This is a genomic window from Halobacillus locisalis (assembly GCF_013694105.1).
GTDB classification, from domain to species: Bacteria; Bacillota; Bacilli; order Bacillales; family Halobacillaceae; genus Halobacillus; species Halobacillus locisalis.
The window spans coordinates 630219-687889 of the sequence record NZ_JACEFG010000003.1 but is presented as its reverse complement, the minus strand read 5'-3'; the positions used below and the strand labels follow the sequence as shown (position 1 = coordinate 687889).

The window sequence follows — 57671 nt, the reverse complement described above, 5'->3', positions numbered from 1 at the left end:
CCTTCCCTAAACTACGTGAAACCGGTGGACGTGTCTTGAATGTCATCTCAACAGCTGGACTTCGAGGAAAGAAGAACGAGAGCATTTATTGCGCTAGTAAATTTGCTGTACGTGGATTCACAGAGAGCCTCCATAAGGAGTGGGATAACGAACCCGTATCAGCGACCGCTGTTTACATGGGAGGAATGAACACACCATTCTGGAGTCAAACAGACCATGTGGATTCGCCAGAGCGCCTCAAAGGACCAGAGGGTGTCGCTGAACAAATCTTCAAAGAAGATGACGGCAGAGAATCCATTTATATTGATCGATAAAAAAGAGCCTTCTTTGAGAGGCTCTTTTTATAGGCTTCTTCACATACCTCCCCCACCACCAGATACAGCACGCTTCGCTCCATCTTTCTCTGCATCATGCCAACGTCTTCGGTTGGCAGCAGGTTCCTCCCCTTCCCATTTGCGAGGAGGATTCATTTTCTTCTTCTTAACATCCCTTCTTTTTATAAAAACGACAAGGACCATCACAAGTGGAATAACTACCCATCCCATTTGCAACCCTCCTTTATATCTAATACGAATCAACAGTCGTACCCGTTTCATCTACTCGAATTAAGATTGAAGACATTTATATGGAAGCGGCTCGCACAAAACATTTCTGACTGTTTAAATGCATAAAAAAAGCCGGGCATCGTGTGCCCGGCTTTTTCAAGAGATTACTCTCCTAGGTTTTCTTCTTTTGCTTTTGCTACAACTGCTTCAACAGCTTCTGCTTCGTCGGAACCTTCGGCTGTGAATTTGACTTCTGCACCCTTTGGAATACCTAGGGACATAACGCCCATAATGGACTTCATGTTTACGGCTTTGCCGTTGTACTCAAGGTTTACGTCTGATTGGAACTTCCCTGCTACTTGTACTAGAGAAGTTGCTGGGCGTGCGTGTACCCCGTCTGCTGCTGTAATCGTCATCGTTTGTTCTGTCATGATGATCTCTCCTTTATCCTTTTATTTCAATAATGTCTGGATCGTTGTGATTGACTTGACCAGAAGCTTTCACATGTACTGTTTGATTTTCTTGAAGATTTGTGAAAACAATCGGCGTTACGATAGATGGTGCATTATCTTTGACAAAGTCAAGATCCACTTCCATCAACGCTTGTCCTTGTTTCACTTCGTCTCCCTCTGAAATCATAGCTGTAAACCCTTCACCTTTCAAGCCAACCGTATCGATACCGATATGAATGAGGATTTCCATTCCATTGTCGGCTTCAAGCCCGATTGCATGTTTCGTCGGGAAGACATTCAATACTTTACCGTTGACCGGCGAAACAATCTTACCATCTTCCGGTTCAATTGCAAAGCCGTCGCCCATCATTTTGCCAGAGAAGACTTGGTCTGGTACTTCTGTGATTGGTAACACTTTACCTTTGATTGGGCTGACAAAAGCTAATTCACCATCTGTTACTGGAGCTTCTGCTTGCTTTTTGGCATTCGTCATTTCAGAAGCATCTTCTTGCGAACGCGGTGTTTTTCCATCCATGATGTCTTGCATTTGACCACGCAAGGAATCGGATACAGGTCCGAAGATGGCTTGAATATTATTTCCTACTTCCATCACTCCGGATGCACCTAATTTCTTCAGGCGGTTTTTGTTAACATCATCTTTATCGTTAACCGATACTCGGAGACGCGTAATACATGCATCTAGGTGGCTGATGTTCTCTTTTCCACCCATTGCTTCTAGAATTTCAAATGGCAGGTCTCCTACTTCTCCCTCGTCTTCGTCATCTTCAGCTTCATCTTCACGACCTGGTGTCGCTAGGTTGAATTTCAAGATCGCCCAACGGAATCCAAAGTAATAGATGACAGAGAAGACAAGCCCTACGATAATGACCCACCACCAGTCTGTACGGTTAGGTAGAACACCGAACAGGATGAAGTCGATCAAACCACCAGAGAACGTTTGTCCGATTTTCACACCAAGGATCTCCATGATCATGAAGGAGAAACCGGCAAATACAGCATGAATACCGAATAGTACTGGAGCAACGAATAAGAATGAGAATTCAATTGGCTCTGTAATACCTGTAAGGAAAGAAGTTAAGGCAGCGGATGCCATAATTCCTCCGACTACTTTTTTACGTTCTGGTTTAGCAGTGTGATAAATCGCAAGCGCAGCTGCTGGAAGTCCGAACATCATGAACGGGAACTTACCAACCATGAAGGTACCGGCTGTGAATTCCACACCATCTCTTAGCTGTGCGAAGAAGATTTGCTGGTCACCACGAATGATCTCTCCAGCTGCGTTCGTGTATGAACCGAATTCAAACCAGAATGGTGAATAGAAAATGTGGTGCAAGCCGAACGGAATCAAGGAACGTTCAATAACACCGAAGAAGAACGCAGAGATCGTTTGGTTCCCTTCAAGCATTAAGCGAGATAGGGCATTTAAACCACCCTGAGCATATGGCCAAACCCATAGCATGATAATACCTAAGAACAAGGCAGAGAATGCGGTCACAATCGGAACGAAACGCTTTCCTGCGAAGAACCCTAAAAACTGTGGTAACTCTATATTGAAGAACCTATTATACAGACTGGCTGCTAATATACCTACGATGATACCACCGAATACCCCTGTTTGAAGCGTAGGGATTCCGAGCACCATGGCGTAAGCCGGTTCAGACGTCATATCTGAAGTTACTCCTCCGAGTACACCCATGACGACATTCATAATCAGGTAACCGATGATGGCAGCCAAACCAGCTACACCATCTCCTTTCGCTAATCCAATAGCGACACCGACAGCGAATAATAGCGGTAAGTTATCAAATACGACACCACCGGCTTCCGCCATTACTTGAAGTAGTGTTTGCATCCACGGTACACCGAAGAATGGCACACGATCGACGAAGTCGTCTTGAGCAAAGCTTGTACCAAAGGCAAGCAAGATACCGGCTGCTGGTAGCAATGCTACGGGCGTCATTAACGCTTTACCTACTTTTTGCAATGTACCAAAAGCATTTTTGAACATGTTGTTTCCTCCTTTGTTTTTTGTGATTCAACAGTTATCCCAAATAGTCAGAAAAATAAAACGGTTACATTTACGAATGAAAGAGAAGCACCTCAGAGGGGCGCAAAATAAGTATTAGAACATAAAAAAGGCATGAGTATAGAAGATGGGGTTACGTAGAAAGAAGATACACTCCTCCCTAAGGTAACCAATTGATCTTCAAATACTCATGCCTGATCGTATCAGTAACACGTATGTTAAGATTTATGGGTTAACCGTTGCAAATGAATCGTTAAATAAATCGCTTCCGACTCATCTACAGGCTTTTTCAACTGTTTTTGCATCACTTTAATGAGTTTCCATGAAAGATTATAGCACACCGGGTACTCTTCTTTCAACATCTTAGCAAGTTTTATTTCGTCACCGACATGTTCATCTTCATGCACACGGTCAATGGCACGGTGCAAGTGTTGAACAAGTCGGTGATAATCCACACTGTTTTTATCGATCTGCATATTCATCGTATCTTCTACAAGAGAAACGAGTTGAGTAATCAATTGGTTATGACGATTGATTTCCCTTAACGTTTTGTCTGTTACAGCGCTATGAATATGAAGAGCGATGAACCCCACTTCTCCTTCAGGGAACTGAATGCCCATTTGGTCATAAATCATCGTTACAACTTCCATGGCAATTTGGTATTCCTTTGGATAAAGCGACTCAATCTCTAATAAGAAAGGGTTGGAAAACTGCATGCCTTGCTTCGCACGATTGATCGCAAAGGCAAGGTGGTCTGTCAAAGCAACGTGGATGTGTTGATTCAACTCTTGCCCCATTCTCATTTCAATATGGACGAGAACATCGTTCATGAAGTCAATGAGCCCTTCATCAATGTAGGGCAGCAAATTGACGTATTGTTCCTTTTCTTTCTCATTGCTTAATAGAAAAGTCTTATCCGCTTTACTGAACGAAATGTCATCGTCTTTTTTTCGATTGAACCCAATGCCCTTTCCGATAAGAACGACTTCTTCATAGGAAGGGTGTTCGGCAATGACAACATTGTTATTCAAGACTTTCTTTATTTTTACTTGTTGCTCCATCATTCGTCCCCCACTTACATACAAACCCCAATCATAAAGCGTTTGCAGTCTGCTCATAAGTATAATCCTATATCTCAAGCGAGTTTTTGACAAGTCGAGAATCTTAAAAACGTTACCGTTGTTTGAAAGCCTTTACGTCGTGTACAATCATTAAGTGTTCAAAATAGGGCTACTCACAAAGGAACTTTGTTCACGATCTTATTCGTGAACAGATTTCTATTTAACTGGAGAATAGACTTTTTGCGCCCTGAGGGCAGAAGTGTCATAGTCTTGTTGTGGGAGTTACCTCAAAAATTATTGTAGGATTAAACGTAGCAGAATAGAAAGGAGTCCATCCATGATAAAACTATTTGTAAGTGACCTTGATGGGACATTGCTAGGCATGGACCATTATATAAAGAATGAAGATGTAGATGCGATACGCAGAATGATCGACAAAGACATTCCCTTCACCGTAGCATCAGGTCGTATGGACCACGAAATCAAAGAGGTTTTAAAGCGTGTAGGAGTGAATGGACATCGTGTCAGCCAGAACGGAGCATTTGTATATGACTCTGAGGACGAACATATCCATTCGAAGACCTTTGACAAAGAATTAGCAACAAGTGTAATGCGTACAATCGAGAAGGAACCACTGATCAAAACGGTGTCTACAGCAGAAGAGACGTACACCGAACACCATAATAAGTGGATTGATATCATTTCAGAGCAACTTTTCCACGATATTATTGTAGACCCTACAATGCAGAGTCAGTTCGGTACAACGATTGTTCCTTCGAAAATTACACTCCACGGTCAGGAACAAGATATCATCGATGTTTACAATCGATTAGACCAGACCTTCGGTGAAGAAATTGACCGCTTCATTTCTCATGAAACGGCCGTAGATTTGATGCCGAAAGCGATTAATAAAGGTACCGGACTAAAGGCACTTATGGAGACGTTGAATATTCAACCTGACGAAATGGCCTGTGTAGGAGATTCCTTTAATGATATCGCCATGTTCGAATTGACCCCACACAGTTATGTGATGTCAACAGCTCATGAAGAGGTGACACAAAAGGCGTCTACAGTGGTCGATCACGTACATGAAGCCATCGAGGACTTAGAGAAAAAAGGTCTTCTATAATTTATATCAAGCTCCTTGCTCATAATGATAGAAAGGTCCGATGATCTAACATTTGGTTGGGTGCGGCGAAGACCCGAGACCCTCAATTGGATAAAGTCTATTAATATAAAAAAGCTGCTGACTATTTTCTGTCAGCAGCTTTTTCATTTTCCAATCGGTACAGTATTTCGTACGGCCTTACATAATAACTCTCCAGTGAGACCGCTACTTTCTCCATCGCATCCATTAAACGAACTTGAAAATGCTTCCGAGTTACCCAGTCATGTATGGTTTCTGGCGTAACCTTTTCAAACCTCACATCCCGCGTTTCACCAGGCTTTATCGTCGGTTCACCAGATACGTACTCTGCTGTAAAGACCATGCAGACCACCCCCATCGTGACATTCTGGTACACGCCTGAAACACCCTTGATCGAGATCTCAATTCCCGTCTCTTCCAACACCTCACGCCTTACGGCTCCTTCAAGCGTCTCGCCACATTCCATCCGACCACCTGGAATTTCAAAGGTATCATCACGGTGTTCGTTCTTAACCAGCAATACCTCCCCATCTCCATTCGTTATGTAAGCAGCCACAGAAACAATGTGTTTAGGAAAATGGTATTCACCTGTTGCTTCGATGAAGTCTACTCGTTCTTCCACGAAGAGGTCCTGCAACTCTTCGCGCCTTTGCCTAGCTTTTTTATAGAGTTCCGATTGTTTTACTTTTTCCTCGATTCTTTTATATTCTTCATAAGAATCATACTCCCATATGGACGTCACTTCATCACGGTTCATCGTTGTAAATCTTCCAACAATTCTCGCCCCATGACCTAAATGGTTAGGTAAAATATACGTATGAAAAAATTGTGTGAATTGCTCGTACTGATCAGGTTCTAATTGATAGGTCCTGCGTTGATAAATCATATAGGGTACCTCCGACGAATATAGTGCTTATATCACAGTCAATAGTATACACGAAACTCCCATTAAGATGGGAGTCAAAGCTGTGCTTTATGTTTTTTTTGATACTCCTTACATATTTTTATGAAAGAACAAAGATTACTCTTCCACGTATTCTTCAAGGAATCGATCAATCAACTCAAATGGGAACCCTTTTCGATATAGACTCGCCTTGATTTTTTGTTTCATGTCATGACCTTCTGCTTTCCGCTCAAATTTCCGAATGAGTTTCTCTCCTTGAAAGACGACCGCTTCCCACTCTGCATCTTCCTTTTCATCATCTGGTAAATTTGAGAGTACTTCTTGTACGATATCACCAGTAAAGCCCTTCTGCATCAACGTCTGCTGAACATTTTGAAACTGTTGTCGGTAGGATTTCTTTCGATCATTCTTCATTTTCTTTTCAGCGAATTTCATCGCTTTTTCATATTGTTGATCAAATGTGTAGTGATTCAAGGCCTCTTCTGCTTCACTTGCCGTAACCCCTTTCTCAATTAGTTCCTTTTTCAAAAGCAGCGGTCCTTTGCTTGATGTCATCACTCTTGTTCTCACTAAAGAATTCGCAAATTCCTGATCATCTAATAATTTTTCCTTATGTAGACGATTCACAATTTCATCAATATGCTCTGGCTCTATTTCTTTATCTTTTAAATACGTACGAATTTCTTTCTCAGAACGCATTCGATAGCTTAAGTAATTGATTGCTTGGGTATATGATTTATGAATGGTATCTGTTCTAATGAGCGCTTCTATCGTGGGCTCATCCAATTCCATTCCTTTTTGAAGCCGATATTTAACGAGTACATCAGCATCCACACTAAACCCATAGCTCTCCCCTTCTCCGTGGTCTAAATAAATATTAAAACGATTTTTATTCTTTTTTTGTGTAGTAATTCGAGTTAGTTTAGCCAATACCTTCACCCCTTTTCACTCATTGTACCTTTTAACATGAACGGGGTCACGGATATGAATCGCTATTTATCACAAGATGAAGTAATATAATGTAAAAGATTTCAAAGGAGGATTCAGTATGAATATTGTTGTAACAGGCGGCACGGGATTCGTAGGTCAACGATTGACAGATCAGTTAGTCAAAGAGGGACACCATGTGTACATACTTACACGCAGTCCTGACAAACATACAGATTCGGGTCAAGTAACGTTTGTCGGGTGGCTGAAAGACGAATACCATCCTGCGCGTGAGCTCCCCAATGTCCAAGCGATTGTCAACTTAGCCGGGGAGTCGTTGAACAGCGGACGTTGGACAGAAGAGAAAAAGCGGGAAATCTTAGATAGCCGTATTCAAGCAACAGAAGGAGTGCTTGATCTAATCGAACAACTAGACAGCAAACCTGAGGTATTGGTCAATGCTTCCGCTGTCGGTTTCTACGGCCAGTCGAAAACAAAAACGTTCACAGAAGAAACAGAGAAACCCGGGAATGATTTTCTGGCAAATGTCGTGGAGGAGTGGGAGAAACGCGCATCTAAGGCTGAAAATTCAGGAGTCCGCACGGTGTTTGTTCGGTTCGGCATCATCTTAGGTGAGGAAGGGGCATTACCTAAAATGATACTGCCTTATAAATTTATGATCGGTGGAAACCTAGGATCTGGCGAGCAATGGATGTCTTGGATCCATATCGATGACGTCGTCGGATTGATTGACTTCTCCATCCACCAAAAAGAAATCAGAGGTCCACTGAACGGCACAGCTCCAAATCCTCATAGAAATAAGGACTTCGGACGTACTTTAGGAGATGTGTTAAACCGGCCGCATTGGATTCCAGCCCCTGCATTCGCTCTTAAAATTGCCTTAGGTGATATGAGTACACTGCTTTTAGATGGTCAGTCCGTCATCCCTAAGAAAGCATTAGAACAAGGGTATTCATTCCACTACCCAGATTTGAAACCAGCACTTGAATCGATTTTACATGAATAATTCCCCTGAATAAAAGACGAAGCGTCCCGAAAAGCTTCGTTCTTTTGTGCTCCAAAGCGGAATTTTCCAGTATAATAGTAATAATCTTAGTGGAAAGGCTGTATGTCTTATGAATACGGTAATAAAAAATGTCACGATTCACCCGATCACATCCCCATCGATTTCGAACGGTTGCATTCATATTTTAGACGGAAAGATTCATGATTTCGGACAAAATCTCACCTTTTCAGATGATGCCGAAATCATTGATGGTAAAGGAAAAGATGTATACCCAGGCTTTATCGATGTCCACACACACCTCGGTTTGTATGATGAGGGTACTGGGTGGGCAGGCAGCGATGCAAACGAAACCATCGAGTCTATCACGCCACACTTAAGAGCCATTGATGGAGCCCACCCTCTAGACCCTGCTTTTTTTAATGCCCGAAAAGCAGGCGTTACGACCGCTCACATCATGCCGGGAAGCGCGAATATTATCGGTGGTACAACTTCCGTCATAAAAACGGTTGGACATACGATCAATCAAATGATCGTAAGGGAAAGAGCGGGACTGAAATTAGCGCTCGGAGAAAACCCAAAACGCGTCCATTCCCAATCGAAAGATGCCTCGATCACCCGACTAGGCATCATGGGTACTTTAAGAGAAACATTTTATGCGGCTATGAAGAATCCAGAACCTAACTTACGTGTCCAGCCGATTATACAAGTGTTGAACAAAGAGATGCCCGTACGTATTCATGCCCATCGTGCAGATGATATCATTACGGCTCTCCGGTTTGCAGACGAATTCGACCTTGACCTCCGAATTGAACATTGCACAGAAGGACACTTGATTGCCGATGAACTCGCAAAGCGGGACTTGCAAGTCAGTGTTGGACCTACGTTCACACGTGCGTCTAAAATTGAGCTACGAAACAAAACTTGGCAAACCTACAACATCTTACACGAATATGGCATTAAAGTTTCGATCACAACCGATCACCCATATACGCCGATCCAATATTTGAACATTTGTGCTGCACTAGCCGCACGTGAAGGGTTAGACGTTGAGGATGCGTTGAGGGGAATCACCATTACACCGGCCAAGAATCTGGGTGTCGATCATCGTGTCGGTTCTATTGAAAAAGGGAAAGATGCAGACCTTGTTTTATGGAGTGGCCATCCTTTTGAATACCTATCAAAACCACTCTGGACAATGATTGATGGAAAACTTGTATATTACCAAGAATAAATTCGCATCCTAACACCGGAAGGAATCTCCTCCGGTGTTTTTTTGTGGAACAAACAAAACACATTCAATATGTTTTAGAGGTTTAGGAGGTAAAGGTTCGGTGAATATTATAGTTGTACAATGGTTGTACAACTGATGCACAACGCTCGAAAATTGGTTAAAAATCCCTTTCATATGGTAGTGAATGCTGAAGTTTAAGTACAAATTCAGCATTTCATATACAAAAAATTTAAGGAGTGGGAAAACGCATGAAGAAACTGCTATCATCATTAGCCGCGTTCGTATTAGTTTTAGGAGTATTTGCACCTGTTGCATTCGCTGATAATCATTCAGGTGGAGAAATGGCTATGGTCCGTGTACTACACGCGTCCCCTGATGCCCCTGCCGTTGATGTGTATGTAGATGGAAATGCTGTTGTTGAAGGTGCAGAATTCAAAGCCGCTACGGATTACATGGAATTGCCTGCTGGTGAACATATGGTAGAAATTTATGCAGCTGGAACGATGGGTGAACAAGATCCTGCCATTTCAACAAATGTAACGGTAGAAGCTGGCATGGCTTATACAGCTGCTGCGATTAATAACTTAGATAGTATCGAGTTGAAAGCTCTACAAGATGAAACAGAAGCAAGCGAAGGTATGGCGAAAGTCCGCGTTGCCCACTTCATCCCTGGTGCTCCAGCCGTTGATGTAGGTCCAATCGGTGGCGATGCGCTATTCTCTGGTGCGGAGTTCCCGATGGTAACTGAATATAGTGAATTAGAAGCTGGAACATATGACCTTGAAGTACGTACAACAGATGGTACACAATTAGTAGACCTTTCTGGAACGACAGTTGAAGCAGGTAAAGTCTATAGTGCTTTCGCTGTTGGAACAGCAGATAGTCCAGAAGTACTTCTTCTAGAAGATTCCGCAGCAATGCCATCTTCTATGCCTGAAACTGGTTTTGGTGGAGCTGCAGATACAAACTCTAACGCTATGGCATATGCTGCTATTCTAGGTGTGCTAGCGATGGGTGCAGGATTTGTATTCTTCCGTAAACGTTCAGAAGCATAATCAATGAGAAAATTCATATTCCCAATAGCCCTAGGCCTCCTTGTCTTTGTCGTCAGTTTTCAAATACTGGACGACCCTGCCAAGGAGGCCAGGGTTCTTTCTTCTTATGAATCCCCGTCAAAACAAACGGAAGTGACCAAATCCGATGGTGCTCCACCACCAAACCAAGCGTCTAAAGATTTGATTGAAAGTGAACCGATTGAAAAAAATTATGAACCTGCCACGGTTGTACAACCGGACGATCAACCAGGCGTCACTCCTACGAGATTAGAAATTCCGTCGATCGGTGTAGATGCCCCGGTAGGACCTCAAGGGTACACCGAAGAAGGTGGGATGGCTGTTCCGGACAGTGTTACAGAGGTTGGTTGGTTTGAACCGGGTACAAAACCTGGAAGAAGAGGAAATGCCGTCATTGCTGGTCACGTGGACGGTCAATATGGCCCGGCTGTCTTTTTTGACTTGAAAGAATTAACAGCAGGAGACGAAATGTACGTGTACGGAGAGGATGGATCAAAATTGACTTACACCGTCAATCAAGTCGCGGCTTATCCTGTAGAAGACTCTCCCATTCGTGAGTTATTCGGACCGACTAATGAACGTTCGTTGAACTTGATCACATGCACCGGCCCTTATGACAATCAAGCGGATGGTTATACAGAACGTCTAGCCGTTTATACTACACTGACCGACCATTTATACGTTCAAGAGAACGAGAGCTAGAACCTACAAAAATTTTCTTTTTCTTTACAAAAAATTGATTCACTTTTTTTGTGGAATCGATTATTATATATGTAGAAACACGTGTCGATTATAGTGTAGGGAAGGCAAATGGTGCGCCACCAGTTTAACTGGTTCTAGTGGGTTCGATTCCCACCCCGAATTTTTGTGTGCAATTGATAAAAATTCGAGGGTGGTCCGAACTACTACTGGCTGGCTATGTGTCCATGCCTTTTTAGATCACCCTCCAACCATCAAGGAGGGATTTTTTATGCTTAGAAAGCGTGAGTTACATGACGCCCCGGTTCTGTATGAGTTGATGAGCCACCCTGAAGTATTTCCATATGTCCGCCATAAAGCGGCATCGAGTGATGAGTTTTATTTTTTGACTAAACAGACGATAGAAGCTGAGGATCGGGGGGAAATGATATCCCGTACAATCCTTGATGAATGGGGTCACCCAATTGGCACCATCAACCTTTTTGATGTAAACGAAAATAAAGGATTCCTGGCAACTTGGATTGGTCAACCTTATTTCGGCAAAGGGTATAACAAACCGGCCAAAGAAGCCTTTTTTGAAGAATTGTTCTTCCAATTGGATATTGAGGCGATTTTCATGAAAATCCGCCGCTCGAATCAACGGTCTATGAATGCCGCTTTAAAAATCCCCTATGTGACTGAAGCGAATGACACCTACTCAGAAATCCACTCTTGGATCAACCGTCATGAGAACGTCTATGACTTATTCGTCATCACAAAGGAACAGTATCTCTTCCATTATTATGGGGAGCAAGACCAAAGCGAAGAAGCAATGGAGGCATAAAACAACTCCTTATTGCCGCGCTTATGAAAACCTCAATAGAAAAGCGGTTCTGGGATAATCGTCTAGAGATCGCTTTTCTTTTTTTAATTAGATAACACGTGGGAGTGGCGCATTATTCTCATCCGTTCTTTCTTTCTCAATATCCTGAAGAGGAATTGGTAGTTGAGGTGTACCATGTACACCTGCCGCAATTTCATACTTATTAAACACGAGCACTAGGCGTTCATCTTCAATATAGTAGGCTGTGTCTTTTCGCACCTCGTTGAACGATTTAGTCAAATACATTTCAGGGTCTCCGGCCATCTTCCTCTTCACTTCTTCATTCAGCTTATCCATGTAAACCAGTTCATCTAACGGAAGCAAGTCTTCCCCCTGTCTGTTTTCAAAATTGACAGAGGTGACAGAAGAGTTATATTGATTCCCTTTTGTAAAATGGGAAGTCATGACGACAGAATAGAAGTCGTCCTCTTTATATACATCCGTTTCTTCGTAATAAAGGATAGGTGCTCCATTCGTTTCATTTGCACTTCTTTGCACCATTTCAAGTTGATGGTCGAGCTTATCCGTGATCGATTCATTTACCTTCTCCTGCAATTCTTTACTCTCCAATTGATCAAACAAGGGATAGTCTACATGAATTTCCCAGTCTTGAGTGACCTGGTCCTTCCGCTTAACCTGAAACAAACTTTCCGCGTGTGTAGGGCCGATGTTGTACAGTAACACTACACTCGCAACTAAAGTAAGTATAAACCTTTTCACCATAATCCCTCCTCTCGTTAGTTTGACCAACTTCTTAGAAACTAACGACAGGAATAAACGAATTTCATCGAAAATCATCATCCATTGTAGTACGATGTAGTATAAAGGAAACACGACGAAATGATCAGGAGTGAGCATCATCGATTTCCATGACGAACATACTTATCCAAAGCAATTGCTTGAATCCTTACTTAATCGAAGCCAAGAAAACGCCATTGACTATTTACTGGAGCAATCATGCTTCATTTCCGGTTGTGATGCAGCCGTTGTCTACACATTAAAGGATGCATCTACCGAGAGCTTATCCCCCATCAAAGAATATGTGAAGAACACGAACCTTTACCCTCTTTCTACGGTTAAAAAAGCAATGGTCAGACAGCTCCCTCTTTATACTTGGGAGAAAATCGATGCCTCTGTTTACGGTGAGCATGCGACTGCTATCGCTTTCGCCCTTCAAGAAGACGATCAACTCTTTGGAGCACTAGTATTGATTAATCAAACGGATTTCCAGCTACAAAATGAACAGGCCCTGGAATTGATCGCTTCTTGCTTAAGTACCTATCTACGTCAAACTTATTCAGAAAAAAAACAATTGAGTAGCGCCTTTAAAGAAGAGCGTATCAGAAGACAACAATCGGACTTGATGAGATTAATGAAAGACGCCCGCCTTACGTCCATCGACTTACTTCCAGCATTTGAAATGATTTGTGAATCTGCTGTTGAAACATTACAGGTCGATCGGGTCAGTATTTGGTTTTATAACCATGAACAAACGTCTCTTATTTGTGAGTCTTTATATGATTCCACATTACAATCGTTTCAAGACGCAGAAGCGCTGCATGAGGAGTATTACCCGGATTACTTCTCTGCTTTGGAGAAGAATCGGTCTATTGTAGTCAATGACACACATTCTGATGATCGTGTGCGAGAGCTGAGCGATCACTACCTATCCAAACTTAATATTAGGGCGATGATGGACATCCCGATCATCAGTGGAGGGATGACTCTCGGGGTTCTTTGCTGCGAACAATATGGGGACTCGAGAGAGTGGAGTTTCGATGAGGAGGCTTACGCCACTTCAATTGGAGACATGGTCGCTTTCATCAACGAACATGTGAAAAGGCGTGATGCAGAACAGGAAGCAAAAAAGCTTGCTTACTACGATGCTTTGACTGATCTACCGAACCGAAACCTTTTGGAAGAAAAGTTGGATGAAAAAATTGAAGAATCAAGTGGACATTTTGCTTTCTTCTATCTTGATATTGATGACTTCTCAAAGGTGAATGAACAGTTAGGTTTTCGAATCGGTGATCAATTGTTGATGGCCATCGCGAAACGATTGAAGTCCAAAAGATCATCGGAAGATGTAATTGGTCGAATAGACCACGATGGTTTTGTTGTTCTTACAGGTTTTTCAGATGAGAAGTCCCACCTTTTCCGCAGCATTCATCACTATCAACAATTGTTTCAACAGCCTTTTCTTATCGAAGGTCATAACATCTTCATTACCGTCAGCACAGGTGTTGTGCTCTATCCCGAAGGTGGAGACAACCCCGGAACAATCATGCGCAATGCGCACCGTGCGAATGCAGTGGCCAAACATGAAGGCCTGAGCAGTACGAAGTTTTACGAACATTCTTATGACGATTACGCCTTCGAAGATCAATGGTTTCATATGAATTTGAAACAAGCGTTAGAACATAATGAATTTTGTATGTATTATCAGCCACAAGTCAATATAGAAACCATGGAGGTAACGGGGCTAGAGGCTTTGATTCGCTGGAATCATCCAAGCAAAGGGCAAATTTCACCTCAAAAATTCATCCCTTTCGCTGAGGTCACAGGCTTAATTGTTCCACTGGGCGATTGGATACTTAGACAGGCTGTGGAACAGATCCTTGTATTAGAGCACAACGGGTATGACGACGTTCGAATTTCAGTTAATATATCGCCTGAACAATTCAAGCACCCTGCCTTCATCGATACGTTAACAGCTATCCTATCAGAGCGTTCCGTTTCTCCTTCAAAGTTGCGCTTGGAAATAACGGAAACGATGGCTATAGACCACGAATCCGCTGTCATTGCTCGTCTCCATAAGCTTGATGAAATGGGAGTGACCGTAGCGCTTGATGACTTCGGGACAGGGTACTCTTCCTTGAAATACTTGAGCCTATTTCCAATCCATTGTTTAAAAATTGATCGAAGCTTCATTGACGACATCACCTCTAATGTAAAAAACGAAGCCATTGTTCGTTCGATAATCGACCTTGCTGACAACTTGCAATTAGAAGTTGTCGCTGAAGGAGTGGAATCAAAAGAAGTATTGCATCATTTGCAACAACTCGGGAATCAAACGATACAAGGGTATTACTTTTCAAAACCCATGCCCACCGATCAGCTACTCCCTTGGATGGAAAGTTTCGCCAAATCGTAACCTCCCTTTATTCAGAAAGTTATGTTACAATAAATAGAAATTTTCTACAGAGGGGATGCCTATGATTCGTCTATTGAACGAAGCAGATGATCAAGCCTGTCAGCGATTATTGTTACAAAAGCCGGCTGAGAATTTGTTTATTATTGGGGATATTGAAAACTTCGGATATGATACGGATTTTCAAAGAGTGTGGGGATATTTTGACGAAGCCTTAGAACTGACAGCCGTGTTGCTGAAATATCGCAGCAATTATATATGTTACGCAGACGGTCCATTTGATGCCGAAGGATTTGGTAAAATCATCAACCAAGATCCTGAATTCCGAGAATTATCGGGACTTGAGTCTATGACCTCTGAGATTATTCCTTACATCGAACATCCAAAGAAACATTCCCGCACATTATATTATGCAAAATGTGAGAAGTTAGAGCCCTTCTCTTATAGCGATAAAGATTGTGAAGTAAAGCTCGCCACTTTATCTGACGTACCGTTGATCGCCGACTTGCACAATCAAATCTCTGAATTCGAAGAATCGGAAAATCGTGAAGATAGCATTCGTTCGGGTATGGAAAACCAGTCAGCTCGGACCTATTACATCAAACGAGGAAACCAACTCGTCTCCAGTGCCTCAACGACAGCGGAAAACTCCGTTTCTGCTATGGTCGTCGGCGTCTGTACACATCCCAATTACGAGCAGCAAGGCTATGCGAGCCTATGCATGAATCAATTGTGTAAGGACCTCTTGACAGAAGGCAAAACGCTGTGCCTGTTTTATGATAATCCAAGTGCTGGCCGAATCTACAAGCGACTTGGATTCGAAGATATCGGCCACTGGATGATGCATCTATATGATCCAGTGCCCGTACAAAACGCTGCTCCAACAGATTAAAAGGACGGGATCACTTTGCTTCCGTCCTTTTTGTGCGCTCTTATTTACGTGATAAACCATTGAGCAAAATTTCTAATTTTTTCTTAAATCACACCTCTCTTTCTCTCCTGATTTTCACCAATAAAAAAAGAAGGTAAGAGTATAAACCCCCACCTTCTTTTCTCCCTTTATTCAACAAAAGATAAATCAACCAACCCGGTTAAGTCAGGCTTTTCTTCCAAGAATCCTAAATCATATGAAGAGTTTGCGAAATCTTGCAAGTGCTTCTCTTCTACTTCATACGTGAAATCGATTCTCTCCCACGCATTGTCGATGACTTCTTGTGATAGTTCTTGATCGGTAATGTCTTTGATTTTCTTGATAGCGATCGCTTTTGCCTCTTCTGGGTTTTCCTGAATGAACGTTGTGGCATTCTTGTGTGCTTCCACGATATTTTCTACCATTTCAGGGTTGTCGTTGACCAATTCTTGTGATGTAACAAACACCGCTGCAGGCAGTGTCTCACCATAAGCTACATCTGGTGTATCAATCAATACCGTTCCATTTCCTTCCGCTTCAATAGAAGATGCCCATGGTTCCGGTACAGTCGCTACATCCACTTTTCCGGCCTCAAACATACTAGCATAAGTGGCTGGCTTTCCTGTGACGTGTTTCATTTCCCCGTCGATACGGCTCGATGTAATTCCGTATTCCTCTTTCATCAGTGTTTCAAATTGCACATCGTGTGTACAACCAACACGAGGAGAAATAAACGTTTTTCCTACCATATCTTCTGGAGATTCAATATCAGCTCCATTGCGAGCCATGATCACCGTTCCTCCCGTTGAGCCGGCAGCAACTACATTGATTTTCGCTCCACTCGTAAAGTGGTTCATCGCAGGTCCCGGCCCGACAAGACCACCTTGAATGTCACCTGTCTCAATCGCTGTCATGAAGGATGAGCCATCAGGGAAGTATTGATAGTTGACCGTCGTTCCATCAGGTAACGTTTCGGAATAAAGGTCTTTTTCTTCAGCTACCATCCCTGCAACGTGATTAATGTTCGGGAAGTACCCGATTGTAATTTCCTTTGAATCCCCTTCGCCGTTTGCACCGGCGTCGCTACCGCATGCTGCTAAAAATCCTATTAACGGAAGTAATACGAATAATACCCATATTTTTCTCATACAAAATCCCTCTCCTCTTATTAAGATTTAAGTAAGCCCCAACGTTTCATTACATTTTTCTCTAACCTTGAAAAAACCAGTTGATCCATCACGGCACCAATCACCCCGATAATAATAATGATGCCGATTACTTGATCCATCCGAGCGTAATCCTGCGCAAAGCGCAATGAATAGCCAAGTCCCGGTCCATTACTCAACAACTCACCGGCCATCAAAGCGCGCCAACTGAAGGCCCATGCCAGGCGGATTCCTGACATGAAATAAGGGACACTAGATGGAATTTCTACGCGATAAAAAAGAGAAACACCACTGGTTCCCATGGTTCTAGCCGCTCTCACCAGTTGAGGTGGTACACTATGAATCGCTGACCTCACATTGAGCGCCATGACAAAGGTTCCACCGAGAACGACGACAAAGATGACCGCAAATTCCGTAAAACCGAACACTAAAATCGAAAGCGGAACCCACACGATACTCGGAATACTCTGCAAGGCGACGAGGTACATACCTGCTGTTTCGTCTGCTTGCTGGGATTTTCCAAGCAGTACACCAAGAGCTGTACCGATCAGAATAGCTAATGATAGACCAATGAAAAGGTGTCTGAAGCTTGCCAACAAGGCGCTGATTAGATCCCCATTGGTAAACCCGTTGAATAACGATTCAAAGACAAGGATCAAAGAAGGAAAAGCGATATCCGGAAAGACGCCGGATACATACACGAGTTGCCAAATCCCCATCACAACGAATAAGAATAATAAACGCTTAATGAAGATTTTCATGACTGAGTTCTTCCTTCAACACTTTATCGATTTCATTCTCTAATAGATCCATCACTTTTCTTTCTAAAGCAATGACCTGTTCATCATCACGCCTTCTTGGGCGGGGCAAGTCGACCTGGAAATCTGCAATGATCCGCCCCGGTCTTGTTCCCATCACAACGACTCGATCAGAAAGTTTTATCGCCTCCTGGATACTGTGTGTGACAAACAAAATGGTCTTTTGAGTTTCCTGCCAGATTTTCATTAATTCCTTGTGAAGTATGTGTCTCGTTTGTTCATCCAGAGCGCCGAACGGTTCATCCATTAGCAGAACTTTCGGATCCATCGCGAGCGCTCTCGCAATTGCAACCCTTTGTTGCATCCCCCCTGATAGCTCATGCGTGTAATGATCTTTGAAACGGCTCAAATGAACCATCTTCAAAAAGTGATCGGCTCGATCACTTGCCTCTTGTTTAGAAATACTTTGCTTTAAGGGAAACATCACATTCTCTTTCACATTCAGCCAAGGAAATAAGGACGGCTGTTGGAAGACCATGCCTCGATCCGGCCCGGCTTTAACAATGTTCTCCCCATCTAATTGAATGGTTCCCTCCGTTACACTCTCAAGACCGGCAACCATAGATAAGAGTGTCGACTTCCCACATCCTGATGGACCCAGTAATGAGACGAACTGATTTTCATTAATAGCTAAATCGATGTTCGAAAAGACCTCGAAGCTCTCACGGTCTTTATCTGCAAACGATTTTGTGACGTTATTGACTTCTAAAAACAAAACCCTCACCCTTATGTTTATAATTCCTATCAAAATAGTATGTTTTATAACTATAGTTTTAGATTATACAGATGGTTGAAAATATGTGCAACAATATTCTAAAAACAATGGGAGAAGATTTTGAAATGAGTATCAAGGGAGATACATTCGCCCCTTCTATGATAAAATGAATGCCAAAAGGGGAGATCAATGATGGACCAACTAATGTTTATTCAAACAGGCATGGGCACAGATGTTCACGGTCAAGATATAACGAAAGCCGCTGTGCGTGCCATTAAAAATGCGATTCACACAAATTCTATGCCGGGGATCCGGACCGTCCTGCCGGAACAATCCTTAGAGAATATGAAGATCAACGTGAAGCTGGCCCTTCCATGTGATCATGACAAACTGGATTACGAGGAAGTACGAAAAGCTATTCCTTATGGAGACGTGCAGATTAAAGTAATGGATGGTGGCATGCTTACCTCGAGTGGTATTTTCCTTGAGGATAAAGAAGATAAAAATGACTTGATGTACATCGTCAACGCCGCGATCGAAGTAGGTTATTAATGCAGAACACCCTGACCATTCACCTTCGGTCAGGGTGTTTGTCTATGATTCATTCCCTCTCTTGTTCATCTTGTCCGTCCATATATTTATCATAGTGCTCATTCCGTTCAAATTGAACGCTGTCTGGTCCTGTGTTCCCTCTCATATCCGTAGACACGAAAGATTCAAATTCTTCTACATACCCTAGTCCATCTTGGCTATCCATATTAGACGAACCATCATACGTCATACTGGATTCATTAAAAGAAGCCACCTGTTCGTAAGCATTTTCCTCATTATAATCCCGCTCCGATGTGCTTTGACCATAAGCGCTTTCCATATTATGAAGTACTTCTTCTTCAACGGGGCGATCTCCTGATCGATCTTCGTTCGGAGAAGCTGATGCAATCGTTCTTGCTGTCGGGAGCGCACTCAACCGGTCTTCCGGGATTTGCTGGCCCGTTTCTTCACACACGCCATACGTGCCTTTTTCCATCTTCTTCAAAGAATATTGTATGTCGGAAAGCTCTTCTCTAAGGTGTCCTAATAAAGCTATATCTTTTTCACGCTCATATAGTTCTGTGCCAGAATCAGCGGGGTGATTGTCGTATTGAGATAATTCTCCAGAAGACATATCACTCGCAAAACCACGGTTCATCCCGAAATTCCCTTGTTCAATCAAGCGCTCTTCTATGGCTCGCTGTCGTTCTTCCAATTGTTTTTTTAAATGCAAATAGTCCATGTTCCCACTCCTGATTTAGATTCTCCCTTTTAGTTTGGCTGAACTGAGACCGTCTATGCAGGACGCAAGACCATTTTGAAACATAAAAAAAGCGCCCCTGATCGTGTGAGGCGCATACAGTATATTTATTTTCTCAGGGCTTGCAAGAAGTCCTCTTTCAAATCATCGATGTCTTCAAGTCCGATGGAAACACGGACAAGTCCGTCTGTAATACCTAATTCTTGTCTGCGATCTACTGGAATCGATGCGTGCGTCATCATGGCCGGCACAGAGATTAAACTTTCGACAGCACCAAGACTCTCAGCTAGCGTGAAGTAGTTGACGTTTCGAAGAACTTGATCTGCTTTTTCCCCACTTCCAACATCAAAGGAAATCATGCCACCATTCCCACGAGCTTGTGACTGATGGATGTCATGGCCTTTATGAGCCTCTAGACCAGGGTAGTAAATATTCGTAATTTCTGGAAGATCTTGAAGAAACTCAACAAATGCTTTGGTATTTGATTCGATTTCCTCCATTCGGATCCCGAGCGTCTTGATTCCTCTCATCAACAGCCACGAATCTTGCGGACCAAGAATCCCCCCTGATGAATTCAATACGAAATGAACATCTTCAGCAAGCTCTTGTGAATTGACGACCACCAGGCCAGCCACAACGTCGCTATGCCCGCCAAGATATTTCGTTGCACTGTGAAGTACAACGTCAGCACCGAGTTCAATCGGGTTTTGCCAATAAGGGGTGCTGAACGTATTATCGACGATGAACGTCAGGTTTTTTCCCTTTGCAAGCTCAGATACTTTCTTGAGGTCGGTAATTTTCAAAAGCGGGTTCGTCGGTGTTTCTACATACACCGCTTTTGTTCGGTCAGTTAACGCCTTTTCAATATTCGAAACATCACTTGTATCGACAAAGCTTGCTTCTAATCCAAAGCGTGTAATGACTTGACTCACCAGACGATACGTACCACCGTAAACATCATCCGTGAAGATGATGTGATCTCCCTGTTTGAATGTCATAAGAATAGCTGTGATGGCAGCCATTCCAGAACCGAAAGCAAAGCCGCGGTGTCCGCCTTCTAATTCCTTAATCAACTCCTCTAAGGCAAAACGAGTCGGGTTGCCTGTACGGGAGTATTCATATCCGCGGTGCTTTCCGACACCGTCTTGTGCATACGTACTGACCTGATAAATCGGTACAGAAACAGCACCCGTTTTTTCATCTCCGGTGATTCCACCATGAATTAATTGTGTTTTCTTTCGCATATTCTTCACTCCTCCTCATAAACGCCTTGACTTAAGTATCGTTCACTACTATCCGGAAAGATCGTGACAATTTTCGTACCGGGAGAAGCTTTCTCTGCTTCTCTTAGAGCGGCCTCAAAGGCAGCACCCGAGGAACTGGCAACTAACAACCCTTCATTTAACGCCAATTCACGCATGCGTTTGAAGGCCACTTGATCGGTAATTGTGTGAATGGCATCGAAATAGGCCGTATCCATATAAAAAGGCAGAAACTCCATACCGATCCCTTCTGTTTTATGCGGCCCAGAAGGACCCCCATTTAAAATCGATCCCTCAGGTTCCACAATCGCCGTCTTAATCGACCGGTTTTGTTCTTTCAAGTAACGGGCGGTCCCCATAAAGGTTCCTCCCGTACCTGCACCAGCAAGGAAAACGTCCAGTTCCCCATTCATATCCGCAAATATTTCTGGACCTAACGTTTCATAATACGTATCGGGATTAGCTTGGTTATTGAACTGCTCTAAGCTGAAGGATCCAGGAATCTCGCCACACAGCTCAGAAGCCCTCTCGATGGCACCCTTCATCCCTTTTTCGGTGGGTGTGTTGACGACTTCTGCACCCAAGGCCCTCATTAGTGTCTGCTTTTCTTGACTAAACTTTTGAGGTGTAACAAAAATGACGCGAAACCCTTTGCCGATTGCTGCTAAGGCGACACCAATCCCTGTGTTCCCTGCCGTCGGCTCAATGATTGTACCTCCACGCTCAAGCACCCCTCTTTGTTCCGCATCTTCAATCAGCTTTAAACCCAGGCGGTCTTTAACACTGCCACCTGGGTTCATAAATTCAAGCTTTGCGAAAATGCGTGCTTTGTTCGGGATGTCAGAATGAGTCAGTTCAATCATCGGAGTCTGACCGATTAATGATTGCACATTTTTAACAAAACCCATCGATGACTCACCCTTCTATTAAAAAACTTCCGTCCATTCATTTCGTTTACTTAATAATTCACGAGCTAGCTCTTTCGCTCCTTCGAGACTATGACTCGCAGCGAAACCACATTGCACTTCATTGCAGGCAGGTACTTCGTCTGCTTCCAGAACGTCGTTCAAGGTTTTTTCAATGACATCAAGAATGTTCTCGTAGTCATCATCGTTGAGAATAGCGATATAGAATCCTGTTTGGCAACCCATTGGACCAATATCAACGATTCGGTCATGGTGGTTGCGACTATTTTCAGCCATTAAGTGTTCCAACGAATGGAGAGCCGGCATTTCCATGTGCTCTTGGTTCGGCTGTTTGATGCGTAGGTCGTACTTATAAATTTTATCCCCTTTGGCACCTTCTGTAACACCAACGAGACGGACATACGGAGCTTTCACCTTCGTGTGATCCAAGTTGAAGCTTTCAACGTTCATTTGTGTCATCATCATTTCTCCTTTGTTGCCTGAATGAGCCAGGCGTATTTATTAAGTTGCTTACAAGACACCTTGAACCCTACTTCGGAAAACATCTCTTTTAAGTCTTCGAGATAAGGGTAGTATTCTTCCTGCAAATCTTGCGCTAAATTTAAAAATCCTGCAGCTTCCGCTTGAGAAATCAACCATTTCTTATGTCTCTCATCCTTAAACAGGGTATCAATAAAGATGACTTGACCTTCAAAATCCAGCTGATTATAGAATGCTCCAATCGCTTGCTTCTTTTCATCTCTATTCAAGTGATGAAATGCAAAAGAACTGACGATGGAACGAATCGGGGTCAATAGTTGAGGGTACTTCATAAAGTCCCCTGCATAAATGGCTGCTTCAGGACATTTGATGTTCGCGATTTTTCGCATTTCTTTCGATGGTTCTATTCCGAATACCACTTTTCTTTGATTGACCATTTTTCTCGTCAAGTTCGCCGTCCCTACTCCAAATTCCATAACTGGAGAAACAGCTAAATCGGCTAACTGTCCAAGCATTTCTTCATACCCTTCAAAAACTTCTCTATATTCCGGATCGTTCCCGGAGACCGTCTCATCATATGAACCCGCCCATTGGTCGAACAAGTCGACGAATTCTATTCCCATTTGCATTCATCCCCTTAATATTTATAATTCCAATCAGTTTAATCGGAATTATGTGTATAGAGTATCATATTTCAAAACCATACTCAATGTTTATATTTTAGGAGCCTTTTTTTGGAATAGGCTTATCCTCGATCGATTTATGAAAAAGAAATGAATGCAGCTCTTTTATCATAAGGATAAAGATGGAGGTGTTTTCTACTGATTAGATGGATGTTCATCTTATTTATTATCTTATGTATTCTCGTATTTGTGATTTTTGTCTATATCGAAAGAGAAAGTCCCGAAATAGAGAGCACCTACTTCTATGAAGGTTGCTCCTGCCTCGGGATCATTAAAATGCCCAATTGAGCAGTCGTAAGCAACGGTGATAAATAGAAAAAAGCCCCTCTCATCACTAGAGGGGCCTTCGTGTTACCTTCTATGCTTTCGGTTGCGCTTCGGTTTATGGTCTGTTTCTTTCTCTTTTTTAGGAGATAAATTCTCGATTTTACGTCGCTCGATTGGCCGTTCAATCATTTTTTCAATCTGCTTCAGTGCCGGGCGATCTTTCGGAGCGGCAAAGGTAATCGCTAATCCCTTGCCACCAGCACGACCAGTACGTCCGATTCTATGAATGTAACTTTCTGCGTCTTGAGGGATGTCGTAGTTGAACACGTGCGTCACCCCTTCGACATCCAACCCTCGTGCGGCAACATCCGTTGCCACCAAATATTGAATCTTCGCATCACGGAATCGTTGCATCACTTTCTCTCGTTTGGCTTGTGATAAATCCCCGTGAAGCTCATCAGAATCGAAGCCCGCCTGTTTCAATGCTCCATTTAACTTGCTCACTCGTCGTTTCGTCCTGCAGAAAATGACAGCTAAAAATGGACGGTGTTCACTCATGATCGTAATCAATGCATCTTGCTTGGCACGATCGGTTGTTTCATACAACAGTTGTTTTATATTCGTGAGTGTAACCTGTTCAGATTCCACTTTAATCCGCTTAGGTTGTGTAAGAAATTGCTTAGCGAGAGATTGGACTTGTTTAGTGATCGTTGCTGAAAAAAGCAAGGTTTGTCTATCATCCGGCGTCTGCTGCATGATATTCGTGACATCAGGTAAGAAACCAGCCTCCAACATTTGATCCGCTTCATCTAAGACGACAAAGTCCACTTGATTCAACGAAACCGTTTCGCGTGCAATATGATCGAGTAAACGCCCTGGTGTCGCCACAACAATGTGCGCTTGTCCGTTCAACTTTTTCGCCTGCTTTGCCACATCTTGTCCCCCATACACAGCTAAGGCGTGGGTATCATCCGATTTCAATTTCTCGACTTCTTTCGTTACTTGTAAAGCTAACTCCCGGGTAGGGGCTACAATCAGTGCCTGAACATGAGAAAGGGAAGGATCCACTTTCTCTAAAATCGGCAAAAGAAAAGCAAATGTCTTTCCAGTCCCCGTCTGCGCTTCTGCAATCAAGTCATGCCCCTCTTTAATCAAAGGGATCGATTTCTCTTGAACCGGTGTAGCTGCTGTTATTCCCTGGTGTTTCAATTTCTCAACAAGCGCAGTTTGCACGCCCATCGTTGTAAATGTTGCTTTTGTCATTCATTTCCCTACTTCCTTTTAATCTTCCTTCTATTATTGTACCTGATTTTCGAGGAATTACATATAGAACATTCATTGATATCAGAGTTCGACCATATATATGAATAAAATGAAACATCAATCATTCCGGTTGTTTCTGTACGATAAGGCAGGATAATGAAGATCATTTTGATAGGAGGTCGTGCGGTGGACGTACAAGTACGAAAAGGCGACACGCTTTGGTATTACAGCCAGTTGTTTAATATACCCTTGAGATTCATCATAGATTCCAATTCTGGGGTAAACCCTTCTGGACTTGTTGTTGGGCAAACTATTCAGATCCCAGGATATCAGACAGAACCTTATCGCATTAGTCCGGGGGATAGTTTCTGGAAAATCGCAAGCGATCGAAGAATATCGATTGACTCCTTAGCGCTGCTCAACCCTGGTGTCAATCCAAGTCAACTTCAGATCGGGCAAACCATTCTCATCCCTAGTAGAGTGACCGAACGTATCGTGAACGGAAATCAGGAATATGATTTTACAGTTCTTACGAATGATTTAGAGGGACTACTCTCGCTTTATCCCTTTATGAGGGTTGAAACGATAGGAAATAGTGTCATGGGGAAAGATTTAGTCGAGTTACAAATCGGAAATGGGGCAAAAGTCGTTCACTGGAACGGCTCCTTCCATGCAAACGAATGGATTACATCGGCCGTCATCATGCAGTTTCTCAATGACTACCTGCTCGCCTTAACGAATAAAGAAACGATTCGTGGTCTCGATGTCAACCCGTTCTATGATCAAATCACGCTTTCCATAGTTCCTATGGTCGACCCTGATGGAGTAAACCTTGTATTGAATGGGCCTCCAGAAGGACCTTTTGGTGAACAAGCCATACAGATCAACAATGGCAACCAAGATTATTCAGGGTGGAAAGCAAATATTCGTGGGGTCGATTTAAATAATCAGTACCCAGCCAAGTGGGAAGTTGAACAAGAGCGAAAACCGAAAGAACCCTCCCCTCGTGACTTCCCTGGCTATGAGCCGTTAACAGAACCAGAAGCAATCGCGATGGCTGAACTTGCTCAAGCTAGACAGTTCGAGAAAATGCTCGCTTTCCATACGCAGGGCGAAGTCATTTACTGGGGATACGAAGGGTTAGAACCTCCGCAATCCTTGACGATCGTCAATGAATTCCAGCGGGTGAGCGGCTATCAGCCCATTCGCAATGTCTACAGTTTTGCAGGCTATAAGGACTGGTTCATTCAAGTGTACCGTCGGCCTGGCTTCACGGTCGAACTCGGTCAAGGAGTAAACCCGCTCCCTCTCAGCCAATTTGACGAGATCTATCAGGAGACCATAGGCATCTTCTTAGCAAGCCTGTATATGTAATGAAACTCATGACGTGACAAAACAAAACGCCTCCCGCATAGGAGGCGTTTTGTTCAGCGTGTTGAGAAACCTACTTTCGGTTCTTCCATGTTGAGGAGAGAACGGTGGCGTGGGAACGACTCCCTTTCCGCAGGAGGCGGTGAGCTTCCTCGATTGCTCCGCGACCTGCGGAATCTCACCCAAGCCTCAGGATCCTGCAGGAGTGTCGCCGTTTCCACGCCACCTTGCGAGAGGAAGTGCGAACCTCTTGGAATCACCTACAAAGAGAGCTGCTACGGATAAACGCACAATGATTGGCAAGGTTCTGTTTCCACTACTTGTAGCATAGTGGGATGGAAAACGGCGAGACTCCCGCGGGAGAAGGACCCAGGCGAGACCCCACAGTGAGTGTCAACGAACTAGCAGGCTTGCCGGCTCCCCCGCAGGAAAGCGAGCCGTTTTCCATCCCATGGTATTCTCATATCATCTAACAGAACCTTTCCACTAACTTCTGTGGGCAGCCTGAACAAAACGCCCCCGCATAGGAGGCGTTTTGTTGATTATAAATGCTTCTCGTTCATATGACCATTATGCTTCTCAATCTTCTTAACCGCATGATCGAACTCTTCATCCTTTAAGTAGAAATGAAGAACGTGCGTAAGATGTTTTTTGCTGAATAAGGCGCCATCCCTTGTTGGTTCCGCCACATCCTCAAAACTGACTGCCCCTGGGCCAGAACTTGCTGAACCTGCTATAGGGATAATAGGACCTAAGTCGGTATCGGCGGGAATAGGCTCCACCAATTCTTTTTCAATAGAAAGTTCCTGTAGATCTGCTTTCGCGCTCTCTGCATCGTTTTCTGATTCGAAAAAAGCTTCAATATGCTTCGTCATTTTACGTGCCTCCCCTATAATAGTCGTTCTTCTTATATTAACCTCTTTACGACTTTTCAAACGTTTTCACAGTTATATAAGATGTCTGCCCGCGAGAGTTATTTTCCATATTCAGATAACTAAAGAGGGCTGATGATGTGGGAACGCAAACTATGACAAGCAAAAAGGAACGCTCAGGCCGTGCCGAGCGTTCCTTTTTAGATGTGTTGCTTCGCTAAATGCAACTGCTTATGCACTTGGTCGAATCCTGTTCCACCTTCGCTGTCTCTCACAGCAACGACATGATCTGGCGCCAGTTTCTCATAAATGTCTTCTTCGAACAGGTTTGAAAACTGCTGGTATTCTTCTAGAGAAAGTTCAAGAAGAAACTTTTGTTTTTCAATAGCATACAGTACGATTTTTCCAATTACTTCGTGTGCTTGACGGAAGGGCAACCCTTTGACTGCTAAGTAATCCGCTATATCTGTCGCGTTGGAATAGTCTTCGTTAACGGCTTGACGCATATGGGACGTTTTCACCGTCATCGTCTCAATCATCGGAGCCAATAAATGCAAGGCGCCGTCTAACGTCTCCACTGTATCGAACATGCCTTCTTTATCTTCCTGCATATCTTTGTTATAGGCGAGAGGCAATCCTTTCAATAACGTTAACAGCCCCATCAAGTTACCATAGATGCGCCCCGTCTTCCCTCTGAGCAATTCAGGAACGTCCGGATTTTTCTTTTGTGGCATGATGCTCGAGCCTGTGCAAAATGCATCATCAAGCTCTATGAAATCAAACTCCTGACTACTCCAAAGAATGAGTTCTTCAGACAATCTTGAGATGTGGGTAATCAAGATAGAAGAAATCGATAAGAACTCAAGGATGAAATCACGATCGCTGACCGCATCAAGCGAGTTCGGATAAGGTTTGTCGAACCCAAGCTGATCGGATGTCATTTGACGATCGATCGCGTAAGGAGTTCCTGCCAGCGCACCCGCTCCAAGCGGTGACCAATTGATGCGTTTCAAGCTATCATGTAATCTCTCCTTATCTCTCTCGAACATCCAGAAGTAGGCGAGAAGGTGATGCGCAAATGAAACAGGCTGAGCTCGTTGCAAATGGGTGTAACCTGGCAGGATCGTCTCCACATGTTGATCCGCTTGAGAGACTAACGCTGCCTGAACAGCTTCGACTAACTGAATCAATTCATTCGTCTTCTCTCTCAAATAAAGATGCATGTCGGTTGCGACTTGGTCATTCCGGCTTCTTCCTGTATGCAACTTTCCGCCAACCGGCCCAATTTCTTCGATTAACATACGTTCAATATTCATATGAATATCTTCGTCCGCAACGGAATAATCCACATCACCATCCGCGATCTTACCAGCAATCTTTTGAAGTCCTTCCTTGATCTGTTCGGATTCCTCCATCGTAATGATGCTGCATTCGGCGAGCATGGTTACGTGTGCTTGACTTCCTTTAATATCGTGCATCGCTAACTTTTGATCAAAGCCGATCGAAGACGTGTACTCCTCGACCAGCTGGTTGGTAGGCTTTGTAAAGCGTCCTCCCCATAACTTAGTCATGGACGCTCACCGTATCTTTTTTCTTATGCACGCCTGCGTGTACTTTCGTCGGAAGTCCCCATAGCTTGATAAAACCGACAGCAGCATCATGGTCGAAAGCATCCCCTTTGGAATACGTGGACAACTCTTCGTTATAAAGACTCATAGGAGACTTCTTGCCCGTAACCGTATGATGGCCTTTGAATAATTTCACTTTCACCGTACCTGTTACCACTTTTTGTGTTGAATCAACGAAGGCAGACAAAGCTGGTTGCAACGGAGAGTACCAAAGACCGTCGTAAATGATTTTCGATAACTGTTGGTCCACGTTCGTTTTATACTGGGACACTTCTCTCGTGAGAGTCAAAAACTCCAATTCTTTGTGTGCATTGATCAGAATCATAGCGGCCGGCGTTTCATACACTTCTCTTGACTTGATTCCTACGAGACGGTTCTCTGTATGATCGATACGTCCGACACCGTGCTTTCCTCCGAGATCGTTCAAGTGTTCAATTAATGGGACAAGATCCATGGATTGCCCGTTGATTCCTACTGGCTTCCCTTCGACGAAATCAATCGTAATCGTATCCGCTTCATCTGGCGTCTCTTCAATCGGATTCGTCCAAGCAAAGGCGGCCTCCGGTGCTTCTACCCAAGGATCCTCTAGAACTCCTGCTTCACATGCACGTCCCCAAATATTCGCATCTATAGAGAAAGGATTTTCTTTCGTGACAGGAACAGGTATTCCTTTTTCTTCTGCATACATCAACTGTTCATCACGATTCATCCCCCATTCACGTACGGGAGCGATTACTTCAAGATCCGGATTCAGCGCCTGAATCGAAACTTCAAAACGAACCTGGTCATTCCCCTTACCTGTACAGCCGTGCGCGACGGCTACAGCACCTTCCTGCTCTGCCACTTCTACAAGTAACTTGGAAATCAAAGGACGGGATAAGGCGGAAGACAATGGATACTTCCCTTCATATAAAGCATTGGCTTTCAATGCTGGCATCAGGTATTCTTCGGCCAATAATTCCTTCGCATTTATCATGATCGCCTTAATCGCACCGACATCCAAAGCTTTTTGACGAATCGACTCAAGATCCTTCCCTTCCCCTACATCAAGTCCTAGGGCAATGACATCGTACCCGTACTTTTCCTGAATCCATTTCACTGAAATCGATGTATCAAGTCCACCTGAATATGCTAATACCACTTTTGGCTTTGTCATGTATAATGCCTCCTTTATTATTGTCCACAAAAAAATCCGTCTCTTCCCATTGGGGGGTAAGAGACGGATTTTTCATTTTACATCCGCGGTGCCACTCTCATTGTCTATGCTTCTATAGACCAACTCGACACTGATAACGGGTGCTCCCGGTTTTGGCTACTTCATTCACCAAACATCTCAGAAGTGCGTTTCCACTTAAATGATCACCGGGCTCCCACCGTCCCCGATTCGCTGCAAGACCAATTCCAAGTGTACTCTCTTCGTCTTCGAATGTATAAATATTATATATTGTTTATAATTATACATAGGTATTTTGAGAAGTCAACCGTATCCTTCGAATTTTTTCAATGTTCAAATGGATGGAGTTTACCCTACATACAAAAAAAGTGTTCCGATTACGCCGGCAAGAAAGACATAAATCAGCATCGGGATCATCGTGATTCGGATGATCTCTCCTTCTTTTCCTACAAGGTTCACAACAGAAGCAGCCGCTACGACATTGAGGATGCACACCATGTTCCCTGCATTTGAACCGAGTACCTGTAGAGCCACTACAGATTGTCCGGACAATCCGATCTGGTCGGCGGCACTGAACTGGAATAAGGAAAACATCATATTACTGAATGTTGCACTACCAGATATGAATGAACCGAGCGCACCTACTATCGGAGCCACTAAAGGCCATGCTCCTCCGACAGATTCAGAGACCATGATGGCGAGTTCCATCGGCATACTTAAAAGATCCGCTTCATTGACACCTGAGTTGATAAAGATTCGAACCATAGGAACCGCTGTTCCGAGAGCAATCACACTTCCGACCATAGAGCCAGCTGAGGTTAGAATGGTTGATGTGACCTGTTCTTTGTTCATCTTGTGATAGAACACGGTAAAGATAATCGCAAGCACAAAGAGACTCCCTGGCAAATACAGTGGTTCAAAAGACGCCGCTAAGTCTGTTCCCAAGATGTTGTTCCATTCCACTCTCACAGACATCAACCATTGTTTGAATGGTAGAAAATTGAGCCTTGAAAGGACAAGCAGTAGGGCGACAAGAACATAAGGAATCCACGCTTTATACAAGGGCATATGCTTCTTCATTGCAACGGCTTCGTCATGAGCGGGCCCCTTTTCCTTTACAGGGAAGTCCCACGTTGTTGCAGGTAATAGAAATCCTTTTCTAGCTGCAGGTACCACAACCGCTAAACCGACCAACCCACCAATGATAGACGGGAACTCTGGTCCGATGAATGTAGCAACAAGGAACGCCGGAACTGTAAAGCTGAACCCTGCAAACAAGGCAAACTTCCAAATCTCCAATCCTTCTTTAAAAGAGCGATTTTCTCCAAAAAGTTTAGTGAGCATGAGAACAAGAATGAGCGGAATCAATGAACCTATGAATAAATCCATCATAACCGTTGTTTGTGCAATCCCTTGAATATAATCCGCCATGGTTTGTTCCCCTAGCGCTTGTTGGACAGGCGGGGCAATTGAAGCTCCTTGCCTCAATCCTTGATCGACACCAACTATGAGAGGCGTGCCGACGGCCCCAAAAGATACTGCACTACTGTCGGCAATCAAAGCTAGAGAAACAGCGGCAAGAGCAGGAAAACCTAATGTTAATAATAAAGGAGCGGCAATGGCTGCCGGTGTACCAAAACCAGCTGCTCCTTCTATGAAAGAACCGAACAGCCAGGCAATGATGATTAACTGAACACGCCGGTCGGGTGAGATATGTGAGAAATTGGATCGGATGGTTTCCATAGCTCCGCTCGTTTTCAACGTGTTCAATAGAAGAATCGCTCCGAACACGATCCATAGTATCGAAACGGCAATCATCAGTCCTTCTAGAGAAGCCGCGATCACCTGTAGAAAAGGAACACGCCATACGATGACAGCCAACACACCTACCACAATGAGACTGATCGGCATCGCTTTTACAGCAGGTAAACGTAAAATCACTAACAATATGAAGACAGCAAGGACGGGCATCAGCGCCGTCGTAACTTCCCATACATTCATAACTTCACCCCTCCACCTAATCTATACTTCTATTATAATAGAATAAGACTCGTTCTGAATATGAATTTGTGAATTATTTCACAAATTGTTCATCATCCTTTTTTTTATTCCTTTTCGTTTTTTAACGTGTTACACTAGGGATAGTGATTCAAATTTAATACAAGTCCGCCTCAAGTGCGGGAGAGGTTCTAGCTACACCCTCTATAAAAAACTAAGGATGGAACGATACCTTGCCTTAGGTATGGTTTTTTTTATGTTTTTGGGTGAGTAGAATTCTCTTTTTCAATTGTGAAAGGAGAATTTTTTTAATGGAAAAAAATAAAAAAGCCGTCGTTGTGTTCAGCGGGGGACAAGATAGTACGACGTGTCTATTCTGGGCACTGAAAGATTTCGACCATGTAGAAGTGGTGACATTCGACTACGATCAACGTCATAAAGCTGAGATTGAAGTAGCTAAGGAAATTGCTGAGGATCAGAACGTCAAGCATCACGTATTGGATATGTCTCTGCTCAACCAGCTGGCACCGAATGCCTTAACACGTAATGATATCGAGGTGAAAGATGGTGAAGATGGAGAACTTCCTTCCACCTTTGTGCCGGGAAGGAATTTATTATTCTTATCCTTTGCCACTATCCTTGCACGTCAAATCGGTGCCAAACACATCGTGACAGGCGTATGCGAAACCGACTTCAGCGGTTATCCCGACTGCCGCGATGTATTCGTTAAGTCATTGAACGTCACATTGAACTTATCGATGGATGATGAATTCGTTGTTCACACACCTTTAATGTGGCTTGATAAAGCACAAACATGGGAAATGGCAGATGAATTGAACGAGTTCGAATATGTTCGCGAAAAAACGCTGACTTGCTATAACGGGGTACGCGGAGATGGGTGCGGCGATTGCCCTGCGTGTGAATTGCGTCAAAACGGATTGGATACGTACCTTGAGCGAAAAGAGGTGAACAGCTAATGTTCGGGTTTACCATCGTAGAGAACTTGCAGAAAATTGATGAGGATATCAAGCGTGAAGAATTGAAATATCACCAAAAACGCGTGATGGTCAGTAAGGAATTCACCTTCGATGCGGCACACCATTTGCACTGTTATGAAGGGAAATGCAAGAACTTGCACGGACATACGTATCGCGTAATTTTCGGAATCAGCGGATTTGTTGATGACATCGGCATCGTAATGGACTTCGGAGACATCAAACAAATCTGGAAAGATCAAATAGAAGTTCACTTGGATCACAGATATTTGAACGATACGCTTCCTCAAATGAATACAACAGCTGAAAATATGGTCGTTTGGATATATGAGAAGATGGAGTCAGCGCTTATCGGTAATCCTCAACAATGCCGCGTCGAATTCGTTAAACTATATGAGACACCGACGAGTTTTGCTGAAGCAAGACGGGAGTGGATGCACGATGCATAAGTTTCCCGTTCTCGAAGTATTCGGCCCTACCATTCAAGGCGAGGGTATGGTGGTTGGTAGAAAGACCATGTTCGTCCGCACCGCCGGTTGTGACTATAGCTGCGCATGGTGCGATTCAGCTTTCACATGGGACGGAAGCGCAAAAGAAGACATCGAGCGTTTAACAGCGGAAGAGATAGACGCTCGTCTTACGGAAATTGGCGGCAATCAATTCGATCATGTCACCATTTCCGGTGGGAACCCTGCCCTTCTGAAGAATTTAGAGGAGTTGATTGATCGACTCCATGAAAGAGACATTGAAGTAGCGCTTGAAACACAAGGAAGCCGTTGGCAAGACTGGTTTCCAACCATCGATGACTTGACGATCTCTCCGAAACCGCCTAGTTCGAAAATGAAGACGAATTGGATGGTACTTGATGAAATCATCAATCGTATGAAAGAGCATGAACGGCTGGCCAACACGAGCTTGAAAGTCGTCATTTTCAACGATGAGGACCTTGAGTATGCAGAGGAAGTTCATGAGCGGTACCCAGATGTTCCATTCTTCCTACAAGTCGGAAACGATGACTTGGAGGAAAACCGACCACAGAACTTAGCAAGTCACCTACTTGATCAATACGAATGGTTGATTGATAAAGTAGTGGCGTCTGAGAAGTTGAATCGTGTGCGTGTACTCCCACAAGTACATGCACTTGTATGGGGAAATAAAAGAGGCGTTTAATAGCTATGAAAAAAAGGTGCCGTTTCGGCACCTTTTTTCATATTCGTTTCTGTTCATCATAATGCCCTTTCACCACAACTGCTGCGTGAACAGCTCCCGGCACATAAAAAATCAACGTAAGAATCAAGTTCAATAGTGCTTTCATCGGCTTGCCTGTAAACAATACAGCAAGCGGTGGTAAGAAAATAGCGAGAATGTATAACATAGCTGATTCACTCCTTCTGTAAATACCTTTCCCTTTCTATCTGTTCTCATAACTTATTTTGTCTTCGGCGTTGGTTCCACAATGTAATCTCTAATGCTCCAATACACACAAGAAGCCATGCAAGACCGAATAATATTCCAGCCATGACGTCACTGAAGAAATGAACTCCCAGATACACTCGACTTAGTCCTACGAGCAGTATGAGTAGACCCAGGGTGATATTCAAGGCCCATTTCCATTGCTTTTTCATCGAACTTGAAACGACAAGATAAATGAGGAACCCATAAAACGTCAACGCTCCGGTCGTGTGTCCACTTGGAAAGCTGAAACCCGTACCATCATATTCGGCCAACACTTCCGGTCTAGTTCTCTCAAAGGATAATTTAAGAATTTTCGTTAAAGCACTGATTCCTAACATGTTCACTACGAAATAAACGGCCACCCATCGACTGAACGACGATGCCACAAACAAATACACGACAAGGATCAAGGAAGCGATCGTAAGCCAAGTGACAGAACCCAGTTCTGTGATCAAGCCCCATGCTTGCCCCAGCCATTCCGTTTGGATCGCCGTGACCAAGTCAATTGCCCATTGATCGATGACGATTCTCTCTTGCTCCATTACCTCTCCAGCCAACTCAAAGAAAAAATAAAACGCTACACCGACAGAGACGAACCCTGCAAGTATAATGATGATGGAGGCCTTAGAGAGGTCGGAAAGTTTTGTACCAGTAAAAAACAAACCCAACACTCCTCTGCGACAGTATTTTAAATAAAGTTCCCTTCCCGCCGTTACATGAAACGGAGCAATTCGTATTTGTTATAATCCCATGGTTCTCAGACCGTTTAGGCGATCTGTACATGGTAAATGATGTACGTACTCCATATCTGAATTCAAGATGAGGCACAAAAGGCTGCTGAATCTCATTCAGCAGCCTTGAATTATGCCGTTTTCTGACCTTCTTTCAGTTCCTTTCGCTTATTCTTCTCATCAATCTTCGTCAAAATGGATACAACGAGTGCCACGACGAACATCCCGGCGAAATAAATCAGGCTATTTTCGTAGCTTCCTGTCGTGTCTTGCATCCAAGCAGCAAAGATAGGTCCCACAAGACCCGCAGCTGCCCAGGCTGTTAAAATATATCCATGAATAGCTCCTAGCTGTTTCGTTCCGAATAAATCACCGATGAATGCCGGCATCGTAGCAAATCCGCCGCCGTAGCAAGTGTAGATTATGGCGAGAGCAGCTATAAAGACCCAAGCCTGTGAAGTAAAAGGCAGCACCACGAATAAAACGATTTGAATCACGAAAAACGTTAAGTAGGTATTTCCGCGACCTAGAAAATCGGAAGCACTGGCCCATCCAATTCGCCCAGCACCATTGAAAACCCCCATCACACCGACAAGTGTTGCTGCTGCCGCTGCTGTCATCCCAATGCTGCCTTGTGCAAGTGGTTTGGCTGCAGAAATGACAGCGATTCCACAAGTGACGTTTATGAAGAGCATGATCCATAAGTAATAGAACCTTCTCGTTTTCAAAGATTCCTTCGCCGTCATGTTCGCCAAGTCTTTTGACTCCGTATCTTCCTCTTCATCTTCGTCATACCCTTCCGGTGTCCAGCCCTCTGGAGGACGGGAAATATACAATGAGGACACGATCATGATCATAAAATAACTAACACCTAAAATGTAAAATGTATTCGCAATGCCCACAGATCCGATCAAATAATCCATCACTGGACTTGCGATTGCTGCAGCAAAACCGAATCCCATGATTGCCATCCCTGTTGCTAATCCTCGCTTATCTGGAAACCATTTGACTAACGTAGACACAGGGGCTATGTAGCCTACACCTAGACCTACTCCTCCTAGTACTCCATAGAAAACATAAAGAAGCCCTAAAGATCCTGCATTTACGGCTATTCCGGATCCTGCAACACCAATTCCGAAGAAAATTGCCGCTGTGATTCCCGCCACACGCGGACCATATTTTTCTACGAACCATCCCAAAAAGGCTGCCGATAAACCTAGAAATAGTATGGCCAAGCTGAATGTCAGCTGAACTTGACTGGCAGACCAACCGAACTGATCGCTTAATGGAGTCGTGAAATTACTCCATGCATAGACGGATCCAATAGAAATGTGGATTCCAACTGCACATAAGGCAATGAGCCATCGATTTTTAACTTTTTCTTTTGTCATTGAAGCACCTCTCATTTCAAGTAATTGTCATTCTATTTCCTAATATCTCACTATTGAAACAAATTCGAGATATATAAGTGACAAATAAATGATGAGTTCAACAAAATGAGGGGCCTTTGAATCGCTCATCTAACGAATAAGACTCCCAGACAAAGTCTGGGAGTCTTAAAAGGGGTTTATTTATTCTTCACTTTTACGACTACTGTTGTTAATGGGTCGATCGTGATACCCGCCTTATCCAGCGAGAAGCCGGATGGATCCTTCACTTTCTTTGTTCCCGCTTCATTGCCATCCACAAGCACTTTACCCTTGGTTATATCTTCTCCAAGTGTCATTCTTCGTTCCTTAGAGTCTGCGTTGATCATTACGTAGTAAGCATATTTGCTATCTTTGGTCACATTCTTATACCCAATTAAAAGGTCAGTTTGCTGCACTTCAGGTGCATCAATTAACGTTATATTCTCGTTCACCAATTCCTCAGAACCTAGACTGAACGCGTCTGTAGACCGCTTCAATGCGACCAATCCTTTGGTGTATTCCATCGTTTGTTGATGGATCCCCTCTTCCATCACCTTACTCCAGTCAAACTGATTAATGACGTCTGTAGAATCATAGGAATCGTGAATGAAATAGGGGTTCTCGAATGGATTACCATTTTCATCAACCATAAAGGTCGATTTTGCTTCTGGTTCCCCTTCCCCAAACCACTGCTTCGTACGTCCATATTCTTGACCAGCATGCAAGAAGGATACACCTTGACTAAGCATCACCATGGCATTTCCAATTCGAATACGCTTATGGATCTCCTCTTCGTGATGGGCCGGATCTTTCTTAATAGACTGAGCGATGACGTCATGCAGCGTCAAGTTATCGTGAGCCGCAATATATTGCACAATATCACCAGGGTCATTTTCTGATACATTACCTGGCTGTGCTTTTATATTATTGAAGATCGTTTCGATATCTCTTGCACCACCTGTAATGAAGCGAGGTTCTCCTTCACTGCCAAACCCAGACTTCAACTCATTCCTGATTTCATCAGAGAATACAGCTGCACTATCTGTTTCACCCATCCAATCTTGATCGGCAGGGGTCACTTCATTTTCAGGACTGCCATCACCGACAAAGGTGCGCCATCCTTCACCAAGCATCAGGATATTCGGGTTCAACTTTTGTGCTTCGTCATAGGCTGCCTGAACACTTTCAGCATCCAAGTCACCCATTAGATCAAACCGGAAACCATCAATCTTGAACTCATCCACCCAATACTTAATAGAATCGACCATCAGCTTGCGGGACATCTCGTGTGTGGTACCGACCTTACCACCACCATATCCCGTTTTCGTTTGGCCCTCTTCGTCCATAAAGTGATAATAATTAGGGACTAGGTCTTCTAGGATGCTCACTTTCGCCGTATGGTTATAGACGACATCCAGCACGACACCCATTTTCCGCTTGTGAATTTCTTTGACCAGCTGTTTGAACTCTTCAATTCTAGCTTCCGGGTCCTGTGGTCGCTCAGAATACATTCCTGAAAGAGCGAAGTAACTGTGAGGGTCATATCCCCAATTATAGTTGTTTCCAGATGAAGAGTATTCCAGTTCACGTTGATCCCGTTCCAACTCATTACCGAAATAATATTTCATGACAGGCAGAAGCTGTACATGGGTGACACCTAAGTCTTTCAGGTAGTCCAGTTTTTCACCAAAAGCTTCAAACGTACCAAAAGGAGTATCTAACTCCAGATCAGGATCAGAGGTCATATCTCGAACGTGAGCCTCCCAAATGACGGCATCTTCCCGCTTCTCATATCCTTTGATTTTCGCAAAATCCAACTTGGGGCCGATTGTTGATGGATCGATAATGGCCGCCTTTCCTACCGTATCTTCATCGTGATCACTTGAAGCCGCCATCGACTTTGCGTATGGATCCAGGGCGAGATTCGTTTCTCCTTCAGCCGTCACTTCGTATTGGTAGTAGTAGCCTCTCAAACTCTCGACACCAGTGTTCGACGAATCAAGTTTCACTGTCCATACCCCGTCTTCTTTTTCCATAGGGATGCGTTCCTTCACAACTTCATATTGATCATGCTTATCATATAAGACTACAGACACATCTTGTGCTGTCGGTGACCATAATTTGATCGTAGCTGAACCATCTTCATGTAGAGTCGGTCCAAGGTCGTCTCCATCATACGCGAATGATTCGTCCACGAGCTGCCAAGCCACGTTGATCGGTTCCTCTTTTCCATCAAACGTAAGCGAATAAAAGTTTGTAATATCGAGTTCTTCTTCCATTTGAAGAGTGACTTTTTGTCCCTCTGCTTGTACTTCACGGATTGCCACTTCGTTGCCTGACTCATCCTGAATAGAAAAGTCATTCTTGGTCACATTAGCCACTTGGCTTAAGTAAGTGGTAATCTCCGTTTGGCTAGTCATTTCTGAATAAGTGACATCGATTCCAATTTCAGGTTTATCTAAGTAAACGTCTTCATCTCCCTGTACAATCCAGAATTCATTCGCTCCCTCGTCAGGGAAGCTGCGATCGTAAGGGGTATCTTTGTTGTCCCCTTTGTGGACAATGAAATTCAGGCCGTTCTTAATATCTACAACCGGCACGTCCACATAGGAACCCCATTCGTTCGATTGATCAAATAAAATAGGCTCTCCCCAATCAACGATAAAATCGATAGCCTGCTGGTCTCCGTTTTGGTTCCATAGATGAAGACCCCACCCGTCATAATTGTCGTCTAAGCGCTTATAGTGAATGCGTATATGATCTTCTGGAATAGGCGATTCAACGGAAGTCTCTGCTTGGGTGATTGATTTCCCGTCAAGTGAAACCGGTGTAACGGCAGAAAACGATGTGAGCATCACCACACTACTCATAATAGCCACTAATTTTTTCCTCCTCATACCTTCCACTCTCCTTTTATTATTTCCTTTTGATAGATATGTGAAACGCTGTCGAGCTATTGTGCAAACGCTTTCACTAATTGGCTATCTATTACTCTATCACAGGAAAAGTATTACGTGGACATCCATCCGATAACTTCTTCTAAAATTGGCATATTGAACCAAGTCCCATGAACTAGTCATCTACCTGCACTTAAGACATATGTCCCGAAAACAGGCTCTTATGCAAACCACAGAAAAAAGCACGCCCTTTGATAAGGACGTGCTCTTCAAGCAGCTTATGAGATTTTTTGTTTACTTTCTGGTTTTCCATCAGTGGTTATAATCTTCTGATCAATGGCCATGAGCTTCGCTACTTTAGGAGCTAACCAAACAGGTGGCAACAGAAGAAGAGAAACGGGAACAGCCGTTACAACAATGAAGTTTTGCAAGGTTTGGATACTGCTTTCCCCAATTCCGATCAATGTTGCCGCAATGGCACCGAATAGCAAAGCCCAAAAAACGCGCAACCATTTAGGAGGGTGAACATGCCCCGTTAGCGTGACGGCTACCGAATAGGACATCGAATCGGCTGTCGTTGCGACAAAGACGACCGTGACAATAAGAAAGCCTGTGGCCATGACCATCCCGAAAGGAACTTGTTCCATAATCGCCATTACGGCTGCAGGCATCCCTGTCTCATTTAACGCTGTCGAAATGGATCCTGGACTTTCCATTTCATAAAACAATCCCGAACCACCAACAGCTGCAAACCAAAAATTACTGACTAATGGAGCAATAATGGACACAGCCAAGATTAGTTCCCGAATCGAACGACCTCGTGAAATCCGGCTGATGAACATTGCCATAGCTGGACCGAATCCTAGGAACCATCCCCAGAAGAAGACTGTCCAATAACCTAGCCAGCCACTGTCTCCACGATAAAGACTCATTCGCAAGAAGTTTTGGATTTGAAAAGCTTCTGCTCCTATAAACGAGTCGATGATGAACATCGTAGGACCAAGTATGAGCATACCGATCATTAGAATGACCGCTAAACCGACGTTCATGCGACTCAGCAATTGAATTCCTTTATCGACGCCCGTAGATGCCGAAATCGCTGCAACCGTCACTAAGAAAATAATCACAATTGCCTGAGTCACTATTGTGTCCGGCACATTGAACAAATACTCAAGTGCATAGCCGACTTGCAAACCGAGAAAACCAATCGGTCCGATCGTCCCTGCAGCTACCGCAATAATCGAAACAACATCTGCTGTGGCACCTAGAATACTTTTATTATGGAAGATTCTTTCTCCAATCATTGGGTAGAGAATGGTTCTTGGTTTTAGTGGATAGCCTTTATGATAATGGACGTACATCAACACGATCGTTGCAACCGTTCCTAGACAAGCCCATGCTGTAAATCCCCAGTGGAAAAAGCTCTGAGCAAGTCCTGGTACGACAGCTTGAGCAGGCGACATGCCTTCATCCGCAAATAAAGGTGGAGTGGTCAGGAAGTGATAGATCGGCTCTCCTGCTGCCCAGAAAACGCCTCCACTAGCTAATAACGTACATAAAATCATCGAAACCCAACGGAACCAACCATTCTCAGGCTGATCCATATTTCCGAGCTTTACTTTTCCATACTTTGATAAAGCAAGTCCTATTCCAACTAAGAACGTAGCTAATAGCAACAATTGCCAAAACGCACCGAAGAAGGTGACTGAAAAGTTAAATGAGCTTGAAATCCATTCTCCCATCAACGTCTTGTTCACTAAAGACATGAGTAAAAATAAAACGAGAAATCCTCCGCTGATGGTAAATGTAATCCAATTAATTCTCATTCTACTACTTGAATCGTCGTTCATTATTTTCCCCCTAATTATTCCTCGAGTTTATGGAATGGTCCTAACCATTCCTACCCTTCTTTTTTTCACACATAGTCGTTAAGTATATAGACGTACGTACATCTAGTCAAAACTCTTCTTTACTAGCGAATTGGAGGATACTGAAGCAATTCACACCTCTCGTGGTATAAAGGCACTGAGGTGAAGTTTATACAAACAAAAAATTTCCTCCCGTCTGTACGAGAGGAAACCTATTATTGTCGAATCCTTTTCCAAGTGATTTTGGTATTTTGTTCTTTCCCTTGTATGAAAACCGGCTCACTAGAGATTGTCAGTACATCTTCTTTAATCTGAATATAGCGTGGCTGTGTGTCCCCCACCCAGTTCGGATTAAGACTGACCTCCATATCGTGTTCCACTAACCCTTCATCTTCGTTGATACGATATGCTCCCGAATAACCTAGGTACCCACGGGCAGCGGCAGCTACACCACTAGGCGTCCCTACATGAATGTCGCCTCCAGCGTATGCTGGTCGGCCAGAACTCATCATTTGAACCGACATATATCCACCTCTATGATAGATGGCAATTCCCGTCGCATCTTCACCGAGAGGATATGTCACGTTTTGGTTTTCATCCGTAACCTGATAACTGTCTAACTCCCAAACTCCGATCATTTGGTCTTGCATGGTTGAAACGTCCTGCATGTATGACAAAACTCCTTTATGATTTGTGCACTATCTATATTGTACCAAAGTTTGACGTATAGTATTTGTAATTTAATCGAAGAAGTTACGTTAAACTACTTGTTCTGGTGATTATAATCCCTGATATTCGTCACGAGGTGAGTCCCAACTTTATAATATAAAAAAGCCACTTCACTTTTAAGTGAAATGGCTTTGAGTACGCTGAAATTAAGAAAAGTGGAGCATAGCGGGCTCGAACCGCTGACCTCTACACTGCCAGTGTAGCGCTCTCCCAGCTGAGCTAATGCCCCGTATAATGTTTCCGACAAAATCTATTATATACGAAACTAGTAATCGATTTCAAGGACATTATAAAAAGAAGAAGCTGAGAACAAAGTCTCAGCTTCTTTCATTCATTATACACGAGAAGAATAGTCTTCGTTTCCATCTTGCTCATCTTCTGTAGTTGCGTCTTCTTCAACATCCGTAGAATCTTCTTCCGTTGTTTCTTCTTCATCAACTTCTGGAGTTTCTTCTTCTGTTGCTTCTTCATCAGCATCTACATCTGCTTCTTCTTTGCCTTCTTCCTCTTCTCCGTCCAGGTCATCTTCTTCTTTACCTTCTTCGCCTTCAGTCTGCTCTAGTTCTTCATCAGCATCTTTGTCTTCATACTTAGCATGGACGGCAGAATTTGGAGCGGCATTTTCGTGTGCTTTATCACTTGCGCGCTCGCTTGCTTTTGAATGAGCTTTGTTAGAAAGATCTACCGTTTGATCTTCTTCATTCGCTTCTTCTTCTGTTGAATCCTGTGTGGATTCTTCCTCTGTTGCTTCTTCGTCAGTCTCTACATCTGTTTCGCTTTCTTCTGTTGCTTCTTCACTGTCCAAGTCTTCTTCTGTGCCTTCTTCGCCTTCAGAGTCTAGCTGCTCTTCCTCTACAGCTTCCTCTTCGTCAGAGTCAGCGTGGACAGCTGAGTTCGGTGCAGCGTTTTCGCGTGCTTTTTCACTTGCACGTTCGCTTGCCTTCGAATGAGCTTTCTTAGATAGATCGACGTTTTCTTCAGCAGATTCTTCAGCACTTTCGGATTCCTCTACATTTTCTTCTGTAGTCGTTTCCGTAGACTCATCTGTTTCAGGCATTACTACAGTTTCTTCCTCAGGTTCTTCTACAACAGGAGCTTGCTCTTCTTTGACTTCAGAAGTAGCGTGTACAGCTGAGTTTGGCGCGGCATTTTGACGTGCTTTCTCACTCGCACGCTCGCTTGCCATTGAATGAGATTTTTTATCTTTTTTCGACTCTTTCTTCGCCTGTTTCTCTTCTACCTTCACTTCAACCGTTTTCTCTGCTTTTTTTCCGTGAGAAGACGCATCGGCGACCGTACCTCCAGCGAATAATCCTACCGTTAGTACACCAGCTGCTACAAATGTTTTAATATATGACGTTTTCATTATTAATCTCTCCTTTAATTTTTTAGAATTGGTTTGTCTATTCTATGAAAATAAAGGAGACATCTTCGGTGGTTGTTCCGGTGGGGCATTCATCCATTGACTTCGCAACATATGATGTCTCGACACCAGTATGTAACGTAAATCTTGTCCTCCTGACGATCCTATCATATTAACAGCAGTCCACACGGTCGTATCATGGGAAAAGGATCGATCTTTCCCCGATTTGCTTCCGGCTTTTTGAGACGAATATGAAAAAGTGATCCCGTCTTTGACTGGCTGTGGAGTAGGTAATCGTTCAGGGGATGGGACAGGCTTTTGAACAGGTCTTTTATGGACATTTGCTTTAGTTGACGGTGCTTCCTTCTTGTTACTAGAAGGATTTTCCTTGTGACTTGTTGAGTCGTTCTGTTTCACTTCTCTCTCTATATGCTCTACCGATGGAGAAAGTGATGGACTGTCAGATGGAACTTCTTCCTTAACAGGGAGTTCTGGATCAACCTTCTCCTCTATGTGCTTATCCATGTTAGGTTGCTTTTCTTTATCGGCCTTTGCATGGTCAGGGGGATTCCCTCTGTCGTCACGCTTTTTCTCAGAAGCCTCTCCACTTTTGCCCTTATGAACAGAATTCTCTGATCGATCAGCATTCGAGTGATCAGGGGCCTTAGACGTCGGTTCAGGCGGCTTAGTTTGAGACTTAGGTTTAGAATCAGCCTTTGAATCAACTGATGGTTCAGCGCCCTTGTCTTTCTTATTCTTTTGTTTCGTATTGGGCGTTTCTCGTTTCTGTTCAACCGTCTCTTTTTTCTCTTCTGCTTTTGAGTGATCAGGTGCTTTTCCATTTGATGCGAAAACGGTAAATGGCATAAGGATGATCGTGCAAATCAGAAAAGTGCACATCATAAGCGTGCGGAATTTCAATGGGTTTACCTCCCTTCGCGCGTATCCTATTCTTTTATACTATTAAGAATAATGACGAAATTTGTGACCGTTTTCTTTTCATTTTTTCAAATGATGACCTTTGAACTATCCTCCGTCCATTTCGTGTAAAAAACCTCTCAGCAGAAGCTGAGAGGTTTTGGAGCACTATGCATTTGATGTTGCTTCACGTGTCTGATAGTGATCATTCGTAGTCAGTAACGTAGCCACAATCAGAACAATGACAGCTACGGGTACAGCTACAACGACACTATTGACTTCAAATGGTTTTTGCAGAATGACTTCCCACGTCAAGGTTGTGACGACACCTGCAACCATCGAAGATATTCCTCCGATCGAGTTGACTCGTTTCCAGAAGAAAACAGCTAGTAATGCTGGAGTCAAGCCTGCACCGTATACGGTATAGGCATACATCTGCACACTTAGTACTGTAGGGAAGTAGCTAATGATCAAGAACGCGAAGAGCCCCAAGGCTACGATAAAGATCCTAGTCATCGATAGTAATTTCTTATCCGAAGCTTCTTCGTTCATATACTTCCCGTACAAGTCGTACGTTAGGTTAGTGGCAGCGGACAGTAAATAAGAGTTCCCTGTCGTAATGATGAATGATGCTGCTGCGGCTAGTAGGATACCACCGACTGCTACAGGCATCGCTACAGTTGTCGCCATTAACGCCATACCCGGATCGATGTTCGGGAACAGCGACCTTGAAGCAAACGCAATAATAGAAATAGATGGCGAAATAAATAGCATCGCAATCAACCAACCAAGCTGTGCACGCTTAGCCGACTTATCCCCTTTAGAAGACGCCAAACGTTGATACATATTCTGGTCACCTAGTAGTAAGAAAAGCGAAGGAAGTAAGTAACCGATCATTTGAATCGTCGTCAGTCCACCCGTTGCGCTCATATGTGTCTCAGGGACATTCGCGACGATTTCACTCCATCCACCAGCAATGAAAATAATCGTCGGAACCGTCACAATCAATCCGCCGACCATCAGGAAACCGCTGATCGCATCTGTTTGGGATACAGAACGAAGTCCCCCAATCATCGCAAGGAAGATAATCATAATAGCACCAATCAACGTTCCGGTTTGAACGGTCATGCCTGTAGTAAGATTCAATATAAAACCGAAACCTTTCATTTGATAAGAAACGATACCTACATAAGCAAGAATGATAATAACACTCGCAATGTTCCGGGATGTTCGACCATATTTCGCTTCCAAAATTCCTGATACAGTAAATTTACCGTACGCACGGATTTTCGGTGCGACCACATATAATACGATAATACCGACTAACGTTGGGAGCATCATCATCAATGATGGAAGAATTCCGTAACTGAATGCCATCGAAGTTTCTCCACCTGATATACTTCCACTACCTGTCCATGTTGCGAGTAACGTTCCCATCAACACGAATGGTCCTAAACTTTTACCAGCTAGTACAAAGTCTTCACTACCCGCTACTTTCTTCGACATGAATATCCCAATACCTACCATAATGATTCCATAAATAGCTATAAACCACAAAAGAGTTGGATCTTGTGTCAGTTCCATGACTTTTAAATCAGCTCCTAAAAATATGCTAGTTCATCTTGATGAGTATTCTTATCCACCGGCCGATGTGATAAATCGCTCTCATTTGCGACGCTATTTAACGTAACACAAAATGAAAACTTGTAAAAATCCTCTCCATACAGGGATTTAGGGGGATATTTTCAAACTTTTTTATACAAGGGTATTTTTTCCACCTCTACTTATTGTTATGGTTTCACTACTTCTAGAAATTGAGTATTTTTTTAGAAATTTCTATAAAATTTCATTTATTCCCTGTTCATTGAGACAGAAAATAAGTCTAAATACCCACAATAAAAAAGAGTGATCGCCTTTTATAAGACGACCACTCTTTTCTCAAATCATAGATTTCATTCGGTTTTTCACGACATTTTCTACTAACCGCTTTCCATCGTTCGTGCCAATAGATTCCGGGTGAAATTGTACTCCCTCTATCGGCAATTCTGTATGACGGATTCCCATAATTTCACCATTTACGGTTGCTGCCGTCACTTCAAAGCATTCTGGCAGTCCTTTCAAATCCACAATCAACGAATGATACCGCATCGCTTCCATAGGGTTGGGTAGTCCCTCGTAGATGCCACTTGAATCATGAAACACATTGGAAGATTTACCATGCATCAAGTATTCAGCCCGGATGACATGACCTCCAAACACCTGTGCAATTGCTTGATGTCCTAGGCACACTCCAAATATAGGCTTCTTCTCTTTGTACTTTTCAATGACTTCTAACGTCTTCCCTGTTTCATCTGGAGAACAAGGACCCGGAGATAGAAAAATCAAATCCGGATCTAATTGTTCCAGCTCTTCAAAATCTATCTCGTCATTTCTTCTTACGACGACTTCTTGACCCATCTCGCCCAAATACTGCACGAGATTGTAGGTGAAGCTATCATAATGATCGATCATATAGATCAACTCAGCTCAGCTCCTCTACTCTTTATCCTTTTACCAACCGTCTGATTTCCTCTGAAAACTCCTCTAGGACATCGCTTGTTTGTCCGCTTTCTATTTTGTCTAAACTACTCTCTATGATTCTCACAATTTTACTACCAATGATGACTCCGTCAGCATGTTCATTGACCAGTTGGACGTGCTCGTAACTTGATATACCGAAACCGACAGCGACCGGCACTGAACTATGCTCTTTTACTTTTTCAATAAATTGCAGGGCTTCCGCTGTCATCTGGTTGCGTTCCCCTGTGACGCCGAGCGTTGAAACACAATATAAGAAGCCTCTCGCATGCTCAGCGATTTGCTTCACACGCTTATCAGAATTTGGTGCCACTAAAGAAATAAATTCGATCTCTTTCTGTAAAGCAAGGTCGCGAATCTCTTCACTTTCCTCGTAAGGAAGATCAGGAATCAAGACTCCCTCTACTCCATTCTCTTCAAGCAGATCGAAGAACTCCTCATGGCCAATTCTTAAGACTGGATTGTAATAGGTGAAGATGACCACCGGTATTTCTAAACCACGCTTACGCAATTCTGGAACAAGTTGAATAGCTTTGCGCAAGCTCATTCCTGCGTTCAATGCTCTTTTGGCTGCACGTTGAATCGTAGGCCCATCCGCCAATGGATCAGAGTAAGGGACTCCGAGCTCTAAGATGTCTGCTCCTTGTTCTTGCAGGCGCAATGCGTACTCAATGGTCAGTTCAGGACTCGGATCTCCCGCGACGATGAATGGGATAAACAAGTTTTCGGTTTTCGTTAATTTGCCTTGAAAGGCTTGTTTAGTCAGCATGGTCGACCTCCTCCTGAAAATGTTCCATTAATGTAGCCATGTCTTTATCGCCACGACCAGACAGGTTGATTAAGATGGTCTCTTCGGAAGACATCTCTTGCGCTTCCTTAAAGGCTTGAGCTAAGGCATGTGCCGTTTCGATCGCGGGAATGATGCCTTCTTTTTCAGTCAATAATTTCAGAGCATCCAAGGCTTCTTGGTCAGTAATCGATTCATAACGGACTCTTCTTGTTTTAAACAAGTGCGCATGCTCTGGCCCGATCCCTGGATAATCCAGCCCTGCTGAAATCGAATAAGGTTCTGTGATTTGTCCATTATCATCCTGCATCAAATACGTAAGAGATCCATGAATGACACCAGGTGTGCCTTTGGTTAATGTCGCTGCATGCTCAGGTGTATCGACACCTTTACCAGCCGCTTCGACTCCAATTAATTCGGCGTCGTCCTCAAGGAATGGATAAAACATGCCCATCGCATTACTGCCTCCGCCTACGCAAGCGTAGATACGATCTGGAACAGCGTGTTCCACAGCAGAAAATTGCTGTTTGGACTCATCACCGATGACACGCTGGAAGTTTCGTACCATTCCAGGATACGGATGAGGACCCACCACGGAACCGATTAAATAGAAGTGGTCTTCACAATTGGCGACCCAATATCGGATCGCTTCGTTCGTTGCATCTTTCAACGTCCCATTTCCGCTTGAAACAGAAATGACTTCAGCACCTAATAACTTCATTCTGAACACATTCAGTTCTTGGCGCCTAATGTCTTCTTCTCCCATGAAGACTTTACATTCAAGACCGAACTTCGCTGCCACTGTTGCAGAAGCCACTCCGTGTTGTCCAGCCCCCGTTTCTGCAATGATCTTTTTCTTACCCATTCGTTTGGCTAACAAGGCTTGACCAATGGCATTGTTCAGTTTGTGCGCCCCCGTATGGTTCAAATCTTCTCGCTTCAGATAGATTTTCGCGCCACCTAAGTGTTCAGTCATTTTATCTGCAAAGGTCAACGCCGTAGGTCTTCCTGCATATTCCTGCAAGACATAATGGTATTCATCGAGGAATGACTGATCTTCCATCGCCTCATCTAACGCCTCTTCTAATTCTTGTAAAGGACCCATCAGGGTTTCTGGGACATATTTTCCGCCAAAGTCTCCAAAGCGACCTTTTACATCAGGAAATACTTGCAACATTGCGCTCCACCTCTTTCATAATCGATTGAATCTTACCGATATCTTTCTGTTCATTTGTTTCTGATCCACTAGATAAGTCAATTCCGTCAGGTGCATAACGGAGTAATTCCGAGATGTTATCCGGGTTGACGCCGCCTGCTATAAGAAAAGGGACCCCCTGTTCTTCGGCCAATGCTTTATACGATGGAATCGATCCCCAGTCGAACTGCACCCCTGTACCACCATGAGCACCTTTTACTTTGGAGTCGATGACATACCCGTCTGCGACACCTTGAAATAGGTGCATTTGTGCTGGGCCATCTTCCTGGTGATGAATCACCTTCCACACAGGCAAGCCTGTCGCCTCTTTTACTTTTAACAAGTGGGAGACCGTTTCGCTACCGTGCAATTGGATGACGTCTAATGGAACAAAGTGGAGAACTTCTTCTAATTCACTGATCGTCGGGTTGACAAATACACCGACGAGTTTCTGATTAGGCCTCATTTTTTTAATCCAACGTCCGACTTGTTCGGGTCTCACATATCTCTTCGTTCGATTCACAAAAATGAACCCAAGATGAGTAGCGTTAGATGAAGATGTTTTGGCAACATCAGATAGCGATCGATTGCCACAAAGTTTTACAATCGGCTCTTTCATGACTCACCCACCCCATTCATCAATCGTTGTACTCCTTCAACAATCTGATTTTGTCTCATCAGTGATTCTCCTACTAAGATGGCCTTTGCTCCATATTCGACAACATCCTGTACGTCCTCATAATTGACAATTCCACTTTCAGATACAAGCAATGATTCTTCAGGTACAAGAGATGCCATACGTTCTGTTTGGGAGAGCTTCGTTTCAAACGTATGAAGGTTCCGGTTGTTAACACCTACAATTCGGGGCGTGAATTCATTCAGTACACGATCCAACGTTTCTTCACTATGCACTTCGACAAGTGCTTCCATTCCTAAATCATAAGCTTGATTATAAAGTTCATGAAGTTGTCTTGCTTCCAACGCTTCGCCGATAAGCAGAATCGCATCTGCTCCGATATAGGCACTTTCCACGACTTGGACAGGATCGATGATGAAGTCTTTTCTAAGGATAGGAACATCGACATTTTGCTTGATTGTCGTCAAAAAATCACGATGCCCCTGAAAGAAATGTTGATCGGTCAGTACAGAAATGGCCTGCACGCCTGCCTGATTGTAGTCCGCAGCAATTTGAGTTGGGTTGAAATCTTCACGGATGATTCCTTTTGATGGTGATGCTTTCTTCACTTCCGCGATAAGACCTGCTATATAAGGAGATTCGAGAAGGGAATCACGCAAAGATCGTCGTGTCGTTTGTTGTTCTTCTGGCAAATAGAGTTGCTGAAGTTCTTGTTTTTTTACGGCTAAAATGGTTTCAAGCATACTGGCGATTCTCCTTTTCTTCGGCAATGGAATGGTAGTAGTTTTCTACGACGCGTTTCTCAATCGCACACTGAACTTGCTTCACCCCTTCTTTAAGGGTCTCCACTTTACCGGCTACGTACAACCCTGCAGCAGCGTTCATCGTAACGATTGTCATGGCGCTCTCATTGGCTTTACCTTTAATGACGTCTGCAATGATTGTAGCACTTTCTTCTTTTGTTTCAATTTGGATGTCTTCTAGTGATCCTCGATTCAACCCAAGCTCTTCAGGGGTAACCGTGAATCTTTGAATCTCACCATCTTTCAACTCTACCAGGTCTGTGACCCCCGTCACGGTGATTTCATCCATTCCATCTCGTCCTGTAGCCAAGAGTACATGCTTCGATCCTAGTTGATGTAAGGCCTCTGCCATTTTCTCAGCATAAGCGGTATCATAGATTCCGATCAGCTGGCGCTTTGCATTCGCCGGGTTAGACATAGGGCCTAGTAGGTTGAAGACCGTTCTGAACCCAAGTTCTTGCCTAGCAGGACCTGCGTGTTTCATCGCTTGATGGTAAAGCGGAGCGAATAGGAACGTCATCCCTTTCTCCCGTAAAGCTCGCGCTCCCTGTTCAGGAGTCGTATCAATGGGAATGCCTAGCGCTTCTAATACATCAGCACTGCCACTGGTTGATGAGACTTTACGATTACCGTGTTTTGCGACTTTGACACCCATACCGGCAAGAACGATGGAAACGGCGGTAGATATATTAAACGTTGACGCCCCATCTCCTCCAGTACCGCATGTATCGACAAGGTCGTCATCCTCTGTTTCGAGTTTTGTCATATTCTCTCTCATGGCACGGACAAACCCAGTCATTTCCTCAACTGTTTCTCCCCGGAACCTTAGTACACTCAACATACTCATCAGTTGTCCTTGGGATGTTTCTCCGTTCATGATGGCATTCATAGCTTTGAACGCTTCCTCTTCACTTAATGTGACGCCTTCGACGACTTTACTCAATAAATTTTTCATTTCGTCTCCGCTCCTTCTCTACTCGTCTCAAAAATCTGCTCAGCTAATTCAATCGTCTGTTTCAATGCACTCGCCTTATTCAAGGTTTCCTGATACTCAGCTTCCGGGTCTGAATCGGCAACGACACCAGCCCCTGCCTGTATATAGAGGTCTCGGCCGACTAGAGTCATTGTACGAATCGTGATACACGAATCAATATTTCCATCAAACCCCAAATACAAGATCCCCCCACCATATAAATTCCTTGGCGTAGGCTCCAGCTCACGTAGAATTTGCATAGCCCTCACTTTCGGAGCACCCGAAAGTGTCCCGGCTGGAAAAGCTGAAATGAGCGCATCGATCGGGGATATGTCGTCACGTAATTGACCGGTTACTTTACTAATGATATGCATCACTTTCGCGAAGCGACCTATCGTCATATATTCCGGCACTTCGACTGTTCCGAACTTCGCAACGCGCCCGATATCGTTCCTGGCTAAATCGACTAACATGCGATGCTCCGCAATTTCCTTTTCATCAGAAATCAAGTCTTCAGCTAGTGCTTCATCCTCTTCAGAGGAAACACCACGCTTTCTCGTCCCTGCAATCGGGTGAATCTCAAGCCTGCCTTCCTGTACTTCCAGCAATCGCTCTGGAGAACTTCCGATTACTTCTACCCCATCAAATTTCAGGTAGAACATATACGGGGATGGATTCACGTTTCTTAATACACGGTACAACTCAAATCCATTGCGTTCAGTTACCGTATGAAAGCGTTGAGATAAAACAGCTTGAAAAACATCTCCCGCTCGAATATATTCTTTTATCCTTTCAACATCTTCTTTGAAGTTCTCTTTCTCATAATTACTAGTGAACGTCAACGACTCACTCCGTCCCTCTTCACCGGTCAACATTAAGTCCGGAAGGTTCGCTTTCGTTTTTAATAGGTGCTGCACTTGATTGATCCGTGCTTTAGATTGATCATATACGCTTCTCGCTTCATCGGGATCATTTAACCGGGCAAATGAAAGAATGGTTGTCTCTTTCGTTTTGTGATGATAAGCGATGAGCGTCTGACAAAACAATAAGTGGTAGTTCGATAGGTTTTGGTCATCTTCTTTTGGTCTAGGAACTGGCTCATAATCGGAAATCGCATCATAACTGATATAGCCCACTCCTCCACCTTTAAACGGGAGAGGTACGTCAGCTTGCTTGACGTTAAGTGTACTTACTACAGACTCAAATGCTTGCTTGAACGTTGATGTAAAGGATTCCGTTTTTTCATGAAAGTCTGAAACGACGAACTGATTGTTTCTCTCTTTGATTTCAAGCATCGGATCGAGACCGATGAAAGAATAATTCGACCAAGGGGACTCTGGATCTTGGCTTTCTAACATATACACTGCTTCATCTTGCAAGGCATGAAACATGTGAATAGGTGTTAATGTATCAGTATAAAAGGATTGTGTTACGGGAATTGTTTGATGCTCGGCGGCATCTTTCATAAAAGTTTCAAATGTGGTCATTGGCTCACCTCTCCATAAGTGTATGGAGAATGAGACGTTGAGGAGAAGAAATGGGGATGATCAATTAAATGGTTTGGCCAGGCGATGAGGATACATTTATCCCTACCCTAAGCTCTCTCAACTCTACTCATCCTTGTTAAAACCTCAACTCTACTCTTCTCATTCTCATCTCGTCTAATGCAATCTAATCTAAATACTTTCTAACAGTCTATAAAATTCAGACAATAATGTCAACAGCTCTGTTTTCCGCATGATGATCTTAGGAAAACTTAAGTATTGGGCAGTTATCTGAAACACTTGGACTAGAGATATTTTGCTCATTCTCTCACAAAAGAGTCTGAAGAGAAGGATCTAAATTCGGACATTTATCCAAACGTTCAGGACAAGAGATACACGATTTCAGACATCCTCATGCTTAATCCGGACAAGCAATCTTCTATATCGGACATTTGCTCAGCCTATTCGGACAAAGCAGACTTCCCCTCTCCTTCCTTCCATAGGAGCAAATATTTGTCACCTTCCTCGTTTGGATATATGCTGATAGTATGTAAAAACATTAACGAAGGAGACGATCTACTAATGAAACCAACTGCACTCATCACAGGAGCATCAGGTGGCATCGGATATGAATTCGCCCATCTGTTCGCGAAAGCTGGGTACAAATTAATCATCGTCGCAAGATCAGAAGATAAACTTATTCAACTACAAGAAGAGTTGAAAGATCACACGGTTACTGTCATTCCTCAGGATTTATCCGAGCCTGGTGCTGCTGAAGTCTTGTACCAGAAAGTGAAAGACTTAGAACTTACCGTTGAGGTGCTCGTCAATAACGCCGGGTTCGGTTTGAATGGAACGTTCGGTGAACTTCCACTTCTTGACCAACAAAAAATGCTCCAAGTCAACATCAACGCCCTCACAGAATTGACCCATTTATTCTTAGAAGATATTCAAGCTGCTCCGCTATATGACATTCCGAAAGGTGTTTTAAATATTGCCAGCACGGCTGCCTTCCAACCAGGACCGAAAATGGCTGTCTACTATGCATCCAAAGCGTATGTCCTCTCCTTCACCGAAGCTCTTGTGGAAGAATACAAAGGTACGGGGATTACCTTCAGCACGCTATGCCCTGGTGCTACAGATACAAATTTCTTTAAAACGGCAAATGCTGAGCACACGAAACTTGTCAAGACAACCATGTCTCCGGAAGCCGTTGCCAAGGCCGGATTCGTCGGTTTCGTCAAAGGAAAGCGTGTCATCGTCCCTGGTGGAGCTAACCAGTCCCTAGCCTATGCATCAAAGCTCATGCCTAGATCGGTTTCAGCTAAATTAGCACACTATGTTGACCAATAATCTTCACTGCCCCCTCTTGAACCTTAAGAGGGGGTTCTTTTTTATGTATTAATCCTTTTATGTAATTACTTGGGAATACAAGCATAAAAAACACCTTTTAAGTGCTCATATGAGGTATAGATTTCCCAAGCAGGCAATTCGCTTCAACCTCTCGATTTCCACACGGTTGATGTATTATAATGGAAATACAGGTCACAAGTCATAGGTGGGGAACCTTTTGAAAACATATCAACAAGTCTATCAACTCTTGATTAAAGAATTCGAAGACGGTTTAAGGCGTCCACTTCATAAGAAAGAGAAGGAATTGATTGCTTTCATAAGCGAGAAGCATGTCAAAGAGAACAATCATTAGATAAACTCCATAGGCAACAGAAAACCCGAAGCGAGAGCCGCTCCGGGTCGTTCCTTACATTTCTTCTGCTGCTTTTCGGAAACCGTAAAAAGCCCGGTACCCGCGACTCTCATAGTAGCCTTGAGATTCTTGATTCGCAATCATTTCGACCCTCGTACTCGGGTAACACTCATGTGCTGTACGGACCAAGTGTTCCGCGACACCTTTATTACGGTACTCCTCTTTGACCAACAGTTCACATACATACAGCGTTACGGTTCCATCCGTCAATCCTCGTAGAAAACCTATGATCTCATCTCCATCAACCGCAATAAGAGCAGGCTCTGAATTCAACCAAGAGCATAGTGTTTCTTCATTTTTTTCTACGAGATTATTCCATCCTTCCTGTTTGTTCAACTCTTGAACCGTTTGAAAATCATTTTCCTGAAATGAACGTACTTGAATGGCTTCCATGCTTGTACCTTCCTTCTCGTTGATTTTCCCTCAATCATTTCACCGGTCAATTTTTATCTATAATTTATCGTCTCTACAGAATAATACGAATAAGATTGAAAATCGTTTCACTTTTTTTATAAAATTCAATAAATTTTTCTCGTGAAGCATAATCTGCTAAACTATGATGAGGATCATCCGCAAGGAGTGAAAGAAAAATATGAAAAAGATCTTCGCATTAATAGGCTTTTTGTTATTAGTCGGTTGTTCTTCTCAAGACCTCGGCATGACCGACTTGAAAGAGACCTATCAAGAATCGTTTGCCAATCCGATTGAATCGCTTTCTGAGGAGCAACAATCAACGATTGGACTTCCTAAAGATATTCCGTTCAGTTTATCATCTGTCGGTGCCACAACCGAAGATAACCAAGTGCAAATCGAATATCAGTCCGATTCATCCGAACGGTTGCTCGTCACAACGATCTTTCAACCCGGTAATATACTGCAGGATTTAGAACAGCAACTGAATTTGAATTCAGGGGCTGTAGCCGGGGCTGAGGAGCGAAACGACTCCTTTTATATGGAGTGGTACAATGGCGATCAAGATGTCATCTATCAAGTTGAATACTTCAGTTCAGAAGAAGATCGAGCAGAGCAAACCCTGAACATCGCGAATTCAATCTAAGCGAAGAGGCCGTCATCTATTGACGGCCTCTTTTCTATCTCTTCCATTGATCGGTAAGTGATGAATCAATACTACGAACATGTAAATCTCGTTGTGGGAATGGAATCTCGACTTGATGTTTTCGGAAACTCGCATCAATCCTGAAATTCAATTCACTCTTAATCCGAATGACATGTGTCGGATCGGAAATCCAAACAAACAATTCAAAGTTCAACGATGAATCGCCAAACTCTTTAAAGTAAACAAAGGGTTCTGGTACCGAGCGAACCGTCGGCGAAACACCAGCCTCATCCTCCGCCACTTGAAGCAATAGCCTTTTCACTAATTGGACGTCACTTCCATAAGCGACCCCCACTGGTATGACTAGCCTCATAACTTTATCGCTATATGATCGGTTGATGACATGCTCTTCAAGGAAATATGAGTTCGGCACGATAATATGTTCATTATCCAACGTTTTGATTACCGTTGCCCGCATGTTGATCCGTTGTACGTCCCCGATAATGTCGTTGACGATTACCCGATCGCCGACTTTGATAGGTCGTTCGAAAAGAAGGATGATTCCCGAAATGAAGTTTGATGCAATGTTCTGCATTCCAAAACCGATTCCTACACCGACAATCCCGGCAAAGACTGTCAGAGCGCTTAATTCAAATCCAACCGTCGATAAACTGATGATCACCGCGAGTACCATAATGATATAATGGAAGGCTTTGTCGAAAGTGAATTGAACTCCTTGATCTAATTCGTAGCGCTTGTAGACACCAGGAAAAATATATCCTCTTACAAGACTAGAAATTCTGCTGGTCAACAAAATGATGAGCACAGCGATGAGAATAAGAAACACTGACACGGGCTCTGATCCTATTGAGAAAAGTGGTTGAAACATCCATTCTGAACTCCTGAAATGAAACAGTGTGTACACAAGCAGACCATACAGGGTCAACCAGTTGACAATACTCTTCGCAATTGGAACTACTTTTGCTCTTTTCCCCTCTTTCCTGGACCACCGCTTGAACACCGCCATCACCAACCATCTCACCACCAATATGGTGACAAAAACGATGGCAAAGGTAATCAAAGAGTTTCCCAAGATTCCATAATCAAACATAGCGTTCCCCTTCCACTAAGACTCTTTCAGTTTCTCTAACTTCTTGAAATTACGGCTGATGGGACGTGGAGCCTTCATTTTATCAAAAAATACATGGTACGTATTTTTCTTTTCATCAATTCCTTCGATGGTCCCATGTCCGAATACTGGATGACTCACACGCTCACCTTTTGAAAAGCCCGTTGCTTGTTGTTGCTTACTCTGATGATGTGTCGCCTGAATGTACTCTTTCGCTTCCTCGATTAGGGCTTCATCAAGTTCTCCCACCCGTTCGTATAAATCCTCTTCCACTTCAAAAATGAACCGTGAGGGATACTTTCGCTGACCTCCGTTTTGAAAACCTTCTGATTCTGTTAAATATAATTCTTTCTCAGCACGGGTGACAGCAACGTAGGCAAGACGACGTTCTTCTTCTAAGGCACGCTCCTTCCGTTCTCTCAAGGCACGTACGTTAGGCAGCACACTTTCTGTCATACCGACGACAAACACATACGGGTACTCCAGTCCTTTCGCTGTATGGATGGTCATCATTTTGACAGAGTTGACCTGATCATCTCGATCATCGTCTGTGTACAAACTGATCATTTGTAAGTACTCATCAAGGTCAATATCTTCACCAAGCGTCTGCTCGTATTGCACGATAGAATGTAGCAGTTCTGTTAAATTGTCTAATCTCTCTTGGTCTCCATCTTCTCTGCGATAGGCTTCATACCCTGTTCGCTGCATCGCTTCTTGCAGAAGCTCTGAAACCGTCCATTCCTCTTTCTTGTCTTTTAAGGATTCGATAGCCTCAATAAAAGACTTGGCTCCCGTACTCCTGAGCCGGTCATGATCGGCGTATTTTTTCAACGTATCATACAAAGATCGCCCTTCTTCCTCTGCTTTTGCCCGAATGAATTGCATACGTTTCTTACCTATCTGTCTCTTCGGTACATTAATGATGCGAGAAAAAGACAAGTCATCTTCC

At 43.6% G+C, this 57671-nt stretch carries 56 protein-coding genes, 1 tRNA gene, 1 riboswitch and 1 other annotated feature (2 of these 59 cut by a window edge); of the genes, 17 read left to right on the top strand and 40 right to left on the bottom strand.

Annotation, left to right across the window (positions count from 1 at the left end; genetic code table 11):
- Window positions 1-314: the end of an SDR family NAD(P)-dependent oxidoreductase gene (locus tag H0266_RS16720; RefSeq protein WP_181473559.1), read on the top strand. The gene continues 346 nt to the left of window position 1, outside the view; only the last 314 of its 660 coding nucleotides appear in the window; its start codon lies beyond the left edge, outside the window; the stop codon is at window positions 312-314.
- A gap of 39 nt (window positions 315-353) precedes the next feature.
- Here the strand turns inward: H0266_RS16720 and H0266_RS16715 are convergent, their stop codons facing one another.
- From H0266_RS16715 to glcT, 4 genes are all read right to left on the bottom strand, one after another.
- Window positions 354-545, bottom strand: coding sequence for a hypothetical protein (locus H0266_RS16715; RefSeq protein ID WP_181473558.1), 192 nt, complete (start codon window positions 543-545; stop codon window positions 354-356).
- A 164-nt stretch (window positions 546-709) separates the two neighbouring features.
- Window positions 710-976 (bottom strand): phosphocarrier protein HPr, encoded by a 267-nt coding sequence (locus tag H0266_RS16710; RefSeq protein WP_181473557.1) that lies wholly within the window; start codon window positions 974-976, stop codon window positions 710-712.
- Between the two features lie 13 nt (window positions 977-989).
- Window positions 990-3026 (bottom strand): glucose-specific PTS transporter subunit IIBC, encoded by a 2037-nt coding sequence (gene ptsG, locus H0266_RS16705; RefSeq protein ID WP_181473556.1) that lies wholly within the window; start codon window positions 3024-3026, stop codon window positions 990-992.
- Between the two features lie 236 nt (window positions 3027-3262).
- On the bottom strand, window positions 3263-4105 hold the full coding sequence (gene glcT, locus H0266_RS16700; RefSeq protein ID WP_181473625.1) for a glucose PTS transporter transcription antiterminator GlcT: 843 nt from the start codon (window positions 4103-4105) through the stop codon (window positions 3263-3265).
- A gap of 337 nt (window positions 4106-4442) precedes the next feature.
- Here glcT and H0266_RS16695 point away from each other — a divergent pair, with 337 nt between their 5' ends.
- Window positions 4443-5234, top strand: a complete 792-nt coding sequence (locus H0266_RS16695) for an HAD family hydrolase (protein ID WP_181473555.1) — start codon at window positions 4443-4445, stop codon at window positions 5232-5234.
- 121 nt (window positions 5235-5355) lie between these two features.
- Here H0266_RS16695 and H0266_RS16690 read toward each other — a convergent pair whose 3' ends face one another.
- Both H0266_RS16690 and recX read right to left on the bottom strand, forming a co-directional pair.
- Window positions 5356-6138, bottom strand: coding sequence for an NUDIX domain-containing protein (locus tag H0266_RS16690; RefSeq protein ID WP_181473554.1), 783 nt, complete (start codon window positions 6136-6138; stop codon window positions 5356-5358).
- A gap of 135 nt (window positions 6139-6273) precedes the next feature.
- The gene (gene recX / locus H0266_RS16685) at window positions 6274-7095 is read right to left on the bottom strand and encodes a recombination regulator RecX (protein WP_343063319.1); all 822 of its coding nucleotides are present in this window, start codon (window positions 7093-7095) and stop codon (window positions 6274-6276) included.
- Between the two features lie 109 nt (window positions 7096-7204).
- Here recX and H0266_RS16680 point away from each other — a divergent pair, with 109 nt between their 5' ends.
- The 5 genes from H0266_RS16680 to H0266_RS16660 all read left to right on the top strand — a co-directional run bounded on the left by H0266_RS16680 (window position 7205) and on the right by H0266_RS16660 (window position 11936).
- Window positions 7205-8110, top strand: a complete 906-nt coding sequence (locus H0266_RS16680) for a TIGR01777 family oxidoreductase (protein WP_181473552.1) — start codon at window positions 7205-7207, stop codon at window positions 8108-8110.
- A gap of 109 nt (window positions 8111-8219) precedes the next feature.
- Window positions 8220-9341, top strand: coding sequence for an amidohydrolase (locus H0266_RS16675; protein WP_181473551.1), 1122 nt, complete (start codon window positions 8220-8222; stop codon window positions 9339-9341).
- 248 nt (window positions 9342-9589) lie between these two features.
- A complete protein-coding gene (locus H0266_RS16670; RefSeq protein ID WP_181473550.1) occupies window positions 9590-10396 on the top strand; it encodes a DUF4397 domain-containing protein in 807 nt (268 codons plus the stop codon).
- Window positions 10397-10399: 3 nt separating this feature from the next.
- On the top strand, window positions 10400-11116 hold the full coding sequence (locus tag H0266_RS16665; RefSeq protein WP_181473549.1) for a class F sortase: 717 nt from the start codon (window positions 10400-10402) through the stop codon (window positions 11114-11116).
- Window positions 11117-11384: 268 nt separating this feature from the next.
- Window positions 11385-11936, top strand: a complete 552-nt coding sequence (locus tag H0266_RS16660) for a GNAT family N-acetyltransferase (RefSeq protein ID WP_181473548.1) — start codon at window positions 11385-11387, stop codon at window positions 11934-11936.
- Window positions 11937-12023: 87 nt separating this feature from the next.
- Here the strand turns inward: H0266_RS16660 and H0266_RS16655 are convergent, their stop codons facing one another.
- Window positions 12024-12695 carry a DUF3298 domain-containing protein gene (locus tag H0266_RS16655; protein ID WP_181473547.1) on the bottom strand — a complete coding sequence of 224 codons (672 nt, stop codon included), beginning with the start codon at window positions 12693-12695 and terminating at the stop codon, window positions 12024-12026.
- Between the two features lie 130 nt (window positions 12696-12825).
- On the opposite strand from H0266_RS16655, the gene H0266_RS16650 reads away from it, so the two are divergent.
- Window positions 12826-15129, top strand: a complete 2304-nt coding sequence (locus H0266_RS16650; RefSeq protein WP_181473546.1) for an EAL domain-containing protein — start codon at window positions 12826-12828, stop codon at window positions 15127-15129.
- Between the two features lie 61 nt (window positions 15130-15190).
- Window positions 15191-16018 carry a GNAT family N-acetyltransferase gene (locus H0266_RS16645; protein WP_181473545.1) on the top strand — a complete coding sequence of 276 codons (828 nt, stop codon included), beginning with the start codon at window positions 15191-15193 and terminating at the stop codon, window positions 16016-16018.
- A 167-nt stretch (window positions 16019-16185) separates the two neighbouring features.
- On the opposite strand, the gene H0266_RS16640 is transcribed toward H0266_RS16645, so the two are convergent.
- The 3 genes from H0266_RS16640 to H0266_RS16630 are packed head-to-tail and all read right to left on the bottom strand — an operon-like array spanning window position 16186 to window position 18735.
- A complete protein-coding gene (locus tag H0266_RS16640; RefSeq protein ID WP_181473544.1) occupies window positions 16186-17184 on the bottom strand; it encodes an ABC transporter substrate-binding protein in 999 nt (332 codons plus the stop codon).
- A gap of 20 nt (window positions 17185-17204) precedes the next feature.
- Complete coding sequence (locus H0266_RS16635; protein ID WP_181473543.1) at window positions 17205-17963, bottom strand: ABC transporter permease; 759 nt, start codon at window positions 17961-17963, stop codon at window positions 17205-17207.
- On the bottom strand, window positions 17947-18735 hold the full coding sequence (locus tag H0266_RS16630; protein ID WP_181473542.1) for an ABC transporter ATP-binding protein: 789 nt from the start codon (window positions 18733-18735) through the stop codon (window positions 17947-17949). Before H0266_RS16630 ends, H0266_RS16635 begins: the two co-directional genes overlap by 17 nt.
- Before the next feature lie 189 nt (window positions 18736-18924).
- On the opposite strand from H0266_RS16630, the gene H0266_RS16625 reads away from it, so the two are divergent.
- On the top strand, window positions 18925-19287 hold the full coding sequence (locus H0266_RS16625; protein ID WP_181473541.1) for a Lin0512 family protein: 363 nt from the start codon (window positions 18925-18927) through the stop codon (window positions 19285-19287).
- 49 nt (window positions 19288-19336) lie between these two features.
- Here H0266_RS16625 and H0266_RS16620 read toward each other — a convergent pair whose 3' ends face one another.
- The 6 genes from H0266_RS16620 to H0266_RS16595 form a co-directional block, all read right to left on the bottom strand.
- On the bottom strand, window positions 19337-20008 hold the full coding sequence (locus tag H0266_RS16620) for a TraR/DksA C4-type zinc finger protein (RefSeq protein ID WP_181473540.1): 672 nt from the start codon (window positions 20006-20008) through the stop codon (window positions 19337-19339).
- A 125-nt stretch (window positions 20009-20133) separates the two neighbouring features.
- Window positions 20134-21270: a bifunctional cystathionine gamma-lyase/homocysteine desulfhydrase gene (locus H0266_RS16615; protein ID WP_181473539.1), complete on the bottom strand. Its 1137-nt coding sequence runs from the start codon at window positions 21268-21270 to the stop codon at window positions 20134-20136.
- A 5-nt stretch (window positions 21271-21275) separates the two neighbouring features.
- Complete coding sequence (locus tag H0266_RS16610; protein WP_181473538.1) at window positions 21276-22196, bottom strand: PLP-dependent cysteine synthase family protein; 921 nt, start codon at window positions 22194-22196, stop codon at window positions 21276-21278.
- A gap of 18 nt (window positions 22197-22214) precedes the next feature.
- Window positions 22215-22673 (bottom strand): S-ribosylhomocysteine lyase, encoded by a 459-nt coding sequence (locus tag H0266_RS16605; RefSeq protein ID WP_220127300.1) that lies wholly within the window; start codon window positions 22671-22673, stop codon window positions 22215-22217.
- A gap of 2 nt (window positions 22674-22675) precedes the next feature.
- The gene (locus H0266_RS16600; protein WP_181473536.1) at window positions 22676-23317 is read right to left on the bottom strand and encodes a methyltransferase domain-containing protein; all 642 of its coding nucleotides are present in this window, start codon (window positions 23315-23317) and stop codon (window positions 22676-22678) included.
- 411 nt (window positions 23318-23728) lie between these two features.
- On the bottom strand, window positions 23729-24907 hold the full coding sequence (locus H0266_RS16595) for a DEAD/DEAH box helicase (RefSeq protein ID WP_181473535.1): 1179 nt from the start codon (window positions 24905-24907) through the stop codon (window positions 23729-23731).
- Between the two features lie 186 nt (window positions 24908-25093).
- Here H0266_RS16595 and H0266_RS16590 point away from each other — a divergent pair, with 186 nt between their 5' ends.
- Window positions 25094-26281 carry a M14 family zinc carboxypeptidase gene (locus H0266_RS16590; RefSeq protein ID WP_181473534.1) on the top strand — a complete coding sequence of 396 codons (1188 nt, stop codon included), beginning with the start codon at window positions 25094-25096 and terminating at the stop codon, window positions 26279-26281.
- Window positions 26282-26820: 539 nt separating this feature from the next.
- Here the strand turns inward: H0266_RS16590 and H0266_RS16585 are convergent.
- The 4 genes from H0266_RS16585 to H0266_RS16570 all read right to left on the bottom strand — a co-directional run bounded on the left by H0266_RS16585 (window position 26821) and on the right by H0266_RS16570 (window position 31953).
- The gene (locus H0266_RS16585) at window positions 26821-27153 is read right to left on the bottom strand and encodes a hypothetical protein (protein ID WP_181473533.1); all 333 of its coding nucleotides are present in this window, start codon (window positions 27151-27153) and stop codon (window positions 26821-26823) included.
- Between the two features lie 197 nt (window positions 27154-27350).
- Window positions 27351-28721, bottom strand: a complete 1371-nt coding sequence (gene argH, locus H0266_RS16580) for an argininosuccinate lyase (protein ID WP_181473532.1) — start codon at window positions 28719-28721, stop codon at window positions 27351-27353.
- Window positions 28714-29934, bottom strand: coding sequence for an argininosuccinate synthase (locus H0266_RS16575; protein ID WP_181473531.1), 1221 nt, complete (start codon window positions 29932-29934; stop codon window positions 28714-28716). Before H0266_RS16575 ends, argH begins: the two co-directional genes overlap by 8 nt.
- Before the next feature lie 56 nt (window positions 29935-29990).
- Window positions 29991-30210 (bottom strand) — a binding site (T-box leader).
- Between the two features lie 90 nt (window positions 30211-30300).
- Window positions 30301-31953: an L-lactate permease gene (locus H0266_RS16570; protein WP_181473530.1), complete on the bottom strand. Its 1653-nt coding sequence runs from the start codon at window positions 31951-31953 to the stop codon at window positions 30301-30303.
- A 176-nt stretch (window positions 31954-32129) separates the two neighbouring features.
- Window positions 32130-32174: riboswitch (PreQ1 riboswitch) on the top strand.
- Window positions 32175-32261: 87 nt separating this feature from the next.
- On the opposite strand from H0266_RS16570, the gene queC reads away from it, so the two are divergent.
- From queC to queE, 3 genes are read left to right on the top strand one after another with little or no spacing between them, the layout of a single operon-like run.
- Window positions 32262-32927: a 7-cyano-7-deazaguanine synthase QueC gene (queC, locus tag H0266_RS16565; RefSeq protein ID WP_181473529.1), complete on the top strand. Its 666-nt coding sequence runs from the start codon at window positions 32262-32264 to the stop codon at window positions 32925-32927.
- Window positions 32927-33394 carry a 6-carboxytetrahydropterin synthase QueD gene (queD, locus tag H0266_RS16560; protein ID WP_181473528.1) on the top strand — a complete coding sequence of 156 codons (468 nt, stop codon included), beginning with the start codon at window positions 32927-32929 and terminating at the stop codon, window positions 33392-33394. The genes queC and queD overlap by 1 nt, the downstream gene beginning before the upstream one ends.
- Entirely contained in the window at window positions 33387-34115 is a 729-nt protein-coding gene (gene queE / locus H0266_RS16555) for a 7-carboxy-7-deazaguanine synthase QueE (protein ID WP_181473527.1), read from the top strand. The genes queD and queE overlap by 8 nt, the downstream gene beginning before the upstream one ends.
- Before the next feature lie 37 nt (window positions 34116-34152).
- On the opposite strand, the gene H0266_RS16550 is transcribed toward queE, so the two are convergent.
- The 17 genes from H0266_RS16550 to trpE form a co-directional block, all read right to left on the bottom strand.
- A complete protein-coding gene (locus H0266_RS16550) occupies window positions 34153-34320 on the bottom strand; it encodes a YqaE/Pmp3 family membrane protein (protein WP_181473526.1) in 168 nt (55 codons plus the stop codon).
- 46 nt (window positions 34321-34366) lie between these two features.
- Window positions 34367-35062: a phosphatase PAP2 family protein gene (locus H0266_RS16545; RefSeq protein ID WP_181473525.1), complete on the bottom strand. Its 696-nt coding sequence runs from the start codon at window positions 35060-35062 to the stop codon at window positions 34367-34369.
- Between the two features lie 200 nt (window positions 35063-35262).
- Entirely contained in the window at window positions 35263-36522 is a 1260-nt protein-coding gene (locus H0266_RS16540) for an L-lactate MFS transporter (protein ID WP_181473524.1), read from the bottom strand.
- A 176-nt stretch (window positions 36523-36698) separates the two neighbouring features.
- A complete protein-coding gene (locus H0266_RS16535) occupies window positions 36699-39410 on the bottom strand; it encodes a pullulanase (protein WP_181473624.1) in 2712 nt (903 codons plus the stop codon).
- 305 nt (window positions 39411-39715) lie between these two features.
- Window positions 39716-41263: a BCCT family transporter gene (locus tag H0266_RS16530; RefSeq protein WP_246364089.1), complete on the bottom strand. Its 1548-nt coding sequence runs from the start codon at window positions 41261-41263 to the stop codon at window positions 39716-39718.
- A 257-nt stretch (window positions 41264-41520) separates the two neighbouring features.
- On the bottom strand, window positions 41521-41973 hold the full coding sequence (locus H0266_RS16525) for a lipocalin-like domain-containing protein (protein ID WP_181473522.1): 453 nt from the start codon (window positions 41971-41973) through the stop codon (window positions 41521-41523).
- A gap of 217 nt (window positions 41974-42190) precedes the next feature.
- A tRNA-Ala gene (locus H0266_RS16520) sits at window positions 42191-42263 on the bottom strand.
- Between the two features lie 105 nt (window positions 42264-42368).
- Window positions 42369-43400: a hypothetical protein gene (locus H0266_RS16515; protein ID WP_181473521.1), complete on the bottom strand. Its 1032-nt coding sequence runs from the start codon at window positions 43398-43400 to the stop codon at window positions 42369-42371.
- A gap of 42 nt (window positions 43401-43442) precedes the next feature.
- Entirely contained in the window at window positions 43443-44300 is an 858-nt protein-coding gene (locus H0266_RS16510) for a hypothetical protein (RefSeq protein ID WP_181473520.1), read from the bottom strand.
- A 183-nt stretch (window positions 44301-44483) separates the two neighbouring features.
- On the bottom strand, window positions 44484-45899 hold the full coding sequence (locus H0266_RS16505; RefSeq protein ID WP_181473519.1) for a sodium:solute symporter family protein: 1416 nt from the start codon (window positions 45897-45899) through the stop codon (window positions 44484-44486).
- A 354-nt stretch (window positions 45900-46253) separates the two neighbouring features.
- On the bottom strand, window positions 46254-46835 hold the full coding sequence (locus H0266_RS16500; RefSeq protein ID WP_181473518.1) for an anthranilate synthase component II: 582 nt from the start codon (window positions 46833-46835) through the stop codon (window positions 46254-46256).
- A gap of 22 nt (window positions 46836-46857) precedes the next feature.
- Window positions 46858-47661, bottom strand: a complete 804-nt coding sequence (gene trpA / locus H0266_RS16495) for a tryptophan synthase subunit alpha (protein ID WP_181473517.1) — start codon at window positions 47659-47661, stop codon at window positions 46858-46860.
- Window positions 47651-48856, bottom strand: coding sequence for a tryptophan synthase subunit beta (gene trpB / locus H0266_RS16490; RefSeq protein WP_425484317.1), 1206 nt, complete (start codon window positions 48854-48856; stop codon window positions 47651-47653). Before trpB ends, trpA begins: the two co-directional genes overlap by 11 nt.
- The gene (locus H0266_RS16485) at window positions 48837-49493 is read right to left on the bottom strand and encodes a phosphoribosylanthranilate isomerase (RefSeq protein WP_181473516.1); all 657 of its coding nucleotides are present in this window, start codon (window positions 49491-49493) and stop codon (window positions 48837-48839) included. Before H0266_RS16485 ends, trpB begins: the two co-directional genes overlap by 20 nt.
- Window positions 49490-50254, bottom strand: a complete 765-nt coding sequence (trpC, locus tag H0266_RS16480) for an indole-3-glycerol phosphate synthase TrpC (RefSeq protein WP_181473515.1) — start codon at window positions 50252-50254, stop codon at window positions 49490-49492. Before trpC ends, H0266_RS16485 begins: the two co-directional genes overlap by 4 nt.
- Window positions 50247-51269: an anthranilate phosphoribosyltransferase gene (gene trpD, locus H0266_RS16475; RefSeq protein ID WP_181473514.1), complete on the bottom strand. Its 1023-nt coding sequence runs from the start codon at window positions 51267-51269 to the stop codon at window positions 50247-50249. Before trpD ends, trpC begins: the two co-directional genes overlap by 8 nt.
- The gene (gene trpE / locus H0266_RS16470; RefSeq protein WP_181473513.1) at window positions 51266-52774 is read right to left on the bottom strand and encodes an anthranilate synthase component I; all 1509 of its coding nucleotides are present in this window, start codon (window positions 52772-52774) and stop codon (window positions 51266-51268) included. The genes trpD and trpE overlap by 4 nt, the downstream gene beginning before the upstream one ends.
- 579 nt (window positions 52775-53353) lie before the next feature.
- Here trpE and H0266_RS16465 point away from each other — a divergent pair.
- Both H0266_RS16465 and H0266_RS19660 read left to right on the top strand, forming a co-directional pair.
- Window positions 53354-54124 carry an SDR family NAD(P)-dependent oxidoreductase gene (locus tag H0266_RS16465; protein WP_181473512.1) on the top strand — a complete coding sequence of 257 codons (771 nt, stop codon included), beginning with the start codon at window positions 53354-53356 and terminating at the stop codon, window positions 54122-54124.
- A 217-nt stretch (window positions 54125-54341) separates the two neighbouring features.
- A complete protein-coding gene (locus tag H0266_RS19660) occupies window positions 54342-54476 on the top strand; it encodes a hypothetical protein (protein ID WP_281374358.1) in 135 nt (44 codons plus the stop codon).
- A 54-nt stretch (window positions 54477-54530) separates the two neighbouring features.
- On the opposite strand, the gene H0266_RS16460 is transcribed toward H0266_RS19660, so the two are convergent.
- Window positions 54531-54929, bottom strand: a complete 399-nt coding sequence (locus H0266_RS16460; RefSeq protein WP_181473511.1) for a GNAT family N-acetyltransferase — start codon at window positions 54927-54929, stop codon at window positions 54531-54533.
- 199 nt (window positions 54930-55128) lie between these two features.
- Here H0266_RS16460 and H0266_RS16455 point away from each other — a divergent pair, with 199 nt between their 5' ends.
- On the top strand, window positions 55129-55593 hold the full coding sequence (locus H0266_RS16455) for a hypothetical protein (RefSeq protein ID WP_181473510.1): 465 nt from the start codon (window positions 55129-55131) through the stop codon (window positions 55591-55593).
- A gap of 34 nt (window positions 55594-55627) precedes the next feature.
- Here the strand turns inward: H0266_RS16455 and H0266_RS16450 are convergent, their stop codons facing one another.
- Together H0266_RS16450 and H0266_RS16445 are read right to left on the bottom strand one after the other, a co-directional pair.
- The gene (locus H0266_RS16450; protein ID WP_181473509.1) at window positions 55628-56704 is read right to left on the bottom strand and encodes a mechanosensitive ion channel family protein; all 1077 of its coding nucleotides are present in this window, start codon (window positions 56702-56704) and stop codon (window positions 55628-55630) included.
- Window positions 56705-56719: 15 nt separating this feature from the next.
- Window positions 56720-57671: the 3' end of an ATP-dependent helicase gene (locus H0266_RS16445; RefSeq protein WP_181473508.1), read on the bottom strand. The gene runs 1208 nt beyond the window's last position; only the last 952 of its 2160 coding nucleotides appear in the window; its start codon lies beyond the right edge, outside the window — the gene reads right to left on this strand; its stop codon occupies window positions 56720-56722.

Excerpts from the sequence above, each read along its gene's own strand:
- H0266_RS16715 (WP_181473558.1), bottom strand. The coding sequence starts at position 545 with ATGGGATGGGTAGTTATTCCACTTGTGATGGTCCTTGTCGTTTTTATA.
- H0266_RS16710 (WP_181473557.1), bottom strand. The coding sequence starts at position 976 with ATGACAGAACAAACGATGACGATTACAGCAGCAGACGGGGTACACGCA.
- ptsG (WP_181473556.1), bottom strand. The coding sequence starts at position 3,026 with ATGTTCAAAAATGCTTTTGGTACATTGCAAAAAGTAGGTAAAGCGTTA.
- glcT (WP_181473625.1), bottom strand. The coding sequence starts at position 4,105 with ATGGAGCAACAAGTAAAAATAAAGAAAGTCTTGAATAACAATGTTGTC.
- H0266_RS16695 (WP_181473555.1), top strand. The coding sequence starts at position 4,443 with ATGATAAAACTATTTGTAAGTGACCTTGATGGGACATTGCTAGGCATG.
- H0266_RS16690 (WP_181473554.1), bottom strand. The coding sequence starts at position 6,138 with ATGATTTATCAACGCAGGACCTATCAATTAGAACCTGATCAGTACGAG.
- H0266_RS16680 (WP_181473552.1), top strand. The coding sequence starts at position 7,205 with ATGAATATTGTTGTAACAGGCGGCACGGGATTCGTAGGTCAACGATTG.
- H0266_RS16675 (WP_181473551.1), top strand. The coding sequence starts at position 8,220 with ATGAATACGGTAATAAAAAATGTCACGATTCACCCGATCACATCCCCA.
- H0266_RS16670 (WP_181473550.1), top strand. The coding sequence starts at position 9,590 with ATGAAGAAACTGCTATCATCATTAGCCGCGTTCGTATTAGTTTTAGGA.
- H0266_RS16665 (WP_181473549.1), top strand. The coding sequence starts at position 10,400 with ATGAGAAAATTCATATTCCCAATAGCCCTAGGCCTCCTTGTCTTTGTC.
- H0266_RS16660 (WP_181473548.1), top strand. The coding sequence starts at position 11,385 with ATGCTTAGAAAGCGTGAGTTACATGACGCCCCGGTTCTGTATGAGTTG.
- H0266_RS16645 (WP_181473545.1), top strand. The coding sequence starts at position 15,191 with ATGATTCGTCTATTGAACGAAGCAGATGATCAAGCCTGTCAGCGATTA.
- H0266_RS16640 (WP_181473544.1), bottom strand. The coding sequence starts at position 17,184 with ATGAGAAAAATATGGGTATTATTCGTATTACTTCCGTTAATAGGATTT.
- H0266_RS16635 (WP_181473543.1), bottom strand. The coding sequence starts at position 17,963 with ATGAAAATCTTCATTAAGCGTTTATTATTCTTATTCGTTGTGATGGGG.
- H0266_RS16625 (WP_181473541.1), top strand. The coding sequence starts at position 18,925 with ATGATGGACCAACTAATGTTTATTCAAACAGGCATGGGCACAGATGTT.
- H0266_RS16620 (WP_181473540.1), bottom strand. The coding sequence starts at position 20,008 with ATGGACTATTTGCATTTAAAAAAACAATTGGAAGAACGACAGCGAGCC.
- H0266_RS16615 (WP_181473539.1), bottom strand. The coding sequence starts at position 21,270 with ATGCGAAAGAAAACACAATTAATTCATGGTGGAATCACCGGAGATGAA.
- H0266_RS16610 (WP_181473538.1), bottom strand. The coding sequence starts at position 22,196 with ATGGGTTTTGTTAAAAATGTGCAATCATTAATCGGTCAGACTCCGATG.
- H0266_RS16605 (WP_220127300.1), bottom strand. The coding sequence starts at position 22,673 with ATGACACAAATGAACGTTGAAAGCTTCAACTTGGATCACACGAAGGTG.
- H0266_RS16600 (WP_181473536.1), bottom strand. The coding sequence starts at position 23,317 with ATGGGAATAGAATTCGTCGACTTGTTCGACCAATGGGCGGGTTCATAT.
- H0266_RS16595 (WP_181473535.1), bottom strand. The coding sequence starts at position 24,907 with ATGACAAAAGCAACATTTACAACGATGGGCGTGCAAACTGCGCTTGTT.
- H0266_RS16585 (WP_181473533.1), bottom strand. The coding sequence starts at position 27,153 with ATGACGAAGCATATTGAAGCTTTTTTCGAATCAGAAAACGATGCAGAG.
- argH (WP_181473532.1), bottom strand. The coding sequence starts at position 28,721 with ATGACTAAGTTATGGGGAGGACGCTTTACAAAGCCTACCAACCAGCTG.
- H0266_RS16575 (WP_181473531.1), bottom strand. The coding sequence starts at position 29,934 with ATGACAAAGCCAAAAGTGGTATTAGCATATTCAGGTGGACTTGATACA.
- H0266_RS16570 (WP_181473530.1), bottom strand. The coding sequence starts at position 31,953 with ATGAATGTATGGGAAGTTACGACGGCGCTGATGCCCGTCCTTGCTGTC.
- queC (WP_181473529.1), top strand. The coding sequence starts at position 32,262 with ATGGAAAAAAATAAAAAAGCCGTCGTTGTGTTCAGCGGGGGACAAGAT.
- queD (WP_181473528.1), top strand. The coding sequence starts at position 32,927 with ATGTTCGGGTTTACCATCGTAGAGAACTTGCAGAAAATTGATGAGGAT.
- queE (WP_181473527.1), top strand. The coding sequence starts at position 33,387 with ATGCATAAGTTTCCCGTTCTCGAAGTATTCGGCCCTACCATTCAAGGC.
- H0266_RS16550 (WP_181473526.1), bottom strand. The coding sequence starts at position 34,320 with ATGTTATACATTCTCGCTATTTTCTTACCACCGCTTGCTGTATTGTTT.
- H0266_RS16540 (WP_181473524.1), bottom strand. The coding sequence starts at position 36,522 with ATGACAAAAGAAAAAGTTAAAAATCGATGGCTCATTGCCTTATGTGCA.
- H0266_RS16535 (WP_181473624.1), bottom strand. The coding sequence starts at position 39,410 with ATGAGTAGTGTGGTGATGCTCACATCGTTTTCTGCCGTTACACCGGTT.
- H0266_RS16530 (WP_246364089.1), bottom strand. The coding sequence starts at position 41,263 with ATGAGAATTAATTGGATTACATTTACCATCAGCGGAGGATTTCTCGTT.
- H0266_RS16525 (WP_181473522.1), bottom strand. The coding sequence starts at position 41,973 with ATGCAGGACGTTTCAACCATGCAAGACCAAATGATCGGAGTTTGGGAG.
- H0266_RS16515 (WP_181473521.1), bottom strand. The coding sequence starts at position 43,400 with ATGAAAACGTCATATATTAAAACATTTGTAGCAGCTGGTGTACTAACG.
- H0266_RS16510 (WP_181473520.1), bottom strand. The coding sequence starts at position 44,300 with ATGATGTGCACTTTTCTGATTTGCACGATCATCCTTATGCCATTTACC.
- H0266_RS16505 (WP_181473519.1), bottom strand. The coding sequence starts at position 45,899 with ATGGAACTGACACAAGATCCAACTCTTTTGTGGTTTATAGCTATTTAT.
- trpA (WP_181473517.1), bottom strand. The coding sequence starts at position 47,661 with ATGCTGACTAAACAAGCCTTTCAAGGCAAATTAACGAAAACCGAAAAC.
- trpB (WP_425484317.1), bottom strand. The coding sequence starts at position 48,856 with ATGTTGCAAGTATTTCCTGATGTAAAAGGTCGCTTTGGAGACTTTGGC.
- H0266_RS16485 (WP_181473516.1), bottom strand. The coding sequence starts at position 49,493 with ATGAAAGAGCCGATTGTAAAACTTTGTGGCAATCGATCGCTATCTGAT.
- trpC (WP_181473515.1), bottom strand. The coding sequence starts at position 50,254 with ATGCTTGAAACCATTTTAGCCGTAAAAAAACAAGAACTTCAGCAACTC.
- trpD (WP_181473514.1), bottom strand. The coding sequence starts at position 51,269 with ATGAAAAATTTATTGAGTAAAGTCGTCGAAGGCGTCACATTAAGTGAA.
- trpE (WP_181473513.1), bottom strand. The coding sequence starts at position 52,774 with ATGACCACATTTGAAACTTTTATGAAAGATGCCGCCGAGCATCAAACA.
- H0266_RS16465 (WP_181473512.1), top strand. The coding sequence starts at position 53,354 with ATGAAACCAACTGCACTCATCACAGGAGCATCAGGTGGCATCGGATAT.
- H0266_RS16460 (WP_181473511.1), bottom strand. The coding sequence starts at position 54,929 with ATGGAAGCCATTCAAGTACGTTCATTTCAGGAAAATGATTTTCAAACG.
- H0266_RS16455 (WP_181473510.1), top strand. The coding sequence starts at position 55,129 with ATGAAAAAGATCTTCGCATTAATAGGCTTTTTGTTATTAGTCGGTTGT.
- H0266_RS16450 (WP_181473509.1), bottom strand. The coding sequence starts at position 56,704 with ATGTTTGATTATGGAATCTTGGGAAACTCTTTGATTACCTTTGCCATC.